Origin of the sequence: Mesorhizobium sp. M7A.F.Ca.US.010.02.1.1, assembly GCF_004023085.1 — a bacterium.
Classification (GTDB): domain Bacteria; phylum Pseudomonadota; class Alphaproteobacteria; order Rhizobiales; family Rhizobiaceae; genus Mesorhizobium.
In genome coordinates, this window is the sequence record NZ_RZRV01000003.1 from 111,701 (window position 1) to 168,926 (window position 57,226).

Consider the following 57,226-nt stretch of genomic DNA (forward strand, 5'->3'; position numbering starts at 1 on the left):
TTCTGGCGCTGACGATGAAGTTTTGCGCGTCCGATCGCATTTCGGCTGTCGTTTCGGTGCGTACCGACCATCCGTTTCGCGACAGGGTCTGCGTCCAGTGCGTCTTCCCCGAGGCCGACAGCGGGTCGTCGGGATGGATCGTCCAGGTCTCGCGGGCGATGCTGCCATTGGCGAGGCCATGAGCGAGATCGCGCACCTCGCCGAAATCATCAACGATGGAAAGCGTCACGATTCCCGTCTTTTCGTCACGATCGATATGGCGCTCGGAATTGCTGGCGCGGATCGTCTCCGTTGCCCAGGGAGTGGCACCTTCCGGCTCGGCGAACGCCGCTTCATCGTCTGTCGCCAACGGCCGCAGCGGCAAGCGGAGCGTCGCCGCCGATAAGGTCAGCCGGACCGGCTCCGGCGACGGCCAGATGGCAGGCCAATAGGCGTTCGAAACGGCAACACGCAGGTGGTGGCCGGGCGGAACGCGATAGCCGCATTGATCGAGCACGACGCGTACTGAGATGGTTTCGCCCGGCACCAGGGCTTCCGGGAACTCGTGCGAGTTGCGATGCGTCAGGTTGAGCACGCCGTAGGAAATCAGCTCCGACGCGCCATCGGGATGCACGTCACAGAGTCGGATCGCGATGTTGGCCTGCGGACGGTCGGAGGACAGCCGCAATTCGACTTCCGCGGTGCCGACGATGTCGATGGCCTGACTGAGTTCCGTCTGGTCGAAACACACCGACAGCGCATCGTCGGGGCGCTGATCGCCTGGCAGTTCGGGGCCGAAGGTGAAGGGAAAATACTCGCCGCCAGCCAAGCCGCAGCTTTGCGGCGAGGCAACGATGGCGGGTTTTTCCGTTGCGGGGATCAGATCGACCGCCTGCGTCTTGATGGTTGGCGAGGGCCATTGCTGCTCGGCAATCCAGCGGCCGGGACGCTCGGGGTGCCAGCGCGCCGGACGCACGCTGTCCATGACATAGGCGCGGTAGGCCGGGTCGGACTCGACACCGGTTTCGACACTCTTGAGCCAGCGGTCCCACCAGCGCAAGGCCTCTTGCAGGAAGCCGATGGCGGGTTTTGGTCCTGCGTAATGCGGGTATTTATGGATCCATGGCCCGATAATGCCCTTGACCGGGGCTTCGATGTTGCTGGCCAGATGCGAGACGGTGTTGCGGTAGCCGTCATGCCAGCCGCCGATCGACAGAACCGCGGCTTTGACGGCGGAAAAATCCTCACAGATCGAGCCGCGCTTCCAGTAGGCATCACGGTGCTGGTGCTTCAGCCACAGCGGCGCCAGGAAGGATTGGTTCTCCAGCCGGGTCAGCCACAGATCGCGCCATCTGTTGTCGCCGGCCAGCAGCGGGTCCGGCGGCCGCGATGAGTAGGACAGCATGGTCGAGGCCCAGCCGAAGTTCTCGATCAGCAGGCAGCCGCCCTTGTAGTGAATGTCGTCGGCGTAGCGGTCGACGGTCGAGCACAAGCTGATCACCGCTTTGAGCGCCGGCGGCTGCTTGGCCGCCACCTGCAGGCAGTTGAAGCCGCCCCAGGAAATGCCCATCATGCCGACATTGCCGTTGCACCAGGGCTGGCTTGCCGCCCAGGCGATGATGTCGCAGGCGTCCTGCAATTCCTGCTCGGAATATTCGTCGTCCATCAGCCCTTCGGAATCGCCATTGCCGCGCATATCGACCCGGATCGAGGCGTAGCCGTGGCCGGCGAAATAGGGATGCGTCAGCTGATCGCGAAAGATGGTGCCGTCGCGCTTGCGGTAGGGCAGATGCTCCAGGATCGCCGGCACTGGATCGTCGCCGGCATCCTCCGGCATCCAGACCCGCGCCGACAGCCGGCAGCCATCCGGCATGACGATGCCCATATCCGGGAACTCGACGACCTTGCGGGGAAATTCGGTGACTGTTTTCATGGCCCGCATAACGCCCCGCGGCGCGACGACTTTCAATCACCATTCGCGACTGGAGCAGCGAAAAATGCGACCTGTGCCGCTACCGCAATTCATCCAGCAGTTCGGGATGTTTTTCCAGCAGCGTCATCAATTGAATGGTCGGGCCACTCGGCTCGATCAGGCCCCTTTCATACTTGTCGAAAGCATTCTCGCCGACCTTGAACAGGGATCCTGCCTCGCGCTGCGACAGATTGAGCTTTGTGCGCATGCGGCGGATGGTTGCCGGGGCCGGCACGCCATCGATCCTCTCCTTGAGGGCGCGTAGTGCGGCATCGACGGCAGCCATGTCGCCTCCGATATGCACACCCTCGTCACCGGATGCTGGATAGTAACCCGGAAGGTCGACAATTATGCTCTCGCCCTTGTACGCCACTGTGAATGGACGCACGTCACGCGTGAGCGTTTCCCCGGTTTCGGGGGAAATCATGGTCCGATTTTCTTCTCTTGTCGCCATGGTCATTTCTCCTTGAACGACATGACCGTGAACTCGGTCACGACATCCGCTTGGAATTTCACGTAGAGGATCAGGTCGCGCACGGGCACGTGATAGGCATCCTGCCAGACCCGGTGATCCGCAAAGGTCGTCATGGATTTCACGAACATTTTCCTCGTCATGCCGCCGATTACCTCGACGACGCCGGCACGGTCGAAGCCAAGGCCTGTGGCATCCCGCAGAGCGGACGTCGTGATCGCCAGCGTATCGACAGACCCGAACGTCGTCTTGATGGCATCAAGATCGTAGGTGGGCCTTCGTTTCTCCATGACGCAATATGCCACCATAAAGGTGGCAATTCAAGGGTGCCCCCCGGTAGGCCGAGAGCCCTAATTCAGCGGGATGTCGTTATCGTCCTTGTTCGCCTGATAGACGCCGGACAGATCATCGTAGCGCGCCGAAATCGCGCCGATGCGTATTTCCAGCCGTTGCCGCTCTACCTCGGGCAACGCTCGCACCAGCCTGCGGATAGAAAAGCTCTTCCAGTAGGCATTCTCGGCATTGTAGCCGCCGGGGTCGAGGGTGAAGACCTCTTTCAGGATCTTCAGATCGTGCGGGATGGCAAAACTGTCGCGCGAATCCTCGTGGCTGAACAGATAGTAGAAATTGTCGAAGCCAGTCCAGGTGATCGCCGACAGGCAGAGCGAGCAGGGCTCATGCGTGGCGAGGAAAATGGCGTCTCTTGTATCGACGCGCTCCGCCTTCGGCATTTCGTAGAAACGTTTCAGGCAGTGCACCTCGCCATGCCAGAGCGGGTTTTCCCTCTCGTTGTTGGTCTCGGCCAGCACCAGCGAACGGTCGTCCTTGCGCAGGATCGCCGCGCCGAACAGCTTGTTGCCATGGACAACACCGTCGGCCGTCTTCGGCACGATGTCGTGTTCGATCACGTCGAGCAGGCGGTCGATCAAAGAAATGTCGGTCATTTCAGGCTCTCCTGCTGCATGTCGCCCAAAAGTGCCCCGGTTTTGGGGTAACGACATGCACAAAAAATTAAGGGAGATGGATCTCGTAAGCATGCGAGAAATGGAATTCTTCGAGATTGGAGCCGTCGCCGCCCCGGTCGACGATCAGGAAGTCCTGAGGCTCGCCGAGCGGCGTCAGCACGCCATGCCAGAGATTGCGGGAATAGTTGATACCTTGTCCGGGTGCGGTGGTGAAGGCATGCGGCTCGCCCGGCCCCTCATCGCCATCATGGCAGACGACGACCAGGAATGGGCGCGGCGACAGCGGGATGAAGGCCTGGCTGCCGAAGGGGTGGCGCTCGACCATGCTCAGCTTCAGCGGCAGTTCGTAAGGCGTGCCGCGCACCATCGAGATCAGCACGCGGGCATTCGGTCCGATCGCCTCGGCGGTCGCCAGATCGTGATAGCGTTCCGCGCGGCCGCCATTGATCGGGTAGTGGTTGTCGCCGCCCATATCGATGACGTCGCCGAACGGAGCAAAGCTCTCGCGGGTCAGTGGCCGCGCAATGATCCGCGTCACGGCGTCCGCCCGGGGACACCGGCGCCGCCGAGCTTGGCGTGCCGGTTCACGTCCTTGTAGAGCAGATAGCGGAATTTTCCCGGGCCGCCCGCGTAGCAGGCCTGCGGACAGAAGGCGCGCAGCCACATATAGTCGCCGGCCTCGACCTCGACCCAGTCCTGGTTGAGGCGATAGACCGCTTTGCCCTCCAGCACATAGAGCCCATGCTCCATGACATGGGTCTCGGCGAAGGGAATGACCGCGCCGGGTTCCAGCGTGACAATGGTCATGTGCATGTCGTGGCGCAAATCGGCCGGATCGACGAACCGCGTCGTCGCCCAGCGGCCTTCGGTGCCGGGCATAGGGGTTGGCGCGATCTCCTGCTCGTTGGTGAAGAAGGCTTCCGGCACATCGAGACCGTCAACCACCTCGTAAGCCTTGCGAATCCAGTGGAAGCGCACGTCGGCCTTGCTTTCGTTGCGAACCGTCCAGCCGCTGGCCGGCGGCAGGAAGGCAAAGCCGCCGGGCCGCAAGACATGCTTCTTGCCGGCAAGCAGAACCGTCAACTCGCCCTCGACCACGAACAGGGCGCCCTCGGCGCCGGCATCGGGTTCCGGCCGCTCGCTGCCGCCGCTCGGCGCGACCTCGACAATGTATTGCGAGAACGTCTCGGCAAAACCGGATAGCGGTCGCGACAAGATCCAGGCGCGGGTCTTGTCCCAGAACGGCAACGCACTGGTCACGATGTCCTGCATCACACCCCGGGGAATGACGGCATAGGCCTCGGTGAAGACGGCGCGGCCGGTCAGAAGCTCGCTCTGGCCGGGGTGGCCGCCATGTGGTGCGTAATAGGTTCGCTCGGGCATCCTGATCGTATCCATGGGTTCAAACCTATTGCGGAAGCATGTCCTTGAGGCGGAGCAGCGCGATGCGCTCGACCTGTTTGCAGGCGGTTTCGAATTCGACGCCGCGGCTGTTGCCGATGCGCGCCTCGAATTCCGCCAGAATCTCTTGCCTCGTCTTGCCCTTCACCGCGATGATGAAGGGGAAACCGAAAGTGGTGACGTAGGCGGCGTTGAGCTTGGAAAACAGTTCGCGCTCCTTGTCGGTCAGCGCGTCGAGGCCGGCCGAAGCCTGTTCCCTGGTCGATTCCGCCGTCAGCCGTTTGGCCTTGGCAAGTTTGCCGGCAAGGTCGGGATGAGCGTTGAGCACGGAAAGCCGCTCGGTTTCGCTGGCGGACCGGAAGACACGGCAAAGCGCATTGTGCAGGCCGCCTGAAGTGTCATGCGCCGGGCCCAGTTCCAGTTCGTAGGCGCGTTCGGCGATCCAGGGCGAATGCTCGAACACGCCGCCGAAAGTGTGGACGAAGGTCTCGAATTCCATCTTCGAGGGGCGGAGTGCCGCCGGTTGATAAGGATTGACCTCTTGCCAGTGGCGGGCGATGTCGATGCGCCGCGCCAGCCAGACCCTGTCGTGCGACTTCACATAGTCGACGAAGCGCTTCAGCGCCGCCACCCGGCCCGGCCGCCCGACGAGGCGGCAGTGCAGGCCGATGTTCATCATGCGTGGCCGGCCTGCCTTGCCCTCGGCATAGAGCGTGTCGAAGCTGTCCTTCAAATAGGCAAAGAACTGGTCGCCGGAGTTGAAGCCCTGCGGCGTTGCGAACCGCATGTCGTTGGCGTCGAGCGTATAGGGAATGATGAGCTGCGCGCCGCCATCATGCTCGAACCAGTAGGGCAGCTCGTCGTCATAGGTGTCCGACACATAGTCGAAACCGCCTTCTTCCGCCACAATCCGCACTGTGTTGATCGATGTGCGACCCGTATACCAGCCGGTCGGGCGCGCGCCGGTCACTTCGTAGTGCAGCTTGATCGCCGCCTCGAGGTCGCGGCGCTCATCCTCGGCGCTGTGGTCGCGGTAGTCGATCCATCTCAACCCGTGCGAGGCGATCTCCCAGCCGGCTTCCTGCATGGCCGTGACTTGATCCGGCGAACGGGCGAGCGCGGTGGCGACGCCATAGCAGGTGATCGGCACCTCGGCCTCGCTGAACAGCCGCAGCAACCGCCAGAAACCGGCGCGGGCACCGTATTCGTAGATGGATTCCATGTTCCAGTGGCGCTGGCCCACCCAGGGTGCCGCGCCGACGATTTCCGACAGGAAGGCTTCGGACGCCTTGTCGCCATGCAGCACGCAGTTCTCGCCGCCTTCCTCGTAGTTGACGACGAACTGCACGGCGACATGCGCGCCGCCAGGCCATTTCGGGTCCGGCGGATTGACTCCGTAGCCGCGCATGTCTCTGCTGTAACGCATCGTCCCTCCCGCCGGGCATGGCCCGAAGTATGATCAGAATATCGAAAGGGTGCTTCTCGCATTCCCCCGAAAATTTTTGAAAGTGTTTTTGTCGCACTCCGCTCGACCGGGACTTATGCATCGCCTTTAATTGGCGCACAATTCACTGTTGATACTTGATCGTACCGGGCCAATTCGCTCGTACCGGAAATGGGAGGCGGCCAATGGCAGAAACGTCGAATGCCGATGGCGGGCGTCTGACGACCCATGTCCTCGACACGGCGACAGGCAAGCCGGCGGCGGGATTGTCGATCGCGCTTTATCACCTCGAGGGCAAGGCGCGGACACATTTGAAGACCGTTGTCACCAATGCCGACGGCCGTTGTGACAAGCCGCTGCTCGCCGGCGCGGAGTTCCGCCCCGGAGAATACGAACTGGTCTTCGCCGCAGGCGACTATTTGCGCCAGCAGGGGTCGAGCCTGCCGAACCCCGCCTTTCTCGATGTGATACCGATCCGCTTCGGCATGGCCGAACCGCTGCACTACCATGTGCCGCTGCTCGTCTCGCCCTATGGCTATTCGACCTACAGGGGGAGCTGAGGCATGGCCAAAATTAGCATCCGCAATGAAATCCGCTTCATCCTCAACGGCAGGGACGTCGCGCTTTCGTCGGTGGCACCCGACGCGACCCTGCTCGACTGGCTGCGGCTCGACCGGTCGCTGCGCGGCACCAAGGAAGGCTGCGCCGAGGGCGATTGCGGCGCCTGCACCGTGTTGGTCGGCAAGCTCTCGGCCGGCGGGCTGGTCTATGAAAGCGTCAATGCCTGCATCCGTTTCCTCGGCTCGTTGGACGCCACCCATGTCGTGACCGTCGAGCATCTGCGCGGCGTATCAGGCCAACTGCATCCGGTGCAGCAGGCGATGGTCGATTTCCACGGCTCGCAATGCGGCTTCTGCACACCGGGCTTCGTCATGTCGCTCTATGGCATGTGGATGAAGTCGTCGAATCCGTCGAACGCGGATATCGAAAAGGCCTTGCAAGGCAATCTCTGCCGCTGCACCGGCTACGAGGCGATCATGCGCGCTGCGCATGCCATCTCCAGCTACGGCAAGGCGGTAAAGGATCCGCTGGCCACGGAGCGCAAGGCGATCACCGCGAGGCTCGAGGCCATGCATGACGGCGCCCGGATTGAGATCGGTTCGGCCAAGACGCGGCTGGTCGTGCCGGCCGATGTCGATGATTTCGCCGCCGTGCTGGACAAGGAACCCGGCGCCACCATCGTTGCCGGCTCGACCGATGTCGGCCTCTGGGTGACCAAGCACATGCGCGATATTTCGCCGGCCATTTTCATCGGCAATCTCGACGGACTTTGCACCATCTCGGAAGACAACGGCATCATTTCGATCGGCGCGGGCGTCACCTACACTGATGCCTTCGCGATATTGGCGAAGCGTATCCCGGCGCTGGGGCCGTTGTTCGATCGCATCGGCGGCGAACAGGTGCGCAACATGGGGACCATCGGCGGCAATATCGCCAACGGCTCGCCGATCGGCGACACGCCGCCGCCCTTGATCGCTCTTGGCGCAAGTCTCACCCTGCGCAAGGGCAAGAAGCGGCGCTCGATTCCACTGGAAACCTTCTTCATTGCCTATGGCAAACAGGACCGGCAGCCGGGCGAATTCGTCGAGGCCGTGCACGTTCCGGTTCCGGTCAAGGGCACGAAATTCGCCGTCCACAAAATCACCAAGCGCCGCGATGAGGACATCACCGCGGCCCTCGGCGCCTTCTTCCTGACGCTGGCCAGCGATGGCACGGTCGCGGAGGTGCGCATTGCCTATGGCGGCATGGCGGCGACGCCGAAGCGGGCGTCTTCTGTCGAAAAAGCGCTGCTCGGCAAGCCATGGACGGAGACCACGGTTGACGCGGCGATGGTCGAATATGCCAGGGATTTCACCCCGCTCACCGACATGCGGGCCTCGGCCGAGTATCGTGCGCTCGCGGCGCGCAATCTCTTGCTGCGCTTCTTCGCCGAGACCAGCGGTACCAGGGAGCCGATCCAGGTTTCGAGGCACGAGGCGGCATGATGAACAAGCACGCTCCCCCCAATCTGAAGGCTGAAAAGATCGCCGGCGGCGTTGCCACCGATCAACGCCATGACTCCGCCCACAAGCATGTCAGCGGCACGGCCGTCTATATCGACGACATGCCGGAACCGGCCGGCACGCTGCATGGCTGCCTCGGGCTTTCTGCCGCCACGCATGCCACGATTACCAGCATGGATCTCTCGGCGGTGCGTGCAGCGCCCGGTGTTGTCGACGTGCTGACGGCCAAGGATGTGCCGGGCGAGAACGACATTTCGCCGACAGGCCGCCACGACGAGCCGGTGCTGGCCGACGGCAAGGTGCAATTCTATGGCCAGCCAATCTTTTGCGTCATTGCGCAGACGCGCGAGCAGGCGCGTCGCGCCACCAGATTGGCCAAGGTCGAATACAAGGAATTGCCCTTCGTCACCGACATTGGCGCGCTCGATCCGAAGAAGGACAAGGTCGTCACGCCGCCACTGACGCTGAAGCGCGGCGATGCCGCTACAGCGATCCGTCAGGCGCCGCGCCGGCTAAAGGGAAAAATGCGCATCGGCGGCCAGGAACACTTCTATCTCGAAGGCCATATCGCCATGGCCATTCCGGGCGAGGATCAGGACGTCACCATCTATTCCTCGACCCAGCATCCGAGCGAAGTCCAGCACATGGTGAGCCATGCACTCGGCGTGCCGAGCAATGCCATCACGGTGGAGATCCGCCGGATGGGCGGCGGCTTCGGCGGCAAGGAGACGCAAGGCAACCAGTTTGCCGCATTGGCGGCGATCGCCGCGAAGAAACACCATCGCGCCGTGAAGATCCGGCCCGACCGCGACGACGACATGATCGCCACCGGCAAGCGTCACGATTTCCTCGTCGACTACGAAGTCGGCTTCGATGACGAGGGCAACATCCTCGGCGTCGATTTCATGTTCGCGGCGCGCTGCGGTTTTTCGTCGGACCTTTCCGGCCCGGTGACCGATCGCGCACTGTTCCACTGCGACAACACCTATTTCTGGCCGGCGGTGCAAGCGCAATCGGCGCCGCTCTACACCAACACCGTGTCGAACACCGCCTTTCGTGGTTTCGGCGGCCCGCAAGGCATGGTCGGCGCCGAGCGCGTCATCGACGAGGTGGCCTTCGCCGTCGGCAAGGATCCACTCGAAATCCGCAAGAAGAATTTTTATGGTACGTCAGACCGCAACATCACGCCCTACCACCAGACGGTCGAGGATAACATCATCCAGCGCATCGTCGCCGAGCTCGAGCAAAGCGCCAGCTATGCGCGGCGCCGGCGTGAGATATCGGCCTTCAACGCCAACAGCCGTTTCATCAAGCGCGGCCTGGCGCTGACGCCGGTCAAGTTCGGCATCTCGTTCACCGCCACGCATTATAACCAGGCCGGCGCGCTGGTGCATGTCTATACCGACGGTTCGGTGCATCTGAACCATGGCGGCACCGAGATGGGGCAGGGCCTCTACGTCAAGGTTGCGCAAGTGGTGGCGGAAGAGTTCCAGATCGACCTCGACCAGGTCAAGATCACCGCGACCACGACCGGCAAGGTGCCGAACACTTCGGCCACGGCAGCGTCGTCCGGCTCCGATCTCAACGGCATGGCGGCGCAAAATGGCGCTCGCCAGATCAAGGACCGGCTGATCGATTTCGCCGCTGAAAAATATCAGGTGCCGCGCGATCAGGTGCTGTTCCTGCCCAACCGGGTGCGCATCGGCAACCAGGAAATCGCCTTCGCCGACCTCATCAAGCAGGCCTATATGGCTCGCATCCAGCTGTCGGCGGCGGGTTTCTACAAGACGCCGAAAATCCACTGGAACCGCGACAAGGGCGAGGGCCGCCCCTTCTATTATTTCGCCTATGGCGCGTCGTGCTCGGAGGTCTCGGTCGACACGCTGACCGGCGAATACATGGTCGAGCGCACCGATATTCTGCATGACTGCGGCCGATCTCTGAATAGCGCCATCGACATCGGCCAGATCGAGGGCGGCTTCATCCAAGGCATGGGCTGGCTGACGACGGAAGAACTGTGGTGGGACGCCAAGGGCCGGCTGCGCACGCACGCGCCATCGACCTACAAGATCCCGCTCGCCTCCGACCGGCCGAAGATATTCAACATCACCTTGGCCGACTGGCCGGAAGCGAGCGAGCCGACCATCCACCGCTCCAAGGCAGTCGGCGAGCCGCCGTTCCCGCTCGGCATGTCGGTGCTGCACGCCCTGTCGGATGCAGTGGCCAGCGTCGCCGACCACAAGATCTGTCCGCGCCTCGATGCTCCTGCAACGCCGGAGCGGGTGCTGATGGCGATCGAGAGGCTGAAGAAAGAGACGAAGGCCGGCGCCTGAATCTGGCAGAATGTGCAATCTGGGCCGAAAAACCTATATTTCCCATTCGGGAATGTGAACCATGAACTCGAAAGTGCAAAGCCTGAAAGCCTTTCTCACCAGCGCCGGCCAGGTTGCCCTGGTCGAAGTGACCGGAACAAAAGGCTCGACGCCACGCGAGAAGGGCGCCTTCATGCTCGTCTCGCAGGCGGCGATCTTTGGCACCATCGGCGGCGGTCAACTCGAATACATGGCGATCGACAAAGCCCGGCAGATGCTTTTCTCCCCCTCAAGGGGGGAGAGAACCCGCGCCGATCCGATCTTACCCGGCGGCTTCGCCGCCACCCTCCCCTCAAGGGGCAGGGAAAGCCGCGCGACCCTCGATGTGCCGCTAGGCCCGGAAATCGGCCAATGCTGCGGCGGGCGCGTCGAAGTGCTGATCCGGCTCGTCGATGCAGCCCTTGCCGCCGATCTGGTTGCGGCTGCGGAAGCCGAGGAGGCGCACCTGCCGCGTGTCTACATCTTCGGCGGCGGCCATGTCGGCCAGGCGCTGGCGTCGACGATCGCACTTCTTCCCGTGCACGGCATCGTCATCGAGACGCGGGCCGAAGCACTGGAAGGCATGCCGGAATCCGTCGAGACCAGGCTGACAGCTATGCCGGAAGCGATGGTGCGAAACGCTCCCGCTGGCGCCGCCTTCGCCATCCTGACCCACGATCATGCGCTGGATTTCCTGATCGTCGCCGAGGCGCTGAAACGCGGCGATGCCGCCTATGTCGGCATGATCGGGTCCAAGACCAAGAAAGCGACGTTCAAGAACTGGTTCCTGAAATCGGCGGACGGCAGCGAGGCGGAATTTGCCCGCCTCGTCTCGCCGATCGGCGGCGCTGCCGTCAAGGACAAGCGCCCGCAAGTCATTGCAGCGCTCGCGGCCGCCGAAATCATGACGGCGCTGGTCATGCACGCCACAGCATCAAATGCCGACCATCAGGTCCCGCACGACAAGGTGATGGTCGGCTAAGCTTGCGCCTCAACGCATCTCATGCCGGCCGCTTCAAGCCCAGATGCTCGCGCAAGGTGCGGCCTTCATAGTCCCTGCGGAACAGGCCGCGCCGCTGCAGTTCCGGCACGACCAGCGTCGCAAAGGCATCAAGTTCGCCGGGGAAATATGACGGCATGACGTTAAAACCGTCGGCCGCGCCACCCTCGAACCGAGCCTGCAGTTCGTCGGCGACTTGGGCCGCAGTGCCGACGATGCGCCAATGGCCACGCGCGCCGGCGAAATGCCGGGCAAGCTGGCGGATGGAGAGGCCGTCGCGGCGCGATTGCTCGATGACCAGCGCCTGCCGGCTTTTCATCCCCTCGCTCTCCGGCAGATCCGGCAGCGGCCCGTCGATCGGGTAGCACCACAGATCGGAGATGCTGAGATAGCTGGACAGCAGCGCAACGCCGACATCGTCGGGGATCAGCGCCTGCAATTCCTCATATTTTTCAAGGGCCTCCGCTTCGGTCTCCGCCACCACCGGCGCGACGCCGGGCATGATCTTGATGTCGTCAGGCTCGCGCCCATAGGCCGCCAGACGTCCCTTGAGATCGTCGTAAAAGGCCTTCGCTTCCTCGAAGGTCTGCGCCGCGGTGAACACCACATTGGCGGTGCGGGCGGCAAGGTCGCGGCCGACATCCGAGGCGCCGGCCTGAACCATGACCGGGGCGCCCTGCGGCGAGCTTGGCAGATCGAGCGGGTCGCGAACCGAAAAGCTCTGGCCGTCGTGACCGGAGGCGCCGAGCTTGCCGTTCCAGAGCCCGGTGACGACTTCGGCGAATTCACGCGCGCGCTCATAGCGATCGGCATGGGGCTTGAGGCCGGTCGAGCCGAAATTGGCGGCCTCGATGGGGCTGGCCGAGGTGACCAGGTTCCAGCCGGCGCGGCCGCCGCTCAGATGGTCGAGCGACAGGAAGGTTCGTGCCAGCCCATAGGGCTCGTTGTAGCTCGTCGAGGCTGTTGAGACGAGGCCGATGCGGCTGGTCTGGACGGCAAGCGCCGAAAGCAGGCTGATCGGCTCGAAGCCGATCGAGCGCGAGGTCTGGCTGGCAATGCCGACATTGGCTTCCCGCAGGCCCGCGGCATCTTCGCAGAAGATCATGTCGAATTTCGCCGCCTCTGCCGTGCGCGCCAGCGCGATGTAGTGGTCGATGTCAGTGCCGGCGGTGACGTGCGCCTTGGCATGGCGCCAGGCGGCGATGTGGTGGCCTGTCGCCCACAGGAAGGCGCCGAGTTTCATCTGGCGAGCGGTCATCGGTCACCTCCGCCGGCAAGCCCGAGATGCGAGCGCAACGTCGTGCCGCGATAGTTCTCTCGAAACAGGCCGCGCTGCCTCAGTTCCGGCAAAACCAGATCGACGAAATCGTCGAGCGCTGAAAGCTGTGCCGGCATCAGGATGTTGAACCCGTCGCAGCCTCTCGCCCGGAATTCCTTTTCCAGCCTCTCGGCGAGGGCAGCCGGCTTACTATCGGCGGTAGGCGCGACGTTCGTCAGCACTTTCACAGCGTCCGGATCGCGTCCGCACGCCGTGACACGGCGCCGGATATCGTCATAGCGTTCTGTCGTGCCCTCCACCGGTCCGCCGTCCAGCAGGATGATATCGGCGGTGCGAGCGGCAATATCGAAGTCGGATTCCTGCAGGCCCGACAAGACGAGCACTGGCGTATCCTGCGGCGACCGGGCGACGTTCAGCGGTCCGCGCACGGAAAAGGACGCGCCCTTGTGCTCGAGCAGGTGCATTTTTTCGGGGTCGTGGAAGCGGCCGCCGCTCTGGTCGAACAGCAGCGCGTCCGCATCCCAGCCCTGCCACAGACCTTGCACGATGCCGATATATTCCTCACTGCGACGGCGGAAATCGTCAGGCGAAAATCCTTCGGGCCGGCTGAAATTGGCTGTTTCCCGTGGCGCCTGCGCCATGGTCGCGTTCCAGCCACTGCGGCCATGGCTGATGATGTCGAGCGAAGCGAAACGGCGCGCCAGATTGTAGGGTTGGTGGGCAATTGTCGAGGCAGCGGCAACCAGGCCGATCCTGCTTGTGACAGTTGCCAATGCGGCCAGCAAAGTGGTCGCTTCGAAGGGCATCGGACTGTTCGCGGCACCGCCGCCGGAAGCCGGCGCTGAATCGGCAAGCAGCACCATGTCCAGGCCCGCCGCTTCGGCCTTTTGCACTAAACCGGCCAGGCGGCTGAATTCCCGCCCCGGTGATGGATCGATGGTTCCCGGAAACAGCGAAACGGCAAGATGCATTGTGGCGCCGTTGTCCATCGATGGTCCCTGCGAGACGAAATACCACCCGAACTATGTTCGCCACATCCAGGGATGGCAACCGCTGGCGCTGGGCCAAGCGCCGGTCACGTGCCGGCCAGCATTATTTCCCAGCTAGCAGATCGTTGATCAGTCGCTGGCAGCGCTCGGCCATGAAGTCGAGCAGCAGCCGTACTTTTGGATCCTGCAGCTTCTTGTGCGGATAGACGGCGGCGAACTGCACCGGTGTCGGTGGCGTGCTGCTCAGGATCACCTTCAGCCGCCGGTCGCGGATGAATGGCTCGACCTCGAAGCGCGGCTTGTTGATGATGCCGCGCCCCGAAAGCGCCCAGCCGGTCAGCACGTCGCCATCGTCGGTGTCGTAGGGCCCGTGCACCTCGAATTTCTGCGGGCCTGTGGGGGTCTGCAGCGTCCACACATATTCGCGCGCGCCGGAATAACGCAGCATCAGGCAGTCGTGCTTCTTGCCGATCAGCTCCTGCGGCTCCAACGGTTCGCCGCGGGCCTCGAGATATTTCGGCGCCGCCACCAGCACGCGCTCGCATTCCATGATGCCGCGCATCCTGAGGCTGGAATCTTCGATGATGCCGAGCCGGAAGGCGACATCGATGCCTTCCTTCATGATGTCGACATTGTGGTCCGAAAGCCTCAGCCTCACCTCGATGTCTGGGTATTTGTCGTGAAAATCGGGAATGCCCGAGGCGACCAGCCGGCGGCCGAGGCCCAAGGGTGCCGTAACGCGGATGGTGCCGCGCGGCTGGCCGGAAAGCGCCGAGACCGCGGCTTCCGCCTCGGTGATCGCCTCCAAGACCTGCTTGGCGCCCCCGTAAAAAACCGTGCCATGCTCGGTCGGCATCAATTGCCGCGTCGTGCGGTTGAACAGACGCACGCCCAGGTGCTTCTCCAACTCCTTGATGCGGTTGGAGGCGACCGCCGGCGAAATCCGCATGTCGCGACCGGCCGCCGACAGATTGCCGAGTTCGACCACGCGAACGAAGACGGCAATGTTGTCCAGATAGGCCATGCGGTTTCGTGGCTTTCCTGAGGCCGCCTTCGGGCGGCTCCCATCCTGCTGCGTGTGACTACCCTAGTATTTTCCATTTTTTTTTGAAAGTCATCGTGCGCCTCGCCTCTTTCCGTTTGCGCTCCAACCCGTAAAGTCGCCCAATCGGCAGGGACGATTTCAATGATGGATTTCGCGATTTTCTGGGACTGGCTAAGTTTTGCCGTGCGCTGGCTGCACGTCATCACCGGCATCGCCTGGATCGGCTCGTCCTTCTACTTCGTCGCGCTCGACCTCGGCCTGCGCCAGCGTCCCGGCATGCCCGTCGGCGCCTTCGGCGAGGAATGGCAGGTGCATGGCGGCGGCTTTTACCACATCCAGAAATATCTGGTGGCGCCGGCCGAAATGCCCGAGCATCTGACCTGGTTCAAATGGGAATCCTACGCCACCTGGCTGTCCGGCTTCGCCATGCTGTGCGTCGTCTATTATGCCGGGGCCGATCTGTTCCTGATCGATCCCAACGTGCTCCCAATGTCCGTCCCGGTCGGCATCCTGCTGTCGTTGGCAACGATCGGCGTCGGCTGGGTGGTCTATGATCTGCTGTGCCGCTCGCCGCTCGGCAAAAGCGACACCGGCCTGATGCTGGTGCTCTACTGTGTGCTGGTGTTCATCGCCTGGGGGCTGACGCATCTCTTCACCGGCCGCGCCGCCTTCCTGCATCTGGGCGCCATCACCGCCACGATCATGTCGGCCAACGTCTTCATGGTTATCATCCCCAACCAGAAGATCGTTGTCGCCGACCTCATCGCTGGCCGCAAGCCCGATCCGAAATACGGCAAGATCGCCAAGCAGCGCTCGCTGCACAACAACTATTTGACGCTGCCGGTGCTGTTTCTGATGCTGTCGAACCATTATCCCCTGGCGTTCGGCACTAAGTTCAACTGGGTCATCGCCTCGCTGGTGTTCATCATCGGCGTGCTGATCCGGCACTATTTCAACTCGATCCATGCCCGCAAAGGCAATCCGACCTGGACCTGGATGGCGGCACTCGTCCTGTTCATCGTCATCATCTGGCTGTCGACTGCGCCGAAAGTGCTGACCGGCGAACCCAAGGAATCCGCGTCGGCGCAAATCTATGTCGCTTCAGCGCATTTCCCGGCCGTGCGCGACACCGTGCTCGGCCGCTGCTCGATGTGCCATGCGGCGGAGCCGGTCTATGAGGGCATCTATCATGCACCGAAGGGCGTGATGCTCGACACCGATGCGGATATCGCCAACCACGCCCGCGAGATCTATCTGCAGGCCGGTCGCAGCCACGCCATGCCGCCCGCCAACGTCTCACAGATCACCGACAAGGAACGGGCGCTGCTGGTGGCCTGGTTCGAAGGCGCAGGGAAATAGCATGACCTCGACACTTCTGCGCGGCCGCACGCTGTCCTTCGTGCGCTGGCCGCAAACCATCGACGACCATTCCGCCTGGCGCTACGAAGAGGATGGCGGCCTGCTGATCCGCGACGGCAGGATCGTCGCCGCCGGCGCCTATGCCGAGGTTGAAAAGCAGGCCGGCGAAACGGTGAAGAGAATCGACCATCGGCCGCATCTGCTGCTGCCCGGCTTTATAGATGCCCATGTGCATTTTCCGCAGATGCAGGTCATCGCCTCCTATGGCGCAGAACTGCTCGACTGGTTGAAAACCTACACTTTTCCGGAGGAAACGAAGTTCGCCAACGCCCAGCACGGCCGCCGAATCGCGCGGCTGTTCCTCGACGAAATGGTGCGCCACGGTACAACAACGGTCGCCGCCTACTGCTCGGTGCACAAGGCTTCAGCCGAAGCCTTTTTCGCCGAGTCGCATGACCGCAACATGCTCAACATTGCCGGCAAGGTGATGATGGATCGCAATGCTCCCGACGGCGTGCTCGACACACCGCAATCCGGTTACGACGACACGAAGGCGCTGATCAAGGAATGGCATGGCAAGGGACGGCAGCACTACGCCATCACGCCGCGCTTCGCCATCACCTCGTCGCCGGAGCAGATGGAGATGGCGGGCGCGCTGTGTCTGGAATATCCCGACCTGCACATGCAGACGCATCTGTCGGAAAACCACGCCGAAATCGCTTTCACGCAGGAACTCTACCCGTGGTCGCGCGACTATACCGACGTTTACGAGCACTACGGGCTGTTGGGCAAAAAGAGCCTGTTTGGACATTGCATCCATCTGTCGGAGCGCGAAGCGGATGCGCTATCGGACTCGGGCTCGGTAGCGGTGTTCTGCCCGACCTCCAACCTGTTCCTCGGTTCCGGCCTGTTCGACTACCAGCGCTTCCGGCGCCGCGGCAAGCCGGTCCGGATCGCCGCTGCCACCGATGTCGGCGGCGGCACCAACTACTCCATGCTGCGTACCATGGACGAGGGCTACAAGGTGATCGCGCTGAACGGAGAGAAGCTCAACCCGCTCCAGTCCTTCTGGCAGATGACGCGCGGCAATGCCGAGGCGCTGTCGGTGGCTGACAAGATCGGCACGCTGGATGAAGGCAGCGATGCCGACATCGTCGTGCTGGACGCCAGGGCAACGCCGGCGATGCGGCTCAGGATGGAAACGGTCGAGACGCTGGCGCAGGAACTGTTCCTGCTGCAGACGCTGGGTGACGACCGCACTGTCCGCGAGGTTTATGTGGCGGGGCGGCCAGCCAAGGCGGATATGATCGCGGGGTAAGAACCCTCACCCGGATTGCCAACCGAATTGCAAGGGCAATTCGGGGCAATCCGACCTCTCCCCGAGGGGAGAGGAGATCGCCAGTGCCGACGCTTCCTCTTCTCCCCACCGGGGAGAAGGTGGCCGCGAAGCGGCCGGATGAGGGGGCCGCTCCACGGAAGCTTGACCGAGCGGAGCTTGTCGTACACACGACGTGTGACGATTTCGGAGAAAGAAAATGGCCGTTGCTGACGACATCGCTCTGATCAAGAGACAGGAAGAGACCCTTGTCTTCGCCACCTTCGACGAGGCCGTCGCTTTCAAAATCGGCTCCGCCATTCGCGATCGTGCAATTGCCGAGAAACTGCCCATCATTGTCGACGTCAGGCTGTGGGATCGGCCGCTGTTCTACGCCGCGATGCCGGGTTCGAACGCCTCGAACCCCGACTGGGCGCGACGCAAGACCAATGTGGTCAAGCGGTTCCTGAGAAGCACCTACCACATGGTGCTGGAACAGCAGCGCCCGGACCGCAGCTTCAAGATCGGCGAAGGGCTGGATATTGCCGACTACGTGCTGGCCGGCGGTGGCTTTCCGGTGACCGTCACGGGCGCCGGCGTCATTGGTGTGATCGCCGTCTCCGGACTGCCGGAGCGGGAGGATCATGGCCTCGTCGTCGATGCGCTGTGCGATCATTTGGGCGTCGACAAGCGCGGCTTGGCATTGCCTCGGGACGCCGAATGACCGTGCTCGATCCCAAGGCCTTCCTGACCTCCATCTTCAACGCCGCCGTTGCCGCCGCCGATCCGGAACGAACCATCCGGGATCATCTGCCGGCCAAGCCAAAGGGCCGTACCATCGTCATCGGCGCGGGCAAAGGCTCGGCGCAGATGGCGGCAGCGTTCGAGAAAGTGTGGGCCGGCCCGATCGAAGGGCTGGTCGTCACCCGCTATGGCTATGGCGCGACCTGCGAGCGCATCGAGATCATCGAGGCGGCTCATCCGGTGCCGGACGCTGCCGGTCTGGAAGCCTCGCGGCGCCTGCTCGCCAAGGTCCAGGGTCTGACTGAGGATGACCTAGTGGTGGCGCTGATTTCCGGCGGCGGATCGGCGCTGTTGCCGTCGCCCGCTGGCGGCTTGACGTTGGCCGACGAGATCGCCGTCAATGAGGCGCTGCTCGCCTCGGGTGCGCCGATCGCGGCGATGAACACCATCCGCAAGCACCTTTCCACCATCAAGGGCGGCAGGCTGGCGGCGGCCGCATGGCCGGCCAGGGTGGTGTCGCTGATCGTCTCCGATATTCCCGGCGACAATCCGGCAATGGTCGCCTCCGGCCCAACCGTACCGGATACAGGCAGCCGCGCAGACGCGCTGGCCTCGATATCGGCGTATGGCATGAAACTGCCGGCCTCGGTGATGGCGCATATCAATTCGCCGGCCGCCGATGCGCCAAGCCCGGATGACGAGCGCTTTTCGCGCAACGAGGTGCATTTGATCGCTTCGGCCGGGGTGTCGCTGGAAGCCGCCGCTGCGGAAGCGGCAAGACAGGGCGTCGAGGCGTTTATCCTCTCCGATGCCATCGAAGGCGAAGCGCGCGAGGTGGGCGGCGTCCATGCCGCGATCGCGCGCGAAGTGGCGACACGCAATCGACCATTTCCAAAGCCGGTGCTCATCTTGTCGGGCGGCGAGACAACCGTGACCCTGCGGGCAAAAGGCAAGGGCGGCCGCAATTCGGAATTCCTGCTGGCTTTCGCCATAGGCGCCAATGGCGTCGACGGCATCCACGCACTGGCCGCCGACACGGACGGCATCGACGGTTCGGAAGACAATGCCGGCGCCTTCGCCGATGGCTCGACCGTATCGCGCATGCGCGCAGCCGGGGTGGACGCCAAGGCTATGCTTGCCGGCAACAATGCCTGGACGGCCTTCAACGCGGTTGGCGATCTTTTCGTACCCGGCCCGACCGGTACGAATGTCAACGATCTCAGGGCAATTCTGATCAGGTAGCTGAAGCAATTCCAGGAAGTGTGAAGCGGTTTTCCGTCTGGAATCGCGCAAAAACAAAACTGATCAGGCGGCCATCAGCCGCTTCACCAGCTTCATATCCTGCAGGAACCGTTCGCGTTCGGCTTCCTTGTCCGCCCGATCGTGGATGCGCAGGATGAAGGAGGGATGGATGGTGATGAACACGCGCAATCCGTCCTCGCGCTCGATCACTTGTCCGCGCATCTTTGTCACCGGGATCGCCTTGCCGAGCAGCGACATCGCCGCTGTCGCGCCGAGTGCCACGGCGAGGTTAGGCTTGATCAGCTCGAATTCTTGGTCGATCCACCAGCGGCAGGCCTGAATCTCACCGGAATTCGGCTTGGAGTGGATGCGGCGCTTGCCGCGCGGCTCGAACTTGAAGTGCTTGACTGCGTTGGTGACATAGACCTTTTGCCGATCGACACCGGCATCGTCCAGGATCGCATCGAACACCTTGCCGGCCGGACCAACGAAAGGTTTGCCGGCGAGATCCTCCTGATCCCCCGGCTGTTCGCCGACGAAGATCACTTTGGCATTGTCGGGGCCCTCACCGAAGACGGTCTGCGTCGCGTCGCGCCAAAGCGGGCAGCGACGGCAGCCTTTCGCTACCTCACGCAACTCGGAAATCGTGCTTGCGGCATCGTCCTCCGCCGTCTCGGCAGGCTGTTGCTTCGGCCAATGCCGTGCCTGCACCTTTGCGTGGTGCGGCGCGGGTGTTGTCGGCATCTTCGCAATCATGTCCTTGGCGGCCTTGTCCGCTCCTGCGATCATGTCTGGAATGAGCGAGGCCTCGGGAAGGTTCCGCCAATATTTCTTTGGCATCTCCCTTTGCATCGCCTTCACCTTCAGCCGCGCCGGGTTGAAGATGTTCTCGAAATAAGTCCGCCAGAGCGCCTCGGTGTCGTCTTGATCAGGCGCATCGCCCTTGGCAGCACCCGGCCCCATCGCCAGCCTTTCGCCATCCCAATCGGCGGAGGCATAGGGCGTCAGGATCGTCCAGCGCATGCCGGTGAAACGCCTGACGAAGAAATCGGCGTTGCGCTCGACGATGAAATGATCCGGCTCGAACCAGGCGACATAGCGCTCATCGGCACCGTCGCCGATTTTTCGGAAGCGCACGAAGGCGTGCATCTTGTGGCTGTCGCGCCGCACCGCCTTTTCCATGGTCTCAAGCCGCCTGGTGTCGGGATCCGACGCGATTTCCAGCAGTTTAGGCTCGTCGCGCAATCGCCAAAGCACTCTGTAGAGAAAGGCAAACCGGCCGGAATCGGAATGGCAGAACGCCGTTTCGGCATGCCCGATGAAGTCGCGCGGCACGACGAGCTGCGCGCCCGCAGGCACTTCAGGCAATTCTGCCTGATCAGAGCCCGGCGCGACATGCCAGCCGACGTCCTCGGGCCTGACCTCATTCAGGGCGAGCCGCCGTGCCGCGTCACGCCAGCCGGCAAAATCCGTCTCGCTGTCGAGCCGAACTCTGTATCTGGCGAGATCGAGTTGCGCCGGCCGCATGATCAAAACAACGATAATTGTTCGCAGGAGTAGGCGATCCTGTCGCGCAGGCCGGCCTTGTCGGTCAGCGCACCAGGTGACCAGCCTTCGGCGATGATGAAGGGCCTGAGCTTGGCGACCGACTGGCAGATCCGTCCGACGTCCTCGAGCCGCATGCGCCGGTGCCGGCGCGTCTCCAAAATCTTCGCCACCACCTTGGTGCCGAGACCCGGCACCCGCAGCAGCGCTTCGCGGTCGGCGCGGTTGATGTCGACCGGAAACTGTCCCCGGTTGCGCAGCGCCCAGGCGAGCTTCGGGTCTATGGCGAGATCGAGCATGCCGTCGCTGCTCCCGGCAAGGATTTCCGGCTGTGAAAACCCATAGAACCGCATCAGCCAGTCGGCCTGATAGAGCCGGTGCTCGCGCATCAGCGGTGGTTTCAGCAAGGGCAGCGACGATGACGAATCCGGAATGGGGCTGAAAGCCGAGTAATAGACGCGCCGCAGATGATAGCTGCCATAGAGCCGCGCGCTGGTGTGAAGGATGCCGTCGTCGGATGTCTTGTCGGCGCCGATGATCATCTGCGTCGACTGACCGCCCGGCACAAAGCGTTCGCGCTTCTTGGTCTTCAAAGTCGGCTCAGCCTTCTCCTCCATCTTCTGGCGCAGCCTGGCCATGGAAAGCCGGATTGTCTCCGGCTTCTTCTCGGGCGCCAGCCGCTTCACGCCCTCATCGGTCGGCAGTTCAACGTTGATCGACAGCCGGTCGGCATAAAGCCCTGCCTTCTCGACCAGTTCCGCCGAACTTTCCGGGATCGTCTTCAGATGGATGTAGCCGGAGAACTTCTCCTCCAAGCGCAGCCGGCGTGCCACCTCGACCATCTCGCCCATGGTCTCGTCCGGTGAGCGGACGACGCCGGAGGACAGGAACAGGCCTTCGATATAGTTGCGCCTGTAGAAATCCATGGTCAGTTTCACCACCTCTTCGATGGTGAAACGGGCGCGCCGCACATTGGACGACGAGCGGTTGATGCAATAGCTGCAATCGTAGATGCAGAAATTGGTCAGCAGGATCTTGAGAAGGGAAATGCAGCGGCCATCCGGCGCGTAGGAATGACAGATGCCCATGCCTTCGGTGGAGCCGATGCCGCCGGATTTCAAGGAATCCTTTTTTGCAGCACCGGAAGAGGCGCAGGAGGCATCGTATTTGGCGGCGTCGGAGAGGATCGCCAGCTTTTCACGGACGGTAAGTGCGCTCATATGTTCATGATATGTTCTGAACAGGAGATCCGCTACCTCATTTGATGGAGGCGGCGAAAAAGTGATCGCCGCCCATCATGAATCCATCAAACCTCGTGCAGATAGAGGTGGTAATCCAGTTCGCTGACCGTGCGTGCCACCCGCAGATACTCGGACTGTTTGATCGCCACGAAGGTCCGGTGCAGGTCCTCGCCGAGCGCGTTCTTCAGGAAGCTGGACGTCCGCGCCGCTTCGATCGCGGCGCGCCAGTCGACAGGCATGGTCGTGCGCGTGACCGCTGCCTCATAGCCGTTGCCGGTCGTTTCGGGGCCCGGATCGAGGCCTTCATCCATGCCCTTGATGATGCCGGCGAGCACGGTCGCGGCGATCAGATAAGGGTTGGCGTCGACGCCGGACGGGCGGTGCTCGATGCGCCGGTTCTTCGCGTCGCCTGCCGGCACGCGTAGCGCCACCGAGCGGTTGTTGACGCCCCAGGTCGGCGCCACCGGCGCATAGGATTGCGAGACGAAACGCCGCCAGGAATTGGCGTGCGGCGCAAACACCAGCATCGATTCCGCCATCGTCTGGATGAGGCCACCAAGCCCCTGCAGCAGCGGCAGCGACCAGCTCTCGCCACCGGCTTCGGCAAAGACGTTTCTTCCGGCCTTGTCCTGCAGCGAGACGTGGAAATGCATGCCCGAGCCGGCATATTTCTCAATCGGCTTGGCCATGAAACAGGCGGTAACGCCATGGCGGCGCGCCTGCGCCCGCACCAGCCGCTTCAGCATGACCAGGTCGTCGGCCGCCCGCATCACGTCCTTGCGGTAGTTCAGCGTCAATTCGTACTGGCCGGGCGCATATTCGGAAATCACCGTCTCGGCCGGAATGCCTTGCGCCTTGGCCGCCGCATAGATGTCGGAAAACAGCGGCTCCATGCCGTGCAGATGATCGACGGAATAGACTTCGGTCTTGCCCGAGACGCGGCCATCGAGAACCGCGCGCGCCGGCTGCACCTTGCCGTCGGCGTCGCGCTCATTGGCCAGCAGGAAGAATTCGAGCTCGAAGGCGCCGGCCGGATAGAGACCCTTGGCCGCCAGGATGTCGACTTGCCGCGCCAGCGCCAGCCGGGGGTCCGACGACATCGGCCGGCCGTCGAGCATGTACATCGCCATCAGCAACTGGCCGCGCGGCGGGCTCGTGCCGTAGAGCGGCACCAGCGTGCCGGGGATCGGCCAGGCGCGTAGGTCGCCGTCGCCGGTAGTCCAGATCAGCCCGGTCTCGTGCACATCCTCGCCGGTGATGTCGAGGCCGAGGATCGAGATCGGCATATGGCGGCCGCCCTCGAAGATGCTTTTCAGCTCATGCCGGCGCACGATCTTGCCACGGCCGACGCCATTGGCGTCGGTCAGCACGATATCGAAGGCTTCGATCTCGGGATGGGCGTCGAGAAAGGCGTGCGCCTCGGCTGGTGTCGAGCCCGAAGGTGAGGTCATCATGGCATTAGGGTGGTCCATCGCCGCTTGTCTCATGCCGCAAGCTTTGCCGCAACCGCGCCGAAGGCGGTGATCAGCCGGTTGACCTGGGTCCCAGTGGTCGCCGGCGAGATCAGCATCATGTTGTGGAAGGGTGCGATCAGCACGCCGCGATTGACCAGCGCGACATGGATGGCTGCCTCCAGTTCCGGCGCATGCGCCACTTCCGCCTCGGCGCCATTGCGCAGCGGACCGGGCGCACAGATGAACTCGACACGAGCGCCGACGCGCGAAACATGCCAGGGCAGGCGATAGCGATCGATCACGCCGGTTAGCCCGGCATCGAGCCGCCGCGCCAGATGATCCATCCGGTCATAATTCTCCGGCGTCATCACCTCTTCAAGCGTGGCGCGCATCGCTGCGAACTGTAGCGGGTTGGCCGAGAGCGTCGTTCCCATACCGGAATAGCCCGGCTCCTTGGTCCTGTTGTAATCTGCGTAGCGCGAGGCGACGTCGTCACTCATGCCCCATACACTTGCCGGCACACCGCCGGCAATCGGCTTGCCCAGGACGAAGAGGTCCGGGTCGAGGCCATACTTCCTCGTATAGCCGCCGGGGCCGGTCGAGATCGTGTGCGTCTCGTCGATCAGAAGCAGCGTGCCGGCTTGGCGTGTCAGTTTGCGCAGGGCGTCATGGTAACCCGGATCGGCCAGCACCATGCAGGAATTGGTCAGTACCGGCTCGGCGATGACGCAGGCGACGTCCTTATCCCCAAGCGCGGCTTCGAGTGCTGAAATATCGTTGAACTCGATGACCTTGGCCGTGCGGGTCAGGTCGCGGAACTCGCCCGCCAATCCCGGCCGGTTGACGGGCTTGCCGTCGATCAGCCGCACCATCGTCTCGTCGACCGAGCCATGATAGCAGCCGTTGAAGACCAGGATTTTTTCGCGGCCGGTGACGGCACGGGCAACACGCAGCGCAAAGCGGTTGGCGTCGGTCGCCGTCGTCGCGATCTGCCAGAACGGCAGGCCGAAGCGCTGCTGCAGCAGCGGCCCTATGGCCAGCGCATCTTCCGAAGGCAGCATATAGGTCAGGCCGCGTCCGGCCTGGCGGCGGATGGCGCGTGCCACCGGTGGCGGCGAATGGCCGAACATCGAGCCGGTGTCTCCAAGGCAGAAATCGTCGAGCTTGTTTCCGTCGATGTCGGTGATCGTCGCGCCCCTGGCGTTGTCGACCAGGATCGGGAACGGCGTCGGCCAATCGTTCATCCAGTGCATCGGGACGCCGCCGAAGAAGCCGGGCAGGCCGTTGCCGATCTTGGCTTGCGATTTTGGCCGCGCCTTGCGGAAGGCTGCCCCCTCGGTTTCGCGCAAATCGGCAATGCGGTCGCGGCCGATGCCGCCGATGGACGTCTTGGACATATCGCTGTGCATGAAAACCCCTCTGGTCGATCCCTCTTAGCCAATCCGTGTCCGCATCCGCAATTGGCCGCGCATCTGTCCTGCGTTGGCTCAGCCTTTGGCAGCGGCGCTTGACCGTGCTGCCGAAGTCAGCGCCAATATGAGCGGGATTTGAGGTGGAGGGGCAAAATGAGAACGATCATGTGTGTGGCAATGCTTCTGTCGTCGGCTGGCGCTGCCTTTGCGTCGGGCGGCATCTGGTGCTCCACCGAGGACACGGCGGCGACATTCGAGGTCGAGGCAGGCGTCACCAGAGGCATGGGCGGGCCGACCTTCAACTTTCGCGGCAACCTCGAAATTCTGAGCCGGCCTGCCGGCGACAGCCTGCGCAAGACCGTGTTCGAGGATTCCAACCTGACGCAGTACTGGCTCGACGGCAAGGAATTGCGGCTGAACATCTATCGTGAGCACGAGGCCGCGCAAAAGATCAACTCGATCGAACTGACGATCCTGACCAAGACCAGCGACGAAGGCGTCTATGACGGGAGCTATACGCTCTCCATCTACGACGCCGCGGCGGATACGGACCAGGACGGCAAACCGGTTGAAATCAGCGGCAAAGTGTCGTGTGGAGCGGAGTGAGCGGGGTCAGGCCGTGATGTCGATGACGCCGCAATCGCCGGCGGCACTGCCGAAGGCGACACGGCGTTCTTCCTTGTCCCACATCATCGAGGTGATGGAGCCCTTGCCCGGCCGTCGCAACAGCACTTCCTTGGCGTCGGCAAAACGCACCGCCATCACCATGCCGTCATCATAGCCTATGGCGACGACATCCTGGCTCGGATGGCAGGCGACAGCCGTCACCATGGCGTTGCCTCGCGTGCCGAGTTCCAGCGGCGCCTTGCCCATCGGCCCATCCTTGCCCGAAAACGGCCAGACGATCGCCGCCGGCGCGCCGGAACTCGCCAGCCACTTGCCCTTCACGCTCCACGACAGGCTTTTCACCTTGCCGGGATAGCCGGTCATGCGCATGTGCTTGCCGTCGGCGAGCTTCCAGCCGTGCAGCGCGTTTTCCTGCATGGTGGTGACGAGGAAGGCGCCATCCGGCGAGAAGGTGACGCCGGTGTGGGCACCGGCCCATTCGAGTTCCACCGGCTTGCCCTCGGCGGCGGGGAAATGCAGCGTCGCGCCATTGTAGCGGGCAACGCCGAAGCGCATGCCCTTGGGCGAGAAGGCCAGGCCCTCGACCGAACGCGGATGGGTGAATTCCCTGGTCTTGCCGTCGGCGAAGCGCACGAAGGCGGTCTTGCCTGAGGCATAGGCGATGGCGCCTTGCGGCCCGGCGGCAACGCTGGTGATCCACTTCCTGGCGGCGCTTGCCAATTCCGTGGCCTCGCCGCCCGCTTTCACGGCAAACACCTTGCCGTCCTCGCCGCCGGTGATCAGCCGGTCATTGGCTGCATCATGGAAGGCGGCAAGCACCCCGTCATTGGCCTGAACTGTCTTGTGGCCATGGTCGAGCCGATGGACGGCGCCGTCGGCCATCGCAAAATGCGGCACGTCGCCGAGAAAGACGGCGGCGATGCAATGTCCCTGGAGATCAAGCGGGGCGACGGTTGGCATGGTTATCTTTATTCACCTGGACGAGATTGCAGAGACAACCCGGCGGCTTACTCGACGTTTGCGGTTCCGGCAACCATAAGGGTTGCCATCGAAGGATGTTCGATCGCGCTGTTTCGCGATCGACTCCTCGCGTTAAGCGGGTGCCGTTACAGTGTGTTTGGCAACGCCGCAATCACTTTGCGTAGCTTGGCGTTGGGCTTCGGCGGGCGTTCCAGCAGATCGAGGATACGCACGAAATCGGTGGCGGACACCCTCACTACCTCGGCGGCATCGATCGCGGGCTGGGCTTCATGCTCAGTCATGCTATCGGTCGATCTAGGCATCACTTGTTCCTACCCGAGCAAAATTACGCCTGGCAGGCGTCAAAGCTCTTCCTCAGCCGTTCGGCGTCGAGTTCGCGGCCGATGAACACCAGCCGGCTCTCATGCTTCTCGCCGTCCTTCCAGGCGCGCTGGTGATCGCCCTCGATGATCATGTGCACGCCCTGGATGACATAGCGTTCGTCGTCGCCCTTGAGCGCGATGATGCCTTTCAGCCGCAGGATGTTGGGGCCTTCCATCTGGGTGATCTTCTCGATCCAGGGGAAGAATTTCTTCGGGTCCATCTCGCCGCCGCGCAGCGACACCGACTGCACCGTCACGTCATGGATGTCTGAAGCATGAGCGTGATGGTGGTGCCCGTCATGATCGTGGTGGTGGTGATCGTGACCGTCATGATCGTGGTCATGATGATCGTGATCGTCATGCGCCTCGAGGAAATGCGGGTCGTTTTCCAGCGCCCTGGACAGGTCGAAGGCGCCGCGGTCTAGCACCTCGGTCAGCGCGACGCCGGCTCGCGTCGTGCGATGGATCTTCGCCGCCGGATTGATGGCGCGGATCGTTGCCTCGACCTTGGCGAGTTCTTCTGATGTGACGAGGTCGGTCTTGTTGAGCACGACGACGTCGGCGAAGGCGATCTGGTCCTCGGCTTCCCTGGAATCCTTGAGCCGTAACGGCAGATGCTTGGCGTCGACCAGCGCCACCACCGCGTCAAGCCTGGTCTTGGAGCGCACGTCGTCGTCCATGAAGAAGGTCTGCGCCACCGGCACCGGATCGGCGAGCCCGGTGGTCTCGACCACGATGGCGTCGAAGCGGCCTGGCCGGCGCATCAGGCCCTCGACGACACGGATCAGGTCGCCGCGCACCGTGCAGCAGATGCAGCCATTGTTCATCTCGTAGATTTCCTCATCGGATTCCACGATCAGATCATTGTCGATGCCGATTTCGCCGAATTCGTTGACGATAACGGCGTAGCGCTTGCCGTGGTTTTCCGACAGGATGCGGTTGAGCAGCGTCGTCTTGCCGGCGCCGAGATAGCCGGTGAGAACGGTTACGGGGATCTGCGTCTGTGCGTCGCTCATGGCTTGCCTCGAAAGTGCTGGCCTCGAAAATTCGGCCTGAGAAAAAGGGAATGTCGGCTCCATATAGGGTGTGTGCCGGGCTTTTGCACGGGGCAAACCTATGGGCCAAACCGGCTTGCCGACATTGCTGAATTTTCATTGGCGAGAGCCGCTGTGACCGCCTAGATCAGGATACGAGAGGCCAATTCGAGAGGCAAGATATGTCCGGCAAGCCATCCTCCTTCTCAATGAGCCGGCGCCAGGCGCTCGGTTTGATCGCGGTCACCGCCGGCGGTGGTGCCTTCCTGCCCGCCGCCGCGATAGCAGACCAGACTTTACCCTATGCCGGACTGGCCTTGTTCGAAAACGGCGCCGGTGTCTGCACCATTACGCCTGAAGTGACCGAGGGGCCGTTCTATTTCGACCCGAAACTCGAACGTGCGGACGTCACCGAAGGCAAGAAGGGCATAGCCCTTGGCGTTCGGCTGCAGGTTGTCGACGCGGACTGCCGCCCACTTGCCGGCGCCCGCGTCGACATCTGGCATTGCGACGCGCAAGGCGCCTATTCCGGCTATCCCAGACAGGGTGACGACCGCGACGTCGACACGTCGGGCCGGACCTTCCTGCGTGGTTGGCAGAAGACCGATGCAAGCGGCATCGTTTCCTTCGCCACCATCTATCCCGGCTGGTATCGCGGCCGCACCACCCATATCCATTTCAAGATCTTCCCTAACGACAGTTCGGTGATGACCGGACAGTTGTTCTTCCCCGACAGCCTCAGCGAGCAGATATTCACCACAGTCGCGCCCTACAATGACCGACCCGGCAAGCGCGACACCTCGAATGCCGCGGACGGCATCGCCAGGCGGGCCGGACCGCAATCGCAGGCTGCGCTGCGCGAACTGGAGGATGCCTATCAGGCGCTGATGATCGTAGCGGTGAAGCCCGGCTGAGCGGCGGTCACTCCACCACCCTGCTCGCGACGAAAACTCCGGCTGGGAATTCGTTTGTCATCTAACTGAAATAAACATCTGGCATTAGCCACGGCGGACACCACAATGCTTGCCGGCAAAGCTGTTTGAAGCACCGGAATCTTTTTGATCGTCGATTGCCAACCGGCCGGCTGCCTCTATGCTGCCCGCACCGGTACGGCCGAAGAGGGATGACCATGGCCAAGGCGGACAAGACTGCAACAATGAGCCGGCTGCATTCGGCGGCAAGGCTGGCAAGAACGGCGCTGGCTGCCCGGCTTCTGGCGCACGGCTTCTATGCCGGCCAGGACCAGATCATGCTGGCGCTCGACCGTGAAGACGGTCAGACGCCGGGCAATCTTGCCGGACGCCTCGGCGTGCGCCCGCCGACGATCACCAAGACCATCAACCGGCTGCAGGCCCAGGGTTTCCTGGAGAAGCGCGCCTCGGAGGCTGATGCCCGCCAGGCCCATATCTTCCTCACCGATACAGGCCGCGACATCATCCACGCCATCGAGAAATCGGTGAAGAAGACCGAAAAGCAGGCGCTGAAGGGCCTCGACAAGAAGGACCAGAAGTCGCTGTTCAAACTGCTTGCCCGCATCGAGGCCAACCTCTCGAACGAGGAACTGGTGCTCATCGACGACGACGCCGAGTCGGACGACTGACCGTCAGATTGTCGCGGCAGGCGATCAAGCCGCCGCGGCAGAGCCCTGGATCAGCGACGACCAGCGTCCCGGTGTCATGCCGAATGCCTTCTTGAATTGCCTGATAAAATGGCTCTGGTCGCTGAAGCCGGCTTCGACTGCGATCTGTGCCAACGGTTCGCCGGCGGCGATCATCCGCCGCGCGCGCTGAAGCCGGCGCATCACCAGGAAGCGATGCGGACTGGTCGAGAAAGCGGCGCGGAAGTGCCGCGACAAGGCATAGCGGTCGAGCCCGGTTACCGCTTCCAGTTCACCGGAGCGCACCGGCCGGGTCAGGTTTTCCGTAAGATAGTCGCGTGCTAGCGCAGCCGCCCGCCACGCCGTCCTGGTCATCGGCTTCGCCGACTGGCCGCCATGCCGGATCAGGCTTTGCATCAGTTGCGTCAGGAAGTCGTCGACGAACAACTCGTCGAGTTCCTGCTCCAGCGGACCCAGCGCCGAAAGCAGCGTTGCGCAAAAGGCGGCGTCCGTCACCACGCCATCCCTGACAAAAGGCAGCGAAGCGCCGCCAAGGCAGCCGAGCATCAGCGACGGCTCCAGATAGAGCATTCGGTAGCGCAGGCCGTCCTCGGTGCCGGCGCCGCCGTCATGCAACTCGTCGGGATGCAGAACGATGATCTGTCCCGGAAGGCTGTGGCGCGCAGCGCCGAGATAGCGAAACGTCTGCACACCGTGCAGCGTCACCCCGATCGCATAGGTGTCGTGGCGATGCAGGTCGAACGCGCTGCCACGGAAGCGCGCCTCGATCCGCTCCATGCCTGCGGGATCGGGGGCGGAGATGATACGGTTTTCCGCCGCATCGACGCACAAACGTCCAAGACCCTTGAAAGCCTGGCTGTCTAGATCGTGCGACATCGTCTCCTTCAGCCTCGCATTGGGGCACAACCGAATGGCCAATGTCTCATGTTCGATACGAAATTTGCAATCGTGCTCGGGGAAGATCTGCCGGTCTGGCAGAAACTCAACGTCACCGCTTTCCTGACCAGCGGCATCGTCGCGCAGTTTCCCGATATCATCGGTGAACCCTATCGCGACCGCGCCGGCAATCTCTACAACCCGCTGTCGATCCAGCCGGTCATCGTTTTGTCCGCCGACCAGGCAACGTTGGGCGCCATCCACCGGCGCACACTAGAGCGCGGCGTGACCACCTCGCTCTATGTCGAGGAGATGTTTTCGACCGGCTTTGACGCGGCTAACCGTGCCGTCTTCGCCGAATTCGCGCCTGAAGACGCCAAGGTGGTCGGGATCGCGCTTCGCGCCGACAAGAAGCTGGTCGATAAAATCACCAAGGGCGCCCGCATGCACGCCTAGCCAAGGCACTACGCCTGCCGGCGGCTCTTGTTGTGCCAGCAGGCTTTCACCTCGGGGCTGGCGACAATTGCCTTGCCGGGAGCCGGCAATTCCCGCAAAGGTGGGCTTCAGCCCAGCTTCCCACCCGGCCTGCAAGTGAGTGCTCCCCAAAGACATGTAGAAAGCGCGACGCCCCCGGTGGCGATCCTGTGCATGCTTTCCACCTATGTCTGCTTCACCTTCCTCGACACATCAAGCAAATACCTCGTCCTTGCCGGCGTTTCCGTGCTGGTCGTTGCCTGGGTGCGCTTTGCCGTGCATGTGGTGCTGGTCGGCGCGCTGCTGCGCGGCTGGCGCCAACCGGTGCGGTTTCGTCCGGTCAACCTGCCGGCGCATATCTTGCGTGGCGCGTTCCTGTTCGGATCGACCATATTCAATGCCCTGGCGCTCAAATCCCTGCAACTGGCCGAGACAACCTCGATCTATTTCTTCGGGCCGATGGTGATCACGGCGCTGGCCGGTCCGCTGCTTGGCGAGTGGGCCGGCTGGCGGCGCTGGCTGGCGATCCTGGCGGCCTTTGCCGGCGTCCTCATCATCACCCGGCCGGGCGTCGGCGTTTTCGGCATCGGACATCTCTTCGCGCTCGGCTCGATGCTGTCGAACTGCTTCTACGTCATCATGACGCGCCGCATGTCGGCGACCGAGACATCGGAGAGCCTCATCCTGTTTTCGGCGCTGGCGCCGGCGCTGCTGCTGTTGCCCCTGCTGCCGTTTTCGTTTTCCCTGCCGCATGATGGCTGGCACTGGTTCGTGCTGCTGATGCTCGGCGTGTTCGGCGGCGTCGGTCACTGGCTGCTGGTCCAGGCCTACCGGCTGGCGACAACCACGGCTTTGGCGCCCTATCCCTATTCGCAGATGGTGTGGATGATCATTTCCGGCTGGATCGTCTTCAAGCAGTTTCCCGACCGCTGGACATTGGTCGGCGCCGCCATCATCGTCGCCAGCGGTCTCTACATCGTCCATCGCGAGCATAGGCTTCGGCTGCGGAGCCGCGCGGCCTCGGATGTCGAGGCCGAAGCGTTGGCAAAAAAACTTTGATTTGCCCCCGATCGGTGGCATAACGCCGCCTTTAAACAGTTTAGGTCTGGAAGTTCAGGTCCGGGGAGCACACGTCGCTGGCACAAAAAATCAAGCTTTCGACGATCGCGGATGCGCTCGGCGTGTCCACGGCCACGGTCTCGCTGGCGCTGCGCGACAGCCCTCTGGTTGCCGGGACCACCCGTGACCGCATCAAGGAACATGCCCGCGCCATCGGCTATATCTACAACCGACGCGCCGCCAGCCTGCGCACCTCGCGTTCCGGCATTGTCGGCGTCGTCGTCCACGACATCATGAACCCATTCTTCGCCGAGATCCTGCGCTCGATCGAAAGCGAGCTCGACCGCAGCCGGCAGACCTTCATCCTGTCCAATCATTATGATCAGCTCGAAAAGCAGCGCACCTTTATCGATACGCTTTTGCAGCTCGGCGCCGACGGCGTCATCATGTCGCCGGCGATAGGCACGCCGGCTTCCGACATCCTGATGGCCGAGGAGAACGGCCTCCCCGCTGTGCTGATCGCGCGCACCGTCGAGGGTGCCGACGTGCCGGTGTTTCGCGGCGATGACTCTTATGGGACAGGCCTCGCCACCAACCATCTGATCTCGCTCGGCCACAAGCGCATCGCCATGATCGGCGGCACCGACCAGACCTCGACCGGCCGTGACCGCTACCAGGGCTATGTCAACGCGATGGAGGCGGCCGGGCTGGAAGTCAGGCCGTCATGGCGCATCGCCGGCCCACGCACCAAGCAGGCCGGCTTCGAGGCCGCCGGACAGTTCCTGGCGCTGAAGGACAGACCGACGGCTGCCTGCTGCTGGAACGACCTTGTCGCCATCGGCCTGATGAACGGCATTGCCCGTGCCGGCCTTGTGCCCGGCGTAGACATCTCCGTTACCGGCTATGATGACCTTGAGGAAGCGGCGATCGCGACGCCGGCGCTGACCACTGTCTGGAACGGCCAGCGCGAGGTTGGCCGCCGCGCCGCCAGCGCGCTGCTCGACAAGCTCAACGGCCAGACGGTGCGGCCCTCGCAGGAATTGATCAAGCCGGAACTGCATGTGCGTCAGTCGACCGGCAAGCCGGTGGAGCGTGTATGACCAAGGCCGAACAGCTGCAATCCGTCGCCATCCTGGTGCCGGGCGATTTCAACGACCATGCGGTCGACCGCATCAACCGCACGTTCAGGCGTGTCAGAATCGAACGCGCCGATCCGGCGCTCGTCACTGACGAGATGCGCAGTGATGTGCGCGGCATCGCTTCGTTTGCCGGCATCGACGCGGCGATGATGGATGCATTGCCCAACCTCGAACTCATCGCCTCCTTCGGCGTCGGCTATGATTCGGTCGATGTCGTCCATGCCCGAGCGAAGAACATCATGGTCACCAACACGCCCGACGTGTTGACCGAGGAGGTCGCCGACACCACGATCGGGCTGCTGATCAACACCATCCGCGACTTGCCGCGCGCCGAAACCTGGTTGCGTGACGGCAGCTGGGTGCGCAAGGGCAACTATCCGCTGAGCCGGCTGACCTTGCGCGGGCGCAGTGTGGGTATTTTCGGCATGGGCCGCATCGGGCAGGCCATCGCCCGGCGTCTGGAAGCTTTTGGCTTGCCGGTCGCCTACCACAACCGGCGCCGTGTCGAAGGTCTTTCCTACCAGTATCATGCGACCCTGAAAGGGCTTGCAGAAGCCGTCGATACGCTGATTTCGGTGGCGCCGGGGGGCGCCTCGACGGAGAAGGCGGTCAATGCCGAGATCCTGTCGGCGCTTGGCGCCAACGGCGTCTTCGTCAACATCGGCCGTGGCAGCACTGTCGACGAAGCAGCGCTTGCGGCGGCCCTCGCCACCGGCATCATCGCCGCCGCCGGCCTCGACGTCTTTGCCGACGAACCGAACGTGCCCAAGGCGCTGCTCGATGCGCCCAACACCTCGCTACTGCCGCATGTCGGCTCGGCCTCGGACCACACCCGCCGCGCCATGGCGGATCTGTGCGTCGACAATCTGGTGTCCTGGTTCACCGAGCGCCGTCCGCTGACCCCGGTGCCCGAGACGGCGGAAGTCAAGGCGCGAGCTTGAGGCTGCCTCACTTATTAACGTCAGCTTAACCCTTTGGAATCATTCTTCAACCTATCCGTGTACGTGGATGAAGAATGATGAAAGCACTTTCCGCATTGATCGCTGCCGCAGCGCTGTTTGGTGGCATTCAGCTGTTTCATGGCGGCAGCGTGGAAAGCGTGGCCAACGAGGCCGCCCCGTCCAACAGCTACAGGCTGGTCGCCAACGGCGATGAGGCGGTCTGTGCAGTCAGCCGCGGGGCTGAAATTTCGGACGGTTTGTCGCTGCTCACCGTTGCTCCGAAATGCCGCCGGCTCTTGCCGGGCATAGAGCAGGCGAAGTTCTGGCGCGAGCAAAACGACGGCACGGTCGCCTTCAGCGCCAACGGCGTCGATCCGATCGTCACCTTCGCGGCTGCCGACGGCGACGGCTACGAATCCTATGCCCCAGCGCTGCCGCTGCTGTCGCTGGCGGCCATAGGCGATAAGAAATCTGGCGACTGATTATTCCGCTGCGGCCCGTGCGCCAGCCTTCGCTGCGGCGTGCAGCCGAACCGCATCGCCGAAGGCACGGAATATCTTCACCGAATTGCTGTCCGACTTGACCCAGTATTCCGGGTGCCATTGCACGCCGACGGCGAAGGCGCGGGCGTCGCGCACCGAAACCGCCTCGACCGTGCCGTCGCTGGCGACGGCCTCGACCTGCAGCTTCGAGCCGAGCCGGTCGATCGCCTGGCGGTGCAACGAATTGACCTTGATGTCGCCGGCACCGAACACGCCGGCCAGGCAACTGTCAGGTTTGATCGAAATGGTCTGGTGGATGGCGAAGCGTTCGTCCTGCTTGTCGCTCACCGGCGCGCGGTGGTCGAGCGAACCCTCGCGCTCCTGGATCTCGGTGCCAAGCGTGCCGCCCAGCGCCACGTTCAATTCCTGGATGCCGCGGCAGATGGCGAGCAGCGGCACGCCGCGTTCGATCGCCCGCCGGATGAGCGGCAGCGTCGTGGCGTCGCGCGCCGGATCATAGGGGCCATTGGCTTCGCTGGCGTCGCCGCCATAAAGCGAGGGGTGCACATTGGATTTCGAGCCGGTGACCATGACGCCGTCGACCGACGACAGAAGTTCGTCGAAATCGAGCCGGTCGCCGAACGATGGCACCAGCACCGGAAACACGCCGGCGCCGGTGATCGCCGCTTCCAGATATTGTTGTGGGGCTGCATGCCAGGTGTAGTTGTCGAACTGACGGACGTCGGTCGATATGGCGACGAGCGGCTGGTGCATTTTGGCTCTATGTTCCATCTGGGCAAGGATGTCCTGCCTGCAAAATAGGCTATCGCCGGGCATTTTTCCATGCCAAGTTTCAACGTGTCGCATGGGCCACGAAATGGCCTGTTAGACTATAGTTGCAGGGTAGCTGGGCTTCGCCGTCAAATCGGGTCGGCCTGCTGGACTCGACTTCTTGCCCGTGTATTGTCTCGAACGAACCGACAGGGAAACCGAGGATTTCCTGACGTCGGCCTGTTGATCCAAAAGGGAGGAAGTTCATGGATCGTCGTTCATTCATTCGCAAGGCCGGTGTCACCGGCGTCGGTGCCGCGGCGGCGGCGGCCACGCTGGCGGCGCCTGCCATCGCCCAGTCCAATCCCAAGGTGACATGGCGGCTGGCATCGTCCTTCCCGAAGTCGCTCGATACCATCTATGGCGGCGCCGAGGTGTTCTCGAAGATGCTGTCGGAAGCCACCGACGGCAATTTCCAGATCCAGGTTTTTGCTGCCGGTGAGCTGGTGCCTGGCCTGCAGGCCGCCGACGCCACCACGGCCGGCACGGTCGAGGCCTGCCATACGGTGGCATATTATTACTGGGGCAAGGACCCGACATGGGCGCTCGGTGCGGCGGTTCCCTTTTCGCTCAACGCACGCGGCATGAATGCCTGGCATTACCACGGCGGCGGCATCGACCTGTTCAACGAGTTTCTCGCCACGCAGGGCCTTTTCGGCCTGCCGGGCGGCAACACCGGCGTCCAGATGGGTGGCTGGTTCCGCAAGGAAATCAACACGGTGGCCGACCTTTCCGGCCTCAAGATGCGAATCGGCGGTTTTGCCGGCAAGGTGGTGCAGAAACTCGGCGTCGTGCCGCAGCAGATCGCCGGCGGTGATATCTATCCCGCGCTGGAGAAAGGCACCATCGACGCGGCCGAATGGGTTGGTCCCTATGATGACGAGAAGCTCGGCTTCTACAAGGTCGCGCCCTATTATTATTATCCCGGCTGGTGGGAGGGCGGCCCGACCGTCCACCTGATGTTCAACAAGGCGAAGTACGAAGAACTTTCGCCGACGTACAAGTCGCTGCTGCACACTGCCGCGCAGGCGGCCGACGCCAACATGCTGCAGAAATACGATTATCTGAACCCTGCGGCGGTGAAGCGACTGGTGGCCGGCGGCGCGAAACTGCGCCCGTTCAGCCAGGAGATCATGGCTGCCTGTTTCGAAAAGGCCAACGAGGTCTATACCGAAATGGAAGCCTCCAACGCCCCGTTCAAGAAGATCTGGGAATCGATCAAGGGCTTCCGCAAGGAGCACTATCTCTGGGCGCAGGTGGCCGAATACAATTACGACACCTTCATGATGGTCCAGCAGCGCAACGGCAAGCTGTAGTCGGCCGGACTTCTGCTCAAAAGCTCTCTGGGCGGAACCTGCTCAGGGAGCTTTTCTGTATATCCCGGGAGGCGAAGCCGGCGGTTCAGCCTCGGCGCGGGACCACCAGAACCTTGACCTCGCCGGGGGCCGGCGGATTGGCGATCACCGCTGGCGCTTCTTCAAGCGACACCTGCCTGGAGATCAGCCTGTCGATCTCTATCGCACCGGAAGCGATGAGTTCGGCGGCGCGGCGATGGGTGTAGGGATTGAGGAAGGAACCGAGCACCTTCAGTTCCCGGAACAGCAGGTCGAACGGCTCGAATTCAGCTTTCACGCCTTGCGGCGTCACGCCGACGATGACGACCGTGCCACCGGCGCGGGCCAGCCGCATCGACTGCTCGACGGTCTCTCGCACGCCCGCGCATTCGAACACCACGTCGGCTCCGCCCGGCGCCAGGCCGGCTGGCCCGGCGATGGCGTCGACGACATCGGCGGCAGTCGGATCGACCGTCGCTGTCGCGCCGAAATCCCTGGCGAGCGCGCGCCGCGAAGCTTGCCTGGTCGACAGAATGATGGTCGTGGCTCCCGCCAATCTTGCCAGCTGCACGGTGAGCAGGCCGATCACGCCGCCGCCAAGCACGACCACCGAGCTGCCCGGTTTGATCCCGGCAAGGTCGACGCCATGCAGGCAACAGCCGAGCGGCTCGCAGAAGGCACCGTGCATGGGATCGAGGCCCGCAGGCAGGACGAAAGCCTGCTTCTGCGGCAAGGCAAGATATTCGGCAAAGCCGCCGTCGCGATGAATGCCGATGGCGCGCAGATTGCTGCAGAGGTTGACCCGCCCGGCATGACAATGCGCGCAACGCCCGCAGGCGATGTTGGGATCGCCGGTGACGCGGTCGCCGACGGCAAAGCCGGAGACGGATTTTCCGACCGCCTCGACGATGCCGGAGAATTCATGGCCGGGCGTCACCGGCGGCGTGCACGGAAACTCGCCGTGAAACAGATGCCGATCCGTGCCGCAGACGCCGCAGGCTTCGATGCGCACCAGTAGCTCATCCGCACCGATGTCAGGCATGTCGACGTCGCGCAGCGTGATGCCGCCCACTGCTTCCAGCCGCACCGCTTTCATGGTTTTGACCATGCCGGTTCAGTTGAAGCTTGGCGGTTGCGACAGGTCAGGCTGTGGCGCTGCCGGCTTTGCCGGTGTCGGATCGCCGAAACTGGGCGGTTGCGAAAGGTCGGGAGCTGCCGGCGCCGTGCCGCCACCAGCGGGCGCCGCTCCATCCGCCGGCGGCGTGCCGAGCGGCGACAGGCCGGGCACCTCCGGTACCTTGTAGTCGATGGTGCCCGGATCGACGGTCGTTCCCTTGTAGTGCATCACCATTTGCGGGAAGGCGATGGTCAAGCCGATCATGATCACCTGGATGCAGACAAAGGGCACCGCGCCCCAATAGATCTGTCCGGTGGTCACCGGCGCGATTTGTTTGCCGGTGAGACGATCGAGATAGGGCACGCGCGCGGCCACCGAACGCAGGTAGAACAGCGCGAAGCCGAAGGGCGGGTGCATGAAGCTGGTCTGCATGTTGACGCCCAGGAGCACGCCGAACCAGATCAGGTCGATGCCGAGCTTGTCGGCGGCGGGCGCCAGCAGTGGTACGATGATGAACGCCAATTCGAAGAAGTCGAGGAAGAAGGCGAGGAAGAAGACGAGCATGTTGACGCCGATCAGGAAGCCGACCTCGCCGCCCGGCAGCGACGTCAAAAGGTGCTCGACCCAGATATGGCCGTTGACGCCGTAAAAGGTCAGTGAGAACACCCGTGCGCCGATCAGGATGAACAGCACGAAGGACGACAGCCTTGTCGTCGAGGCCAGCGCCTGCTTGACGACGTCAAGCGACAAGCGCCCCTTGGCCGCCGCCATGAACAAGGCGCCGACCGAGCCCATGGCGCCGCCTTCGGTCGGCGTGGCGATGCCCAGGAAGATGGTGCCCAGCACCAGAAAGATCAGCGCCAGTGGCGGGATCAGCACGATGATCACCTGCTGCGCGAGCCTGGACATCATGTTGAAGTTCAGGCGTTTGTCGGCAATGGCGACGATGTAGATGAACAGCACTCCGGCCGTCGCGCCGAGAATGTCGGCATTGTCGCCATGCGCCGGCGCCAGATAACGATACGCCGCGTAGGAAACCGCTGATGTGACCAGCAAAGCCACCAGCAGCGACATCACGCCATGGCCGAGTGTACGAGCCTCGAGCGGCAGCGCCGGCATCGAGTTCGGCCGGATGATCGACATGATCAGGATGTAGGACATATAGAGGCCGGTGAGCACGAGGCCCGGGATCAACGCGCCCGCGTACATATCGCCGACCGAGCGGCCGAGCTGGTCGGCAAGCACGATCAGCACCAGCGACGGCGGGATGATCTGGGCAAGCGTGCCGGAGGCAGCGATGACACCGGATGCGAGCCGGCGGTCATAGCCATAGCGCAGCATGATCGGCAGCGAGATCAGGCCCATGGCGATGACGGAAGCCGCCACCACGCCGGTGGTCGCCGCCAAGAGCGCGCCGACGAAGATCACCGCATAGGCGAGGCCGCCTCGGATGGGCCCGAACAGCTGGCCGATCGTGTCGAGCAGGTCTTCGGCCATACCCGACCGCTCGAGCACGATGCCCATGAAGGTAAAGAACGGGATGGCCAGCAGCGTGTCGTTCGACATCACCCGGCTGCCGTAGAAATTATCCGGCAATGCGTGCAGGAGCGGCCAGGCGAGGTTGATCGATCCTCCGGAATAGGGGGATAGCAGCACGCCGATGAAGAAGAACATCAAGCCGTTGGCGGCCAGCGAAAAGGCGACGGGGTAGCCGATCAGCAGGAAGATGATCAGCGAGGCGAACATGATCGGCGCCATGTTCTGCGCGATGAACTCCATCACGAGCGCACCTCGTCGGCCAGCGCCTTGGCTTCGAGTTCGGCCTGCTCATGCACCGATATGAAGGGATTGGGGTCGTCCATGTCTCCGCGCATGATGGCGATCTTCTTGATGATTTCGGAGATGCCCTGCAGCGCGAGCAGGAAAAAACCGATGAGCAGGATGGCCTTGGCCGGCCAGATGATCAGCCCGCCGGAATTGTTGGACATCTCGCCGCTGCGAAACGACAGCGACACATAGGGCACGAAATAGATCACCATCAGCGTCACGAACGGCATCAGGAAGAAGAGATGCCCGAGCAGGTCGATCCAGTGCTGTACGCGGCGTGAAAACAGGCCGTAGACGATGTCGATGCGGATATGTTCGTTCTGCTTCAGCGTATAGGCGGCGGCTAACATGAAGGCGGCGCCGAACAGGTACCATTGCAGCTCGAGCCAGGCGTTCGAGGATATGTCGAACACCTTGCGGATAATGGCGTTGGCGGCGCTCACCAGGATCGCCAGCAGGATCAGCCACGATATCCATTTGCCGATGAATTCGTTGGCGCGATCAATAGTCCTGGATAGAGCAAGAAGCCCTGCCATGCATTTCCTCCCTTGTACCGGAGGCGTGCCGGCTCCCCCCTTTTTTGTCCGTCACGCCGCGTGGTCCAACGGTATGCCGCGCGTGGACTGACGGGTCAACAAGCATAGAGGCAGCAAATATCATCGCATGGCAGACAGTGCCCGATACCGGCGATCTGCCCTCGCGTCATGCAACCAAAGTCTGACCTTTTCAGGCGATTTTGCCGGTGTCGCGGCCGGCGCCGATCAGGATCAGCGTCGTGACCAGGAACAGATACATCCACGCGTCGCGCCATTCGACCGGGAAATAGCCGGCCCACAGCGATTCGGCCATGCCGAAGGCGGCCGCGCCGAGTGCTGCGCGCGGTGGCGAGAGATAGCCGCCGACCGCCGTCACGAATAGGATTTTCAGCCCGTAGACGAGGCCTGAGCCGAAGCTGACATTGCCGTAATAGAGCCCGGCCATCACACCGGCCAGCGCGGCGCAGAAGCCGCCGAACAGCACCGCGTGCCGGAACACCGCGCGTACGTCGACGCCGCACATCGCGGCTGCCTTGGGGTCGTCGGAGACGGCACGCCAGCGCCGGCCGAAGCTCGACCGGGCAAACGCCCAGCTGGCCAGCACGATTGCCGTCAGCACCACCGCACAGTCGATGAGCTGGATGAGCGTCAGCGTCGCCTTGAAGGTCGCGCCCTGCGCGAAAACGATAGGCTGCGCCAGCATCGGCGGGAGCCACAGATCATGCGTGTCGGCGGCGATGCGGCTCGCTTCGGACAGCAGCAACAGGATGCCGAGCGTCGTCACCACGATCGCATTTGGCGTGCGGTCGGCCAAAGGTTCGAAGACACTGCGCGACAGCACGTGGCTGATCAGCGCGGCATAAAGGAAAGCCGCCACGACGCCGAGCGCCACCGCCGCCAGCAGCGTCAGCCACAGCATCTGATAGCCGAAGGCCGCGGTCAGGATCATCGTCTGGCCGCAAAAGGCGAACAATGCGCCATAGGCGAGATTGGTGCGGTGCAGGATGCCGTTGGTCAGCACATAACCAAAGGCGAGCAGCGCATAAAGCGCGCCCGAATGCAGCCCGTTCAGCACCTGCTGGAAGAAATAGAGCATGCAAAACCTCGAAGCATGCCGCCCAAAAGTGCGAAGCGGTTCTGGCCAACGACATGCTCAAAAGGCTGCGGAGATCACCGCATCCCGGAGTGAGGGTGCATCGCTAAATCTAACTTGTCAAATGCGATTTATCGGTTAGATTCTAGGCATGACGGTATCCTGGACCCCGCACCGCTTCACCGGCGGCTTGCTTGCGCTCGACACGGCGAACACCGTCGTGCTGCGCGGCGATCCGGAGCGGACGTTCGATCGCTTCGACGACCCGGCCGAGATTGCCCGCTTCGCCGATGCGGCGAGCCGCTTTCGCGCCGCCGAACTTGGCGAAAGGCCGCTGGCGGTATCCTCGGCGGTGGCGATCGCGCCCGTCGTGCTGTCGATCCGCGAGGCGACGGACCGGCTGTTTCGTGATGCGGCGTCGAAGGGCGCGGTTGCCACCACTGATCTGCCCGGATTCCTGAGAGCCTGCGGCGATGGCCTTGCCGGCAGCCGGACCGAGATCGGTGCGCCGGGGAGGCCCTTCGGTGATCCCCTGACTCCGATCGCCTTCGAGGCGGCACTGGCGGTTTCGGCGCTGTCCCTTCTGCGCGACGACACCGTCGCGAGGCTCAGGATCTGTCCCAACTGCACCTGGCTGTTCGTCGACAGAAGCCGCAATTCCAGCCGCCTTTGGTGCGACATGGCGGTGTGCGGCAACAGGCAGAAGGCAAGCCGTCACTATCGTCGCCGTCGCATGGCGGAAAATGAGGTCAAGAATGCGTAGCGGCCTTTCCCATTCGATCCTTGTCGGCGCGGCACTCATCGCGGCCGTTGCGCTCGGCGCCTGCCGCGATACCGGCAATGACGAAGGCAAGCTGTTCGAGATTTCCGGCAAGATATTCGTCTTCAACTACCGCCTTGCCAGGGCGACCTATGTCGTGACCCTGCGGCCGCTGAAGCCGATGGGAGAGGGCCAGGTCGCGGTCGCCAGCTTCCAGGATCCCGCCGGCGGCGTGCCTCTGGTGGTCGAGCAGAAGGTCTGGCCGAAGCTCGACAAGGTGACGCTGGAGAGCCCGGCACTGACCTGCGTCGTCAAGAACAAGCCCTATGCGATTGCCATCAGCATCAAGGGCGCCGACGGCGCGGTCCTGCAGAAGATCGATACCACGCTGATGTCGACGGAAGACCAGTCGATCCTGCCCGACCGGCCGCTGGTCATCGATCAGCTCTACACCGCCAACCCCGATCTCGTCGGCCATCCCGACGGCAAGCTGCCGGGCGAACCGAAGCCGGATTGCTCGAAGGGCGGCTGACGCGTCGCGGCCATCCGGGCCGCAGCTGAAATTTTCGTGCGCCGGGCAATGTCCGCGGATCGTTTCATACCCTATTCAGGATGGCCGCGGACTGTTCGTTGCGCGTTGCCTGGCATCTGCGATTTTGTTTGACCTGCCTTGCAAGGGGAGAAAGGATGCGTCATCCGACCCCGACGTTGGCTGCCTGCCCCGCGTGGCCTCCGCAGAGGAAATGCCTGATGACGCTGCACGACGTCGCGCTCGACGACAAGTTCGATCTCGCAAAGGAGCGCATCTTCCTGTCCGGCGCGCAGGCGGTCATCCGCATGCTGCTGATGCAGCGCGAGCGCGATCGCCGCGCCGGCTTGAACACGGCCGGCTTCGTCTCCGGCTATCGCGGTTCGCCGCTCGGCGGCCTCGACATGCAGCTGTGGAAGGCGAAGAAACAGCTCGCCCAGGCTGACATCGTCTTCCAGCCGGGTCTCAACGAGGAGCTTGCCGCCACCGCTTGCTGGGGCGCGCAGCAGACGGAACTGCTGGGCGAGGGCACCCATGACGGTATCTTTTCGGTCTGGTACGGCAAGGGGCCGGGCGTTGACCGCTCAGGCGACGTGTTCCGCCATGCCAACCTCGCCGGCTCGTCGAAGCATGGCGGTGTGCTCGCCTTGATGGGCGACGACCATATGGCCGAATCCTCGACCAACGCGCATGCCACCGAATTCCTGTTCGTCGACACGATGGTGCCGATCCTCAATCCCGCCGGTGTCCAGGAGATCATCGATTACGGGCTCTACGGCTTTGCCATGTCGCGCTTTGCCGGTACCTGGGCGGCGATCAAATGTGTCAAGGACAACATCGAATCGACCGCCTCGGTCGATGCCTCGCTCGAGCGGCTGAACATTGTGGTGCCGGACTTCGACATGCCGCCTGGCGGTCTCAACATCCGCCACGAGATCGACATGCTCGGCCAGGAGGAGCGGCTGCATGAGCACAAGCGCGCCGCGGCCTCCGCCTTCATCCTTGCCAACGGGCTGAACCGCATCGTCTATTCGGGCGGCCGCAACCCGAAGATCGGCATCATCACGCTCGGCAAGAGCTACCTCGATGTCCGCCAGGCGCTGGACGACATCGGCATCGACGAGGCGGCCGCCAACCGCATCGGGGTGCGGCTGTTCAAGGTAGGCTGCCCTTGGCCGCTCGACCTACATCACATCGCCGATTTCGCCCAAGGCCTCGACACCATTGTCGTCGTCGAGGAGAAGCGCTCGCTGATCGAGGTGCAGTTGCGCGAAAGCCTTTATGGCACTGCCACCCAACCAGTCATTATCGGCAAGAAGGACGAGCGCGGCGACTGGCTGTTTCCGGCCAAGGGCGCGCTCGATCCCAACGAGATCGCCATCGCGCTTGGCGAGAGGATCGTCAGGACCATCGGCCCGTCCGAAGAGATTTCGGCGCGGGTGGCAAAACTGCGCCAGTTCCAGGCAATGCTCACCGAGGCCACCGACATCGGCTCGCGCACGCCGTTCTTTTGCTCCGGTTGCCCGCACAATTCGTCCACCAAGGTGCCGGACGGCTCTATCGCCGCGGCCGGCATCGGTTGTCACTTCATGGCGCTGTGGATGGACCGCAACACCGTCGGCTTCACGGCCATGGGCGGCGAGGGCGCGCAATGGGTCGGCCAGGCGCCGTTCTCCAAGCGCGAGCACATCTTCCAGAATCTTGGCGACGGCACCTACAACCATTCCGGTACGCTGGCGATCCGCTTCGCGCTGTCGAGCGACGCCAACATCACCTACAAGATCCTCTACAACGACGCCGTCGCCATGACCGGCGGCCAGCCGCACGAAGGCGGCCTGACCGTCGACATGATCGCCAGGCAGGTGCGCGCCGAAGGCGTCGACCGCATCGCCATCGTCACCGATGAGCCCGGCAAATATGCCGGCAAGGCCGAATTCCCGGCCGGCGCCACCATCCATCACCGCGACGACCTCGATCTCGTCCAGCGCGAGCTGCGCGAGGTCAAGGGCGTTTCGGTGCTGCTCTACGACCAGACCTGCGCCGCCGAAAAGCGCCGTCGCCGCAAGCGCGGCACCTTCCCCGATCCCGACAAGCGGGTCTTCATCAACGAACTGGTCTGCGAAGGCTGCGGCGATTGCGGCGTGCAGTCGAACTGCGTCTCGATCCAGCCGGTCGAGACCGAATTTGGCCGCAAGCGCAAGATCGACCAGTCGAGCTGCAACAAGGATTTCTCCTGCGTCAACGGCTTCTGCCCGTCCTTCGTCACCGTGCACGGCGCTAAGATCCGCAAGGCCGAGGGCCTTGCCAGCAAGGCCGATCCGCTGGAAGGCGTGCCCGTGCCGGCGCAATTCCCGCTTGGCGAGCAGGGCTGGGCGGCGATCATCGATGGCGTCGGCGGCACCGGCGTCGTCACCGTCGGTGCGGTGCTTGGCATGGCGGCGCATCTCGAGGACAAGGGCTGCGGCATGATCGACATGGCCGGCCTCGCCCAGAAGGGTGGCTCGGTGTTCACGCATGTCCGCATCGCCCGCACCCCGGACGACATCCATGCCATCCGCGTTTCGGCCGGCAAGGCCGATCTGGTGCTTGGCTGCGATCTCGTCGTGTCGGGCGCCAAGAAGGTGCTGACCGCTGTGCGCGAGGGCCACACCATCTTCGTCGCCAACACCGCCGAGATCATGCCCGGCGAATTCGCCCGCTCGGCCGATTTTTCGTTGCCGACAGAGCGGCTGAAAAAGGCGATCCGCGCGGCAGCGGGCGACGACAAGGCGCATTTCTTCGACGCCACCCGCACCGCCACGGCACTTTTCGGCAATTCGCTCGGCGCCAACATGTTCATGCTCGGCTTTGCCTTCCAGCACGGCGGCCTGCCATTGTCGGCCGAGGCCGTCGAAAAGGCGATCGAGCTCAACGGCGAAGCCGTGGCGATGAACATCGCCGCTTTCCGCTGGGGACGTCGTGCTGCCTATCAGCCGGATTTCGTGCGCCGGCTCGTTGCCCAGCCGGGTCCGGCCGTGGCTGGAAAGGCCGACCAGGCCACGGATATCGCCGAGACGCTGGACGACATCATTGCCCGCCGCGTCGCCTTCCTAACCGCCTATCAGAATACGGCCTACGGCAAGCGTTATGCCGAAAAGCTGGCCGTTTTGCGCGCCGCCGAAGCGAAGGCCGTGCCGGGTTCGACTGCGGTGGCGCAGGCAGCCGCCAGGAACCTGTTCAAGCTGATGGCGATCAAGGACGAATACGAGGTGGCGCGTCTTTACACGGACGGCTCTTTCGTCGCCGAACTTGGAAAACAGTTCCAGAGCTATGAAAAGCTCGAATTCCACCTCGCTCCGCCGATCATGGGCCGTCGTGGCAATGACGGCAGCCCGAGGAAATCAAGCTTCGGTCCGTGGATGATGAAGGGCTTTCGGGTTCTGGCGGCGATGAAGGGCCTGCGCGGCACCGCCTTCGACCTGTTCGGCTACACCGCCGAACGGCGCATGGAGCGGCAGCTGCTGGCGCGGTACGAGGCGGATCTGGAGCTCATCGCCGGATCGCTGGCCCCGGCCAGGGTCGATGCGGCGGCTGCATTGGCTTCGGTGCCTGCCCTCATTCGCGGCTACGGCCACGTCCGTCGAGCCAGCGCCGACAAGGCTTCGAGCGAACGCCAAAGGCTGCTCGAACGCCTGTCGAGTACGCCGGCGCGGCCCGAACTTCAGGCCGCCGAATGATCGATACGCCTTGTTTACCTGAACGACAGTTTCCTTGCTTTCCGTTACGTCACTCGGCTTGACGGCAGGAGCGCGGGGGTCTCTCTAAATCTTTCTTAAGGCGGATGTGGCACTGCTTGGCTCCCCAGGGTTGGGATTCAGGCGTTGAATCTGAGAAAAAAGAACGAGATTCCGGTCGACGTCTACATTCCGTTCGTGGAAACCCTGTTTCGCGACGGGCTGACGCTTTCGATCGGCATTCTCGCGCAGACTTTCCTGATCGGCCTTGTCTGGTGGAAGAACGGCGATCCGCGGTATTTGCTGGTCGCCATCTCGATGGTTCTCGTCGGTGTGTTCCGCATGAGAAACTTTCGAAAATACAACAGCATGCCTTCGCCGACGACCTGGGAAGAAGCGCACAAGCGTGAGAATGACTACATTCTCTATGGCTCCCTGCATGGCTTGACGCTTGGCGCCTTCTGCCTGCTCGGCATCTATTTCGCGCGCGACGGTTTCGCCGAAATCGCCTCCGTTTGCCTGACGCTTGCGACGGCGACCTCCATCGCCGGCCGCAACTACGGCTCGCCACGCATGGTCACCATCCTGACCATTGCCTTGACCTGGCCGATCTCGCTGGGCTTCCTGCTGCGCGGCGACATCTACCATGTCCTCCTCGGGCTCCTGTCGGCGCCGTTCCTGTTCGCCATCCGGAAATTCGCCAACACCGTACGCGATGTGCTTTTTGCGGCCGTCTCGGAAGAAAAGAAGGCCAACCGCATCGCCCAGCGCTTCAACCGGGCGCTCAACACCATGTCGCACGGCCTTGTCATGCTCGGCCCGGACGGCCGCGTCGCGGTGGCCAATGCCGAGGCCGCGCATCTGATGTCGCTCAAGTCGCCCGATGCGCTGCTCGGCCGGTCGATCCATGGTCTGTTGATGCGCGGTGTCGCCGGCGGCATGCTGGCGCCCAAGGATTGCCGCTACATCGAGGCCCAGCTGACGCGTGCCCTGCGCGAGGGCCGCGACCGCAAGGTGCTGGTTTCCCTCGCCAACGGCCAGCATTATGAGTTCTCGGCTCGCGAAGGCAGCCAGGAACTGGGCGTCATCACCTTCGAGGACGTCACCGCCCGTGTCGAGGCGGAAGACAAGATCCGCTTCATGGCACGTTACGACAACCTCACCGGCCTGCCCAACCGCGCCTATTTCCATGAACTGGTCGGCGAGGCCATGGTATCAGGCGATCGCGATCGTCTCTGCGGCCTGGCGGTGCTCGACCTCGACGATTTCAAGAGCGTCAACGACACGCTTGGTCATCCGATCGGCGACGGCTTGATCTATGCCGTTGCCGAGCGGCTTGCCGCCATTGCCAGGCAAGATATCACGGTCAGCCGTTTCGGTGGCGACGAGTTCATGATCTTCTTCGACCGCGTCGAGGATGAGAGCCATCTGACAAGCCAGCTCGACGAGATTTTCGCCGGCTTGCAAGGGGAAGTCGACGTCGCCGGTCACGGGCTGCGCATCCAGGCCAGCGGCGGCGCGGTACTGTCGCGGGTCAAGGATACCGATGTCGACGCCATGATCGTCAAGGCGGACCTGGCGCTCTACAAGGCCAAGGAGCTCGGCAAGAACAGCTGGCGGCTGTTCGAAGCCTCGATGGATGCCGCTTTCCGCAACCGTCAGCTGATGAAGGCGGATCTGCGCACAGCCGTGGAAAGCAAGAGCCTGCGGGTGGTCTATCAGCCGATCGTGGCGATGAGCACCATGCGCATCGCCAGCTGCGAGGCGCTGTGCCGGTGGGATCATCCCGATCTCGGGCCGATCTCGCCCAGCATCTTCATTCCACTGGCCGAGGAAATGGGCATCATTTCCGAGATCAGCACCTTCGTGCTGCAGGCAGCCTGCGCCGAATGCGCCAAATGGCCCGACCAGACCAGCGTCTCGGTCAATCTCTCCGCCAAGGATTTCCGCAGCCGCGATGTCATCCAGAAGGTTCACGATGCGTTGGCCGGCACCGGCCTCGCCGCCAGCCGGCTCGAGATCGAGGTCACCGAAACGGCGCTGCTCGACGACAAGTCGCTGACGCGCCAGTATATCGAGGAGCTGAAGCAACTTGGCGTGCGCATCGCGCTCGACGATTTCGGCACCGGCTATTCGAGCCTGAGCTACCTGCACAAGCTGCCGCTCGACAAGATCAAGATCGACCGCTCGTTCCTGATGGACGTTACCCAGAATCCCCGTTCGCTCGAGCTGCTCAAGGGCATCGTCAACCTTTCGCGGCCGCTGGGGCTTTCGGTGACCGTCGAAGGGGTCGAGACCTTCGAGCAGCTCAAGATCCTGGCGCTGCAGGTCAAGCCTGATCTTGTCCAGGGGTTCCTGTTCGGTTCGGCGCTCAGCGCTTCCGGCATCGAGACGATGTCGAACACCGTATGGCCCTTCGCCAAGGATATCAGGACCGCCAAAAAGGCGGTACGTCGCTGATTTGCGGCGTATGGCGCATGGTGCCCAGGCACTGAGAGCCCATCCCTGTTTCCTTCAAGAGGCTCGAGGTTTCCTGCACGTCGCGGGCCATGCCAAAATTTCCGCCGCTTCCCGTCATGTCCGAGATATGCTCTTTCCCCGTCGCGACGCAGAAAATCAAGAAAAGCACTATTTTAGTCTTATTTTAGCAATCGTTAACCTTAACGACTGGTAAACGGGCTGCTTCCCATTTTCATCTTTTACATCCCAGGACCCTGTCGTAGTGTCGGATCGCGGCGGCAACGTACGGGGATTGAGTTGATGATTGTGCAGTTGAGTTCGCTTCGTCCCGTGACGGGCGAGGACGGCAAGGACGCCGCCGACACCATGTCCAGCTTCGCCCGCAACGTCTCGGCGATGCTTGAGCGGACAGAGTACCGCCGCTGCGACAAGGGCGAAGATCTCGAGGACATCTACCGCCTGCGCTACAAGTCATATCGCTCGAACGATATGGTTCCCGACAACGAAAACCATACCATTCACGATGAGCTCGACGAGGCACCGAATGTCTACCGCTTCGGGGTCTATATCGACCAGGAACTCGTCAGCACGCTGCGTATCCATCACGTCACCTTGGCGACGCCGATGTCGCCTTCCACCAAGGCCTTTGGCGACATCGTCATGCCGATGCTTCGTGACGGGCTGAGCTTCATCTGCCCCAGCCGTTTTGCGTCCGATCCCGAATGGTCGCGCGTCTACCCGCAGATTCCTTACCTGACCCTGCGGCTGGCCGGCATGGCGTGCTTCCATTTCAACGCGCCCTACTGCCTGTCGACCATTCGTGAGGATCACGCCGGCTTCTACAAGCGTATCTACTACTCGGAGAAGATCAGCGAGTCGCGCGCCTATCCGGGCGTTTTCAACAAGGTCGTGCTCTACCGCGCCGACGTCAACGCCATCCGCGAGCGGTCCTTCTCACGGTTCCCGTTCTTCCGCTCGACGCCAATGGAACAGCGCATGCTGTTCGATACGCCGCATGTCGGAGAACTCGCGCCGCTGACCATCCTGCCCACGGCAAAGTACTATCACGAAGCCGCCTGATACGGCAGGATTCACACGATTTTGCAGGGCCGACAGGGAGCCTTTTGGCGACTTCGGCGTTCTGGGTGCGGCCACGAGCAGCGCTCCGGGTCGATCCTGAAGTTTTTGAGGGAACCTGCCATGACCATTTCCACACTTGCGCTAACCCCGCTCATCTCGCTGATCGCCGGTGTGCTGATCCTGGTCATGCCAAGGCTGTTGAACTACATCGTCGCGCTCTATCTGATCGTCGTCGGGTTGCTCGGGCTATTTCCGCATCTAGCCGGCTGAGGCGCCGGCTTAGGCCACGCAAGCGTCCGCCTTCGGAGCATCTTTCCGCATCAAGCGCCGGAATCCAGCGATCGGACTCCGTCGCGCGTCGGCAGCCGGCTTCAACCTTTCTTTGAGGCAGTTGTCGGTAGTTGTGCGGCAATAGCGCCATTGCTCTCGGCCCGGCTTTTCGCTATGTGCCTGAAAGATGTCTTCGAAGGGGTATTCCTATGGCTGATCACTCGCCGACCGGTCCTGTCGAACTGGGCGCGAAGATGGACTATGCCGAGCATGACCGCACCTATGCGGGCTTCCTCGCGCTGGCCAAGTACGGCTCGCTGTTTTGCGGCGCCCTGCTCGTGGCGATGGCCTTCGGCTTCTTCGCGGGCGGCTTCTTCTCGGCGACCATCTTGTTCGTGCTGGTTCTGGCCGTCGGCGCCTTTATCCTCCGATAGATTTTTCCGACACCTTGTCCACGGCGCCGCCGCGAGGCCGGCCGGCGTCTTGCGGGAAATAGCTTCCGGCCGAAAGGATCATGCGGTGGGACAGACGGTTTTCATCCCTCGTGAACTCGATGCCAACGAGCCGCGCGTCGCGGCCTCGCCCGATACGGTGAAACGGCTGGCGGCGTTGGGCTTCGACGTCGTCGTCGAGGCCGGTGCCGGTCTGAATTCGCGCATCGTCGATGCCGACTATGCGAGCGCCGGCGCTGCCATCGGCAAGGGTTCCGATGCCGCGAAGGCCGATGTGGTGCTGAAGGTGCGTCGGCCCGGCGATGCCGAGCTGAAGAGCTACAAACCCGGTACAGCGGTCATTGCCATCATGGATCCCTATGGCAATGATGCCGCTGTGGCAGCCCTGGCCAAGGCTGGCGTCACCGCTTTCTCGATGGAATTCATGCCACGCATCACCCGGGCGCAGTCGATGGACGTCTTGTCCTCGCAGGCCAATCTTGCCGGCTACCAGGCGGTGATCGACGGGGCTTCTGAATATGACCGCGCCTTGCCGATGATGATGACGGCGGCGGGCACGGTGCCGGCAGCAAAGGTCTTCATCATGGGCGTCGGCGTTGCCGGCCTGCAGGCGATCGCCACCGCGCGCCGGCTTGGTGCGGTCGTCACCGCCACCGACGTTCGCCCCGCCGCCAAGGAACAGGTCGCCTCGCTCGGCGCAAAGTTCCTTGCGGTCGAGGACGAGGAATTCAAGGCGGCCGAAACGGCCGGCGGCTACGCCAAGGAAATGTCGAAGGAATATCAGGCCAAGCAGGCGGCACTCACATCAGAGCACATCGCCAAGCAGGATATCGTCATCACCACCGCGCTTATTCCCGGCCGGCCGGCGCCCAAGCTGGTATCGGCGGCGATGGTCGCTTCGATGAAGCCGGGCTCGGTTCTCGTCGATCTGGCGGTCGAGCGCGGCGGCAATGTCGAGGGCGCTGTACCGGGCCAGGTGGTGACAACGGCCAATGGGGTAAAAATCGTCGGCCACCTCAATGTGCCCGGCCGCATCGCGGCGTCAGCCTCGCTGCTTTATGCCAGAAACCTGTTTGCCTTCCTGGAAACGCTGGTCGACAAGACGACCAAGACGCTTGCCATCAACCGCGACGACGATCTGGTCAAGGCGACGATGCTGACCGATGGCGGCAAGGTGGTTCATCCGGCTTTCGTGAAAGCCGATCAGCAGCCGCCAAAGGGCCAATATGTTGAGCCTGCCGCGATCCCGGCCAAGACCATGGTCGCCGACGCTTCGCCCAAGAAAGCCGCGCCCAAGAAGGCGGCCGCCTCCAAGTCGCCCTCGTCGAAGCCGAAAGGGATCGCGTGATGGACCAGACCCTGCAGAAAGCCCTGGACCAGCTCGACCAGGCTTCCGCCGCCGTCCGGCTGGCGGTGCAAAACATGGCGACCGCGCCTGGTGGTGCAGACGCTGCGGGTGATGCTGCGCATGCGCTCTCCGGGGGCGCCATCGATCCCTTCGTCTTCCGCTTCGCCATCTTCGTCCTGGCGATCTTCGTCGGCTACTACGTCGTCTGGTCGGTGACCCCCGCACTGCACACGCCGCTGATGGCCGTCACCAACGCCATCTCCTCGGTCATCGTCGTCGGCGCGCTGCTTGCCGTCGGCATCGCCGCCTCCGGCATTGCCGCGGGCTTCGGCTTCGTCGCGCTGATGCTGGTGTCGGTCAACATCTTCGGCGGCTTCCTCGTCACCCAGCGCATGCTGGCCATGTACAAGAAGAAGGACAAGTAGAGCGCCATGAACGCCAACTTCGCGTCCTTCCTCTATCTCGTCTCCGGCGTTCTGTTCATCATGGCGCTGCGCGGCCTGTCGCATCCGACCACCAGTCGCCAGGGCAATCTCTATGGCATGATCGGCATGGGCATCGCCATCGCCACCACGCTGGCGCTGGCAACCCCGTCAGCGGGCCGCTTCGGCCTCATCGTGCTCGGCCTTGCCATTGGCGGCGGCGTCGGCGCCGTCACCGCGCGGCGCATCGCCATGACCTCGATGCCGCAACTGGTCGCCGCCTTCCACTCGCTGGTCGGCCTCGCCGCCGTCATGGTGGCGGCCGCCGCCATCTATGCGCCGGAAAGTTTTGGCATCGGCACGGATGGTGACATCCACGCCCAGGCGCTGATCGAGATGAGCCTTGGCGTCGCCATCGGCGCCATCACCTTCACCGGCTCGGTCATCGCCTTCCTCAAGCTCGATGGCCGCATGTCGGGCAAGCCGATCATGATCGGCGGACGCCACTTCATCAACGCGGCACTTGCCATCGCGCTCGTCGTGCTGATCGTGCTGCTGGTCACCACGGAATCGAAGCTGGTCTTCTGGCTGATCGTTGCCGCCTCGCTGGTGCTCGGCATCCTGCTGATCATCCCGATCGGTGGCGCCGACATGCCGGTCGTCGTCTCGATGCTCAACTCCTATTCGGGCTGGGCAGCTGCGGCCCTCGGCTTCACGCTCGGCAATCTGGCGCTGATCATCACCGGTGCGCTGGTCGGCTCATCCGGCGCGATCCTGTCCTACATCATGTGCAAGGGCATGAACCGAAGCTTCATCTCCGTCATTCTCGGCGGCTTCGGCGGCGAGACGGCAGCTCAGGCCGACGACGGCATCGAACGCACGGTCAAGCAGGGCTCGGCCGACGACGCCGCCTATCTGATGATGAACGCCCAGAAAGTCATCATCGTGCCGGGCTACGGCATGGCGGTTGCCCAGGCGCAGCACGCGCTGCGCGAAATGGCCGACAAGCTCAAGGCCAATGGCGTCGACGTGAAGTACGCCATTCACCCGGTCGCCGGCCGCATGCCCGGCCACATGAACGTGCTGCTCGCCGAAGCCAATGTGCCCTACGACGAAGTGTTCGAACTCGAGGACATCAACTCCGAGTTCGCGCAGGCCGATGTCGCCTATGTCATCGGTGCCAACGACGTCACCAATCCGTCCGCGCGGGACGACAAGAGCAGCCCTATCTACGGCATGCCGATCCTCGACGTCGACAAGGCCCGCACCTGCCTGTTCGTCAAGCGCTCGCTTGGTTCCGGCTATGCCGGCATCGACAACACGCTGTTCTACAAGGACAGCACCATGATGCTGCTCGGCGACGCCAAGAAGATGACCGAAGAGATCGTCAAGGCGATGGATCACTGATCGGCGATCGGCACTGAGACAAGCCAGGATGCGCCCGGCCTCGTGCCGGGCTTTTTCTTGGCGTGTCGGCTGTTCGGGGCTACGATGACGAATTCCTGTCCCACCGACGGGATTGTCGTCAACGGAGACGTTGGTGCCCGACCCCATCATCGCACCGCCGCCCGTCGGAAAACCGCCGCGCAAGCCTGGCCAGGCGGTGGTGATCGTGCATGGCATGGGCGAACAGCGGCCGATGGATACGCTGCGCGGCTTTGTCAGCGCCGTCTGGAGCCATGACCCCAGTCGCGCGCCGTTTTATGCCCATGTCGCCGATCCGGCCGACCCCGCCGGCGCGAAGATCAACCAGAGCTGGATCACACCCGACAGCCGGACCAATTCATACGAACTTCGCCGGATCACCACGCCTTACGATGTCGATGGCCGCCGCACCGATTTCTACGAGCTCTACTGGGCCGACATCACGCAGGGCACGACGCGGGGCCGACTTGCCGCCTGGGTGACAAACCTGCTGTGGCGCAAGCCCGCCGACATACCACCCGACGCCCGAAAGCTCTATCTGGTCACGCTTCTGGCCGTCATCATCGTTCTGGTCGCGGCTCTCGCGCTTGCGACGTCGGTTTGGCAGCAGCAAATTTCGTGGACCGTCGGCGCGCTCGTCACCATCCTGGCCTCGTTCGTCATCTGGTCAGTGGATCGTTTTGGCCTTCCCTATTTCGGCGATGTCGCGGCCTATGTGCGCGCTGAAGCTGCAACCGTCGAGAAGCGGGCTCTGATCCGCAGCCGTGGTCTGAAGCTGCTGAAGTGTCTGATGATGGACGATACCTACGATCGCATCGTGCTGGTCTCGCACAGCCTCGGGTCGATGATCGCCTATGACCTGCTGCAGATCTTGTGGGCCGATTTCAGGCCCCGAAAACTGGAGGCCATCCGCGACAAGGCGAAACTGAAGGCGATCCACGCCATCGACAAGGCGACGCTCGTCGCCGGCTCGGCATGGCCCGGCAGCCTGGACGATCTTGCCGGCTTCAGGCGCCATCAGTGGGAACTCTATCGCCAACTGCGCACCAAGGACGACAACCATGGGCCTTGGAAGATCAGCGATTTCGTCACGCTTGGCAGCCCGCTGACCCACAGCGAATTTCTGGTGACGCACAATCTCGCCGAATTCAGACGCGGCATCGCCGAGCGTCTGTTCTCGGCATGTCCGCCGGTCGCCGAGGGAGCGGCGGCCGGTGGCACATTGCTTTATCAGGAAGGGCGCAACCGTTCTTCGGGCAAGCCGCAGCGCGCGGTGCATCATGGCGCGGTGTTTGCTGCGACGCGCTGGACCAATATCTTCGACCGCGGCAACGGTTGGCTGACGGGGGATCCGATCTCCGGGCCGATGGCGGAGAATTTCGGCCCGGGCGTGGAGAACATCCAGGTCGAGCTACGCGGTTGCCTCGGCCGTGTCTTCACCCACACGCTGTACTGGTCGTTGACGGCGACCGGTGTCGAGGTCGGCGATCGGCCGCGCTCGCATCTAGCCGTGCTGCGCGACGCGGTCGACCTCGGTCGCAAACTGGAGCCGAGCCAAGCCGAAGCACCGACGATTCCTCCCCGAAAATAGGAACGGACTTCAGCGAACGGGGTCGAGGCAACGCTGTGCGACAATTCAAAGCAAAGCCACTCCGGGCGGGCCGGAGTGGCTTTGTTGCAAGTGCAGTTCAGCGGTTGGCGATAAAAACCGCTTCCTCATCGTCGCGCTGCCTGCCTCCGAGGGCCGCGGCGGCACTGGCGATAAAGGCGCCGATGGCCAGCGAGAGCGCACCAAGCAGGGCAAACGTCGCACTGGCCTTCCTGGCGGTGTCGGCGGCCTGCTGCGCCTTGACTTTGGCGTCCTGAGCCTTGGCGAGGACGGCATCCACCCGGGTCCTGGCGTCTGCTTCAGAAAGCCCTGTGCGGACGGCGACCAGCTGCGACAGATACGTTTTGTCGTCTGCGGAAACCTCGCCTGCCGCTGCACCGGCGATCAGGATGCGCGAAGCCTGACCGACCGCAGCCGCATCGCTGTCCGGATTGGCGGCAGCCAGCCTGCCCGGATCAGCCGGACGGAACAGCGAATCCACCAGGTAGGAGGTCGCATTGTCTGCCGATGTGCTGTCGGCATTGGCCGAAGCTCCCGCCGATGCGCCCATGGCCGCGCCAGACGCGATGGTGGACACCGCCTGCACGCCTGAGCCTATCGCAGCGGAAAGCGCGGAGCCAAGCACGCCGACGACGAGCAACGTGGCCAGCGCCCAGGCAAGAAAGCCGTGTGCGGTGTCCCGGAAATAGACTTCATCGGTGTGGATGCCGACCCATTTGGTGCGCAGGCGTCCGGCAAGATAGCCGCCGACGCCGGAGGACAGCCATTGCACGATGACAAGCCAGATCGCGGTGGACGCCGCGAAAGTGGTCACAGATGCGCCCGATCCCGACCATGGCGACACCATGCTCAATCCCAGCCCCGAACCGAGCAGCATGAGGATGAGGGTCAATGTCGAGGCCGCGAACGCTCCGGCGATGATCGGTCCCCAGCTGACGGCGGTGGAGGAGGACTCGGTTGAGGCGGAAACATCGACCGCCGACAGGGTGGACTGCATGGAAGCCCCCTATCGTACGAACAGCATGATCAGAATGATGATCGGAATCGGAATGCCGAGCAACCAGAGCAAAATGCCACGTCCCATGGAGGCCTCCTGTTAGAATATTGTGAATCGATGTTGTCACAATGTTCCAAGGGAACTTCCGTTCCGGCGCGTTGTAAAATGATTTTCTTGCCGCCAGCGGAACATTGGCGCGCCGCAGCGCGCCAATTCAGATTTGATGTCCAGATCAGATGTCCAGATTGGCGACCGACAGCGCGTTGTCCTGGATGAACTCGCGCCTGGGTTCGACCTCATCGCCCATCAGCCGCGAAAACAGCGAATCCGCATCGGTCGCGTCATTGACCTTGACTTGCAGCAGCGAGCGCACGTTCGGATCGAGCGTGGTTTCCCACAGCTGTTCGGCGTTCATCTCGCCGAGACCCTTGTAGCGTTGCATCGTCAGGCCCTTGCGGCCGGTCGCAAAGACCGCGTTGAGCATCGCCAGCGGCCCCGAGATGGTTTCGGAGACATCTTTGCGGCGCAGCACCGGCGGCGACCCGTAGACCTCGCTGA

The 57,226-nt window shown here is 63.1% G+C and carries 52 protein-coding genes and 1 pseudogene (2 of these 53 cut by a window edge); 28 read left to right on the forward strand and 25 right to left on the reverse strand.

What is annotated here, in order from left to right; all coding sequences use genetic code 11:
• The 7 genes from EOA19_RS04030 to puuE form a co-directional block, all read right to left on the reverse strand.
• Positions 1-1,912 carry the 5' portion of a CocE/NonD family hydrolase gene (locus EOA19_RS04030; RefSeq protein WP_128302767.1) on the reverse strand. 74 nt of this gene lie to the left of the window's left edge, so 1,912 of the gene's 1,986 nt are visible here — the first part of the coding sequence; it begins with the start codon at positions 1,910-1,912; the stop codon falls past the left edge of the window.
• Between the two features lie 79 nt (positions 1,913-1,991).
• A complete protein-coding gene (locus EOA19_RS04035) occupies positions 1,992-2,411 on the reverse strand; it encodes a type II toxin-antitoxin system MqsA family antitoxin (RefSeq protein WP_050592750.1) in 420 nt (139 codons plus the stop codon).
• On the reverse strand, positions 2,408-2,713 hold the full coding sequence (locus EOA19_RS04040) for a type II toxin-antitoxin system MqsR family toxin (RefSeq protein ID WP_128302768.1): 306 nt from the start codon (positions 2,711-2,713) through the stop codon (positions 2,408-2,410). The genes EOA19_RS04035 and EOA19_RS04040 overlap by 4 nt, the downstream gene beginning before the upstream one ends.
• Positions 2,714-2,773: 60 nt before the next feature.
• Complete coding sequence (locus tag EOA19_RS04045; RefSeq protein WP_128302769.1) at positions 2,774-3,367, reverse strand: nucleoside deaminase; 594 nt, start codon at positions 3,365-3,367, stop codon at positions 2,774-2,776.
• A gap of 67 nt (positions 3,368-3,434) precedes the next feature.
• Positions 3,435-3,926: an ureidoglycolate lyase gene (locus tag EOA19_RS04050; RefSeq protein ID WP_128302770.1), complete on the reverse strand. Its 492-nt coding sequence runs from the start codon at positions 3,924-3,926 to the stop codon at positions 3,435-3,437.
• Positions 3,923-4,786, reverse strand: coding sequence for a bifunctional allantoicase/(S)-ureidoglycine aminohydrolase (locus EOA19_RS04055; protein WP_128302771.1), 864 nt, complete (start codon positions 4,784-4,786; stop codon positions 3,923-3,925). Before EOA19_RS04055 ends, EOA19_RS04050 begins: the two co-directional genes overlap by 4 nt.
• Before the next feature lie 10 nt (positions 4,787-4,796).
• Positions 4,797-6,215, reverse strand: a complete 1,419-nt coding sequence (gene puuE / locus EOA19_RS04060; RefSeq protein ID WP_023813631.1) for an allantoinase PuuE — start codon at positions 6,213-6,215, stop codon at positions 4,797-4,799.
• 203 nt (positions 6,216-6,418) lie between these two features.
• On the opposite strand from puuE, the gene uraH reads away from it, so the two are divergent.
• The 4 genes from uraH to xdhC all read left to right on the forward strand — a co-directional run bounded on the left by uraH (position 6,419) and on the right by xdhC (position 11,629).
• Positions 6,419-6,793 carry a hydroxyisourate hydrolase gene (gene uraH, locus EOA19_RS04065; RefSeq protein ID WP_023813630.1) on the forward strand — a complete coding sequence of 125 codons (375 nt, stop codon included), beginning with the start codon at positions 6,419-6,421 and terminating at the stop codon, positions 6,791-6,793.
• Positions 6,794-6,796: 3 nt separating this feature from the next.
• The gene (xdhA, locus tag EOA19_RS04070; protein WP_128302772.1) at positions 6,797-8,278 is read left to right on the forward strand and encodes a xanthine dehydrogenase small subunit; all 1,482 of its coding nucleotides are present in this window, start codon (positions 6,797-6,799) and stop codon (positions 8,276-8,278) included.
• Positions 8,278-10,629: a xanthine dehydrogenase molybdopterin binding subunit gene (xdhB, locus tag EOA19_RS04075; protein WP_128302889.1), complete on the forward strand. Its 2,352-nt coding sequence runs from the start codon at positions 8,278-8,280 to the stop codon at positions 10,627-10,629. The genes xdhA and xdhB overlap by 1 nt, the downstream gene beginning before the upstream one ends.
• Before the next feature lie 61 nt (positions 10,630-10,690).
• A complete protein-coding gene (xdhC, locus tag EOA19_RS04080) occupies positions 10,691-11,629 on the forward strand; it encodes a xanthine dehydrogenase accessory protein XdhC (protein WP_023813627.1) in 939 nt (312 codons plus the stop codon).
• 19 nt (positions 11,630-11,648) lie between these two features.
• Here the strand turns inward: xdhC and EOA19_RS04085 are convergent, their stop codons facing one another.
• The 3 genes from EOA19_RS04085 to EOA19_RS04095 form a co-directional block, all read right to left on the reverse strand.
• Positions 11,649-12,905: an LLM class flavin-dependent oxidoreductase gene (locus tag EOA19_RS04085; RefSeq protein ID WP_128302773.1), complete on the reverse strand. Its 1,257-nt coding sequence runs from the start codon at positions 12,903-12,905 to the stop codon at positions 11,649-11,651.
• Complete coding sequence (locus EOA19_RS04090) at positions 12,902-13,915, reverse strand: LLM class flavin-dependent oxidoreductase (protein ID WP_128302774.1); 1,014 nt, start codon at positions 13,913-13,915, stop codon at positions 12,902-12,904. The genes EOA19_RS04085 and EOA19_RS04090 overlap by 4 nt, the downstream gene beginning before the upstream one ends.
• Positions 13,916-14,018: 103 nt before the next feature.
• The gene (locus tag EOA19_RS04095) at positions 14,019-14,939 is read right to left on the reverse strand and encodes a LysR family transcriptional regulator (protein ID WP_128302775.1); all 921 of its coding nucleotides are present in this window, start codon (positions 14,937-14,939) and stop codon (positions 14,019-14,021) included.
• A 162-nt stretch (positions 14,940-15,101) separates the two neighbouring features.
• Here EOA19_RS04095 and EOA19_RS04100 point away from each other — a divergent pair, with 162 nt between their 5' ends.
• The 4 genes from EOA19_RS04100 to EOA19_RS04115 all read left to right on the forward strand — a co-directional run bounded on the left by EOA19_RS04100 (position 15,102) and on the right by EOA19_RS04115 (position 19,620).
• Positions 15,102-16,319, forward strand: a complete 1,218-nt coding sequence (locus EOA19_RS04100) for a urate hydroxylase PuuD (RefSeq protein WP_128302776.1) — start codon at positions 15,102-15,104, stop codon at positions 16,317-16,319.
• Position 16,320: 1 nt separating this feature from the next.
• Positions 16,321-17,637 (forward strand): guanine deaminase, encoded by a 1,317-nt coding sequence (gene guaD / locus EOA19_RS04105; protein ID WP_128302777.1) that lies wholly within the window; start codon positions 16,321-16,323, stop codon positions 17,635-17,637.
• Between the two features lie 217 nt (positions 17,638-17,854).
• The gene (locus EOA19_RS04110; RefSeq protein ID WP_128302778.1) at positions 17,855-18,358 is read left to right on the forward strand and encodes a heme-degrading domain-containing protein; all 504 of its coding nucleotides are present in this window, start codon (positions 17,855-17,857) and stop codon (positions 18,356-18,358) included.
• Positions 18,355-19,620 carry a glycerate kinase gene (locus EOA19_RS04115; protein ID WP_128302779.1) on the forward strand — a complete coding sequence of 422 codons (1,266 nt, stop codon included), beginning with the start codon at positions 18,355-18,357 and terminating at the stop codon, positions 19,618-19,620. The genes EOA19_RS04110 and EOA19_RS04115 overlap by 4 nt, the downstream gene beginning before the upstream one ends.
• A 63-nt stretch (positions 19,621-19,683) precedes the next feature.
• Here the strand turns inward: EOA19_RS04115 and EOA19_RS04120 are convergent, their stop codons facing one another.
• The 4 genes from EOA19_RS04120 to EOA19_RS04135 all read right to left on the reverse strand — a co-directional run bounded on the left by EOA19_RS04120 (position 19,684) and on the right by EOA19_RS04135 (position 25,269).
• The gene (locus tag EOA19_RS04120) at positions 19,684-21,147 is read right to left on the reverse strand and encodes a UdgX family uracil-DNA binding protein (RefSeq protein ID WP_128302780.1); all 1,464 of its coding nucleotides are present in this window, start codon (positions 21,145-21,147) and stop codon (positions 19,684-19,686) included.
• A 2-nt stretch (positions 21,148-21,149) separates the two neighbouring features.
• Entirely contained in the window at positions 21,150-22,385 is a 1,236-nt protein-coding gene (locus EOA19_RS04125; RefSeq protein WP_023813618.1) for a putative DNA modification/repair radical SAM protein, read from the reverse strand.
• 86 nt (positions 22,386-22,471) lie between these two features.
• Complete coding sequence (locus EOA19_RS04130) at positions 22,472-23,878, reverse strand: glutamine synthetase family protein (protein WP_128302781.1); 1,407 nt, start codon at positions 23,876-23,878, stop codon at positions 22,472-22,474.
• An 11-nt stretch (positions 23,879-23,889) separates the two neighbouring features.
• Positions 23,890-25,269 (reverse strand): aspartate aminotransferase family protein, encoded by a 1,380-nt coding sequence (locus EOA19_RS04135; protein WP_023813616.1) that lies wholly within the window; start codon positions 25,267-25,269, stop codon positions 23,890-23,892.
• A 156-nt stretch (positions 25,270-25,425) separates the two neighbouring features.
• Between EOA19_RS04135 and EOA19_RS04140 the strand changes: the two genes are divergently transcribed.
• Positions 25,426-25,878: a hypothetical protein gene (locus EOA19_RS04140; RefSeq protein WP_023813615.1), complete on the forward strand. Its 453-nt coding sequence runs from the start codon at positions 25,426-25,428 to the stop codon at positions 25,876-25,878.
• A gap of 6 nt (positions 25,879-25,884) precedes the next feature.
• Here the strand turns inward: EOA19_RS04140 and EOA19_RS04145 are convergent, their stop codons facing one another.
• From EOA19_RS04145 to EOA19_RS04155, 3 genes and pseudogenes are all read right to left on the reverse strand, one after another.
• Positions 25,885-26,859: a WD40 repeat domain-containing protein gene (locus EOA19_RS04145; protein ID WP_128302782.1), complete on the reverse strand. Its 975-nt coding sequence runs from the start codon at positions 26,857-26,859 to the stop codon at positions 25,885-25,887.
• A 146-nt stretch (positions 26,860-27,005) separates the two neighbouring features.
• Positions 27,006-27,149: pseudogene (locus EOA19_RS04150) on the reverse strand (DUF1778 domain-containing protein); the annotation flags it as partial.
• Between the two features lie 56 nt (positions 27,150-27,205).
• Complete coding sequence (locus EOA19_RS04155) at positions 27,206-28,258, reverse strand: GTP-binding protein (protein ID WP_128302784.1); 1,053 nt, start codon at positions 28,256-28,258, stop codon at positions 27,206-27,208.
• A 200-nt stretch (positions 28,259-28,458) separates the two neighbouring features.
• Between EOA19_RS04155 and EOA19_RS04160 the strand changes: the two genes are divergently transcribed.
• Positions 28,459-29,190, forward strand: coding sequence for an intradiol ring-cleavage dioxygenase (locus EOA19_RS04160; RefSeq protein ID WP_023813611.1), 732 nt, complete (start codon positions 28,459-28,461; stop codon positions 29,188-29,190).
• Positions 29,191-29,405: 215 nt separating this feature from the next.
• Complete coding sequence (locus tag EOA19_RS04165) at positions 29,406-29,876, forward strand: MarR family winged helix-turn-helix transcriptional regulator (RefSeq protein ID WP_013528223.1); 471 nt, start codon at positions 29,406-29,408, stop codon at positions 29,874-29,876.
• Positions 29,877-29,900: 24 nt separating this feature from the next.
• On the opposite strand, the gene EOA19_RS04170 is transcribed toward EOA19_RS04165, so the two are convergent.
• A complete protein-coding gene (locus tag EOA19_RS04170; RefSeq protein ID WP_023813610.1) occupies positions 29,901-30,770 on the reverse strand; it encodes an AraC family transcriptional regulator in 870 nt (289 codons plus the stop codon).
• A 48-nt stretch (positions 30,771-30,818) separates the two neighbouring features.
• Between EOA19_RS04170 and EOA19_RS04175 the strand changes: the two genes are divergently transcribed.
• From EOA19_RS04175 to EOA19_RS04195, 5 genes are all read left to right on the forward strand, one after another.
• Positions 30,819-31,226 (forward strand): DUF2000 family protein, encoded by a 408-nt coding sequence (locus EOA19_RS04175; protein ID WP_023813609.1) that lies wholly within the window; start codon positions 30,819-30,821, stop codon positions 31,224-31,226.
• Between the two features lie 192 nt (positions 31,227-31,418).
• Entirely contained in the window at positions 31,419-32,303 is an 885-nt protein-coding gene (locus EOA19_RS04180) for a DMT family transporter (protein WP_164892835.1), read from the forward strand.
• 77 nt (positions 32,304-32,380) lie between these two features.
• Positions 32,381-33,403 (forward strand): LacI family DNA-binding transcriptional regulator, encoded by a 1,023-nt coding sequence (locus EOA19_RS04185; RefSeq protein ID WP_128302785.1) that lies wholly within the window; start codon positions 32,381-32,383, stop codon positions 33,401-33,403.
• The gene (locus EOA19_RS04190) at positions 33,400-34,383 is read left to right on the forward strand and encodes a 2-hydroxyacid dehydrogenase (protein ID WP_128302786.1); all 984 of its coding nucleotides are present in this window, start codon (positions 33,400-33,402) and stop codon (positions 34,381-34,383) included. Before EOA19_RS04185 ends, EOA19_RS04190 begins: the two co-directional genes overlap by 4 nt.
• Positions 34,384-34,460: 77 nt before the next feature.
• Positions 34,461-34,865: a hypothetical protein gene (locus EOA19_RS04195; RefSeq protein ID WP_164779975.1), complete on the forward strand. Its 405-nt coding sequence runs from the start codon at positions 34,461-34,463 to the stop codon at positions 34,863-34,865.
• Here EOA19_RS04195 and EOA19_RS04200 read toward each other — a convergent pair whose 3' ends face one another.
• Complete coding sequence (locus EOA19_RS04200) at positions 34,866-35,639, reverse strand: gamma-glutamyl-gamma-aminobutyrate hydrolase family protein (protein ID WP_128302787.1); 774 nt, start codon at positions 35,637-35,639, stop codon at positions 34,866-34,868.
• 263 nt (positions 35,640-35,902) lie between these two features.
• Here EOA19_RS04200 and EOA19_RS04205 point away from each other — a divergent pair, with 263 nt between their 5' ends.
• Entirely contained in the window at positions 35,903-37,012 is a 1,110-nt protein-coding gene (locus tag EOA19_RS04205; protein ID WP_013528215.1) for a TRAP transporter substrate-binding protein, read from the forward strand.
• Positions 37,013-37,097: 85 nt separating this feature from the next.
• Here EOA19_RS04205 and EOA19_RS04210 read toward each other — a convergent pair whose 3' ends face one another.
• The 4 genes from EOA19_RS04210 to EOA19_RS04225 form a co-directional block, all read right to left on the reverse strand.
• Entirely contained in the window at positions 37,098-38,126 is a 1,029-nt protein-coding gene (locus tag EOA19_RS04210) for a zinc-dependent alcohol dehydrogenase family protein (protein WP_164892838.1), read from the reverse strand.
• A gap of 18 nt (positions 38,127-38,144) precedes the next feature.
• A complete protein-coding gene (locus EOA19_RS04215; protein ID WP_128302891.1) occupies positions 38,145-39,926 on the reverse strand; it encodes a TRAP transporter large permease subunit in 1,782 nt (593 codons plus the stop codon).
• A complete protein-coding gene (locus tag EOA19_RS04220) occupies positions 39,926-40,510 on the reverse strand; it encodes a TRAP transporter small permease subunit (protein WP_127412900.1) in 585 nt (194 codons plus the stop codon). Before EOA19_RS04220 ends, EOA19_RS04215 begins: the two co-directional genes overlap by 1 nt.
• A gap of 190 nt (positions 40,511-40,700) precedes the next feature.
• Complete coding sequence (locus EOA19_RS04225; RefSeq protein ID WP_128302789.1) at positions 40,701-41,606, reverse strand: branched-chain amino acid ABC transporter permease; 906 nt, start codon at positions 41,604-41,606, stop codon at positions 40,701-40,703.
• A 148-nt stretch (positions 41,607-41,754) separates the two neighbouring features.
• Here EOA19_RS04225 and EOA19_RS04230 point away from each other — a divergent pair, with 148 nt between their 5' ends.
• From EOA19_RS04230 to EOA19_RS04280, 11 genes are all read left to right on the forward strand, one after another.
• Positions 41,755-42,366, forward strand: coding sequence for a CGNR zinc finger domain-containing protein (locus tag EOA19_RS04230; RefSeq protein ID WP_128302790.1), 612 nt, complete (start codon positions 41,755-41,757; stop codon positions 42,364-42,366).
• Positions 42,359-42,895, forward strand: coding sequence for a hypothetical protein (locus EOA19_RS35170; protein WP_206638000.1), 537 nt, complete (start codon positions 42,359-42,361; stop codon positions 42,893-42,895). Before EOA19_RS04230 ends, EOA19_RS35170 begins: the two co-directional genes overlap by 8 nt.
• A gap of 218 nt (positions 42,896-43,113) precedes the next feature.
• Positions 43,114-46,608: an indolepyruvate ferredoxin oxidoreductase family protein gene (locus tag EOA19_RS04240; RefSeq protein WP_128302791.1), complete on the forward strand. Its 3,495-nt coding sequence runs from the start codon at positions 43,114-43,116 to the stop codon at positions 46,606-46,608.
• Between the two features lie 144 nt (positions 46,609-46,752).
• Positions 46,753-49,065, forward strand: a complete 2,313-nt coding sequence (locus tag EOA19_RS04245) for an EAL domain-containing protein (protein WP_128302792.1) — start codon at positions 46,753-46,755, stop codon at positions 49,063-49,065.
• A gap of 300 nt (positions 49,066-49,365) precedes the next feature.
• Positions 49,366-50,145, forward strand: a complete 780-nt coding sequence (locus EOA19_RS04250; protein WP_013528206.1) for a hypothetical protein — start codon at positions 49,366-49,368, stop codon at positions 50,143-50,145.
• 120 nt (positions 50,146-50,265) lie between these two features.
• The gene (locus EOA19_RS04255) at positions 50,266-50,415 is read left to right on the forward strand and encodes a DUF3096 domain-containing protein (protein WP_013528205.1); all 150 of its coding nucleotides are present in this window, start codon (positions 50,266-50,268) and stop codon (positions 50,413-50,415) included.
• A 209-nt stretch (positions 50,416-50,624) separates the two neighbouring features.
• Positions 50,625-50,849, forward strand: coding sequence for an aa3-type cytochrome c oxidase subunit IV (locus EOA19_RS04260; protein WP_128302793.1), 225 nt, complete (start codon positions 50,625-50,627; stop codon positions 50,847-50,849).
• Between the two features lie 85 nt (positions 50,850-50,934).
• Positions 50,935-52,215 carry a Re/Si-specific NAD(P)(+) transhydrogenase subunit alpha gene (locus tag EOA19_RS04265; protein WP_128302794.1) on the forward strand — a complete coding sequence of 427 codons (1,281 nt, stop codon included), beginning with the start codon at positions 50,935-50,937 and terminating at the stop codon, positions 52,213-52,215.
• Positions 52,212-52,640, forward strand: a complete 429-nt coding sequence (locus EOA19_RS04270; RefSeq protein WP_023813594.1) for a proton-translocating transhydrogenase family protein — start codon at positions 52,212-52,214, stop codon at positions 52,638-52,640. Before EOA19_RS04265 ends, EOA19_RS04270 begins: the two co-directional genes overlap by 4 nt.
• Before the next feature lie 6 nt (positions 52,641-52,646).
• A complete protein-coding gene (locus tag EOA19_RS04275) occupies positions 52,647-54,044 on the forward strand; it encodes an NAD(P)(+) transhydrogenase (Re/Si-specific) subunit beta (protein WP_128302795.1) in 1,398 nt (465 codons plus the stop codon).
• Positions 54,045-54,177: 133 nt separating this feature from the next.
• A complete protein-coding gene (locus EOA19_RS04280; RefSeq protein ID WP_128302796.1) occupies positions 54,178-55,653 on the forward strand; it encodes a hypothetical protein in 1,476 nt (491 codons plus the stop codon).
• A 97-nt stretch (positions 55,654-55,750) separates the two neighbouring features.
• Here the strand turns inward: EOA19_RS04280 and EOA19_RS04285 are convergent, their stop codons facing one another.
• Both EOA19_RS04285 and gyrB read right to left on the reverse strand, forming a co-directional pair.
• Positions 55,751-56,668: a hypothetical protein gene (locus EOA19_RS04285; RefSeq protein WP_023811499.1), complete on the reverse strand. Its 918-nt coding sequence runs from the start codon at positions 56,666-56,668 to the stop codon at positions 55,751-55,753.
• Between the two features lie 232 nt (positions 56,669-56,900).
• Positions 56,901-57,226, reverse strand: partial view of a DNA topoisomerase (ATP-hydrolyzing) subunit B gene (gyrB, locus tag EOA19_RS04290; RefSeq protein ID WP_128302797.1) — the 3' portion only. Its footprint extends 2,146 nt past the window's final position; 326 of the gene's 2,472 nt are visible here — the last part of the coding sequence; the start codon falls outside the window, past its right edge — the gene reads right to left on this strand; the stop codon is at positions 56,901-56,903.

Coding starts and splice junctions, on each gene's coding strand:
- EOA19_RS04255 (WP_013528205.1), top strand. CDS start 50,266: ATGACCATTTCCACACTTGCGCTAACCCCGCTCATCTCGCTGATCGCC.
- xdhB (WP_128302889.1), top strand. CDS start 8,278: ATGAACAAGCACGCTCCCCCCAATCTGAAGGCTGAAAAGATCGCCGGC.
- EOA19_RS04180 (WP_164892835.1), top strand. CDS start 31,419: ATGCTTTCCACCTATGTCTGCTTCACCTTCCTCGACACATCAAGCAAA.
- xdhC (WP_023813627.1), top strand. CDS start 10,691: ATGAACTCGAAAGTGCAAAGCCTGAAAGCCTTTCTCACCAGCGCCGGC.
- EOA19_RS04210 (WP_164892838.1), bottom strand. CDS start 38,126: ATGAAAGCGGTGCGGCTGGAAGCAGTGGGCGGCATCACGCTGCGCGAC.
- EOA19_RS04055 (WP_128302771.1), bottom strand. CDS start 4,786: ATGGATACGATCAGGATGCCCGAGCGAACCTATTACGCACCACATGGC.
- EOA19_RS04155 (WP_128302784.1), bottom strand. CDS start 28,258: ATGAGCGACGCACAGACGCAGATCCCCGTAACCGTTCTCACCGGCTAT.
- EOA19_RS04040 (WP_128302768.1), bottom strand. CDS start 2,713: ATGGAGAAACGAAGGCCCACCTACGATCTTGATGCCATCAAGACGACG.
- EOA19_RS04140 (WP_023813615.1), top strand. CDS start 25,426: ATGAGAACGATCATGTGTGTGGCAATGCTTCTGTCGTCGGCTGGCGCT.
- EOA19_RS04090 (WP_128302774.1), bottom strand. CDS start 13,915: ATGGACAACGGCGCCACAATGCATCTTGCCGTTTCGCTGTTTCCGGGA.
- EOA19_RS04100 (WP_128302776.1), top strand. CDS start 15,102: ATGATGGATTTCGCGATTTTCTGGGACTGGCTAAGTTTTGCCGTGCGC.
- EOA19_RS04120 (WP_128302780.1), bottom strand. CDS start 21,147: ATGCGGCCGGCGCAACTCGATCTCGCCAGATACAGAGTTCGGCTCGAC.
- EOA19_RS04225 (WP_128302789.1), bottom strand. CDS start 41,606: ATGCTCTATTTCTTCCAGCAGGTGCTGAACGGGCTGCATTCGGGCGCG.
- EOA19_RS04145 (WP_128302782.1), bottom strand. CDS start 26,859: ATGCCAACCGTCGCCCCGCTTGATCTCCAGGGACATTGCATCGCCGCC.
- EOA19_RS04250 (WP_013528206.1), top strand. CDS start 49,366: ATGATTGTGCAGTTGAGTTCGCTTCGTCCCGTGACGGGCGAGGACGGC.
- EOA19_RS04160 (WP_023813611.1), top strand. CDS start 28,459: ATGTCCGGCAAGCCATCCTCCTTCTCAATGAGCCGGCGCCAGGCGCTC.
- EOA19_RS04240 (WP_128302791.1), top strand. CDS start 43,114: ATGACGCTGCACGACGTCGCGCTCGACGACAAGTTCGATCTCGCAAAG.
- EOA19_RS04095 (WP_128302775.1), bottom strand. CDS start 14,939: ATGGCCTATCTGGACAACATTGCCGTCTTCGTTCGCGTGGTCGAACTC.
- EOA19_RS04165 (WP_013528223.1), top strand. CDS start 29,406: ATGGCCAAGGCGGACAAGACTGCAACAATGAGCCGGCTGCATTCGGCG.
- EOA19_RS04115 (WP_128302779.1), top strand. CDS start 18,355: ATGACCGTGCTCGATCCCAAGGCCTTCCTGACCTCCATCTTCAACGCC.
- EOA19_RS04170 (WP_023813610.1), bottom strand. CDS start 30,770: ATGTCGCACGATCTAGACAGCCAGGCTTTCAAGGGTCTTGGACGTTTG.
- EOA19_RS04195 (WP_164779975.1), top strand. CDS start 34,461: ATGAAAGCACTTTCCGCATTGATCGCTGCCGCAGCGCTGTTTGGTGGC.
- EOA19_RS04275 (WP_128302795.1), top strand. CDS start 52,647: ATGAACGCCAACTTCGCGTCCTTCCTCTATCTCGTCTCCGGCGTTCTG.
- uraH (WP_023813630.1), top strand. CDS start 6,419: ATGGCAGAAACGTCGAATGCCGATGGCGGGCGTCTGACGACCCATGTC.
- EOA19_RS04205 (WP_013528215.1), top strand. CDS start 35,903: ATGGATCGTCGTTCATTCATTCGCAAGGCCGGTGTCACCGGCGTCGGT.
- EOA19_RS04190 (WP_128302786.1), top strand. CDS start 33,400: ATGACCAAGGCCGAACAGCTGCAATCCGTCGCCATCCTGGTGCCGGGC.
- EOA19_RS04220 (WP_127412900.1), bottom strand. CDS start 40,510: ATGGCAGGGCTTCTTGCTCTATCCAGGACTATTGATCGCGCCAACGAA.
- EOA19_RS04230 (WP_128302790.1), top strand. CDS start 41,755: ATGACGGTATCCTGGACCCCGCACCGCTTCACCGGCGGCTTGCTTGCG.
- EOA19_RS04215 (WP_128302891.1), bottom strand. CDS start 39,926: ATGGAGTTCATCGCGCAGAACATGGCGCCGATCATGTTCGCCTCGCTG.
- EOA19_RS04085 (WP_128302773.1), bottom strand. CDS start 12,905: ATGACCGCTCGCCAGATGAAACTCGGCGCCTTCCTGTGGGCGACAGGC.
- EOA19_RS04110 (WP_128302778.1), top strand. CDS start 17,855: ATGGCCGTTGCTGACGACATCGCTCTGATCAAGAGACAGGAAGAGACC.
- EOA19_RS04125 (WP_023813618.1), bottom strand. CDS start 22,385: ATGAGCGCACTTACCGTCCGTGAAAAGCTGGCGATCCTCTCCGACGCC.
- puuE (WP_023813631.1), bottom strand. CDS start 6,215: ATGCGTTACAGCAGAGACATGCGCGGCTACGGAGTCAATCCGCCGGAC.
- EOA19_RS04045 (WP_128302769.1), bottom strand. CDS start 3,367: ATGACCGACATTTCTTTGATCGACCGCCTGCTCGACGTGATCGAACAC.
- EOA19_RS04175 (WP_023813609.1), top strand. CDS start 30,819: ATGTTCGATACGAAATTTGCAATCGTGCTCGGGGAAGATCTGCCGGTC.
- EOA19_RS04135 (WP_023813616.1), bottom strand. CDS start 25,269: ATGCACAGCGATATGTCCAAGACGTCCATCGGCGGCATCGGCCGCGAC.
- EOA19_RS04130 (WP_128302781.1), bottom strand. CDS start 23,878: ATGGACCACCCTAATGCCATGATGACCTCACCTTCGGGCTCGACACCA.
- EOA19_RS04260 (WP_128302793.1), top strand. CDS start 50,625: ATGGCTGATCACTCGCCGACCGGTCCTGTCGAACTGGGCGCGAAGATG.
- EOA19_RS35170 (WP_206638000.1), top strand. CDS start 42,359: ATGCGTAGCGGCCTTTCCCATTCGATCCTTGTCGGCGCGGCACTCATC.
- guaD (WP_128302777.1), top strand. CDS start 16,321: ATGACCTCGACACTTCTGCGCGGCCGCACGCTGTCCTTCGTGCGCTGG.
- EOA19_RS04035 (WP_050592750.1), bottom strand. CDS start 2,411: ATGACCATGGCGACAAGAGAAGAAAATCGGACCATGATTTCCCCCGAA.
- xdhA (WP_128302772.1), top strand. CDS start 6,797: ATGGCCAAAATTAGCATCCGCAATGAAATCCGCTTCATCCTCAACGGC.
- EOA19_RS04200 (WP_128302787.1), bottom strand. CDS start 35,639: ATGCACCAGCCGCTCGTCGCCATATCGACCGACGTCCGTCAGTTCGAC.
- EOA19_RS04285 (WP_023811499.1), bottom strand. CDS start 56,668: ATGCAGTCCACCCTGTCGGCGGTCGATGTTTCCGCCTCAACCGAGTCC.